Source organism: Dictyobacter formicarum, assembly GCF_016587435.1.
Genome location: NZ_BNJJ01000014.1, coordinates 1 through 57,671, shown reverse-complemented (window position 1 = coordinate 57,671; position 57,671 = coordinate 1). Strand labels below are relative to the sequence as shown.

Annotated in this window: 61 protein-coding genes and 3 pseudogenes (1 of these 64 running past the window's edge); 15 read left to right on the top strand and 49 right to left on the bottom strand. The window is 52.1% G+C overall.

The window, feature by feature from the left end:
* Nucleotides 1-527: the 3' end of a M20/M25/M40 family metallo-hydrolase gene (locus JMI88_RS23445; protein WP_201364394.1), read on the top strand. The gene continues 871 nt to the left of window position 1, outside the view; only the last 527 of its 1,398 coding nucleotides appear in the window; its start codon lies off the left edge, out of view; its stop codon occupies nt 525-527.
* Between the two features lie 37 nt (nt 528-564).
* Here JMI88_RS23445 and JMI88_RS23440 read toward each other — a convergent pair whose 3' ends face one another.
* The gene (locus tag JMI88_RS23440) at nt 565-1,473 is read right to left on the bottom strand and encodes an ATP-grasp domain-containing protein (protein ID WP_201364393.1); all 909 of its coding nucleotides are present in this window, start codon (nt 1,471-1,473) and stop codon (nt 565-567) included.
* Nucleotides 1,474-1,664: 191 nt separating this feature from the next.
* Between JMI88_RS23440 and JMI88_RS23435 the strand changes: the two genes are divergently transcribed.
* Nucleotides 1,665-2,441, top strand: a complete 777-nt coding sequence (locus JMI88_RS23435; protein WP_201364392.1) for an enoyl-CoA hydratase-related protein — start codon at nt 1,665-1,667, stop codon at nt 2,439-2,441.
* A 112-nt stretch (nt 2,442-2,553) separates the two neighbouring features.
* Here JMI88_RS23435 and JMI88_RS23430 read toward each other — a convergent pair whose 3' ends face one another.
* Nucleotides 2,554-3,015: an NUDIX domain-containing protein gene (locus JMI88_RS23430; RefSeq protein ID WP_201364391.1), complete on the bottom strand. Its 462-nt coding sequence runs from the start codon at nt 3,013-3,015 to the stop codon at nt 2,554-2,556.
* Between the two features lie 111 nt (nt 3,016-3,126).
* On the opposite strand from JMI88_RS23430, the gene JMI88_RS23425 reads away from it, so the two are divergent.
* The 4 genes from JMI88_RS23425 (at nt 3,127) to lepB (ending at nt 7,951) form a co-directional block, all read left to right on the top strand.
* Nucleotides 3,127-4,392 carry a hypothetical protein gene (locus tag JMI88_RS23425; RefSeq protein ID WP_201364390.1) on the top strand — a complete coding sequence of 422 codons (1,266 nt, stop codon included), beginning with the start codon at nt 3,127-3,129 and terminating at the stop codon, nt 4,390-4,392.
* A gap of 399 nt (nt 4,393-4,791) precedes the next feature.
* Nucleotides 4,792-6,351, top strand: coding sequence for a ribonuclease Y (gene rny / locus JMI88_RS23420; protein WP_201364389.1), 1,560 nt, complete (start codon nt 4,792-4,794; stop codon nt 6,349-6,351).
* A gap of 17 nt (nt 6,352-6,368) precedes the next feature.
* A complete protein-coding gene (locus tag JMI88_RS23415; RefSeq protein ID WP_201364388.1) occupies nt 6,369-7,253 on the top strand; it encodes a PHP domain-containing protein in 885 nt (294 codons plus the stop codon).
* 116 nt (nt 7,254-7,369) lie between these two features.
* Nucleotides 7,370-7,951 (top strand): signal peptidase I, encoded by a 582-nt coding sequence (lepB, locus tag JMI88_RS23410; RefSeq protein ID WP_201364387.1) that lies wholly within the window; start codon nt 7,370-7,372, stop codon nt 7,949-7,951.
* 271 nt (nt 7,952-8,222) lie between these two features.
* On the opposite strand, the gene JMI88_RS23405 is transcribed toward lepB, so the two are convergent.
* Nucleotides 8,223-9,830, bottom strand: a complete 1,608-nt coding sequence (locus JMI88_RS23405; RefSeq protein WP_236023025.1) for an acetyl-CoA carboxylase biotin carboxylase subunit — start codon at nt 9,828-9,830, stop codon at nt 8,223-8,225.
* Nucleotides 9,831-10,109: 279 nt separating this feature from the next.
* Here JMI88_RS23405 and JMI88_RS23400 point away from each other — a divergent pair, with 279 nt between their 5' ends.
* A complete protein-coding gene (locus JMI88_RS23400; RefSeq protein ID WP_201364386.1) occupies nt 10,110-12,326 on the top strand; it encodes a methyl-accepting chemotaxis protein in 2,217 nt (738 codons plus the stop codon).
* Between the two features lie 71 nt (nt 12,327-12,397).
* Here JMI88_RS23400 and JMI88_RS23395 read toward each other — a convergent pair whose 3' ends face one another.
* From JMI88_RS23395 to JMI88_RS23375, 5 genes are all read right to left on the bottom strand, one after another.
* Nucleotides 12,398-13,252: a TrmH family RNA methyltransferase gene (locus JMI88_RS23395; protein ID WP_201364385.1), complete on the bottom strand. Its 855-nt coding sequence runs from the start codon at nt 13,250-13,252 to the stop codon at nt 12,398-12,400.
* Between the two features lie 68 nt (nt 13,253-13,320).
* Complete coding sequence (gene rplT, locus JMI88_RS23390) at nt 13,321-13,680, bottom strand: 50S ribosomal protein L20 (RefSeq protein ID WP_201364384.1); 360 nt, start codon at nt 13,678-13,680, stop codon at nt 13,321-13,323.
* A gap of 39 nt (nt 13,681-13,719) precedes the next feature.
* A complete protein-coding gene (gene rpmI / locus JMI88_RS23385; RefSeq protein ID WP_201364383.1) occupies nt 13,720-13,926 on the bottom strand; it encodes a 50S ribosomal protein L35 in 207 nt (68 codons plus the stop codon).
* Nucleotides 13,908-14,300, bottom strand: coding sequence for a hypothetical protein (locus tag JMI88_RS23380; protein WP_201364382.1), 393 nt, complete (start codon nt 14,298-14,300; stop codon nt 13,908-13,910). The genes rpmI and JMI88_RS23380 overlap by 19 nt, the downstream gene beginning before the upstream one ends.
* Before the next feature lie 81 nt (nt 14,301-14,381).
* A complete protein-coding gene (locus JMI88_RS23375; RefSeq protein ID WP_201364381.1) occupies nt 14,382-16,109 on the bottom strand; it encodes an MptA/MptB family glycosyltransferase in 1,728 nt (575 codons plus the stop codon).
* 573 nt (nt 16,110-16,682) lie between these two features.
* Between JMI88_RS23375 and rpsF the strand changes: the two genes are divergently transcribed.
* The 6 genes from rpsF to recJ all read left to right on the top strand — a co-directional run bounded on the left by rpsF (nt 16,683) and on the right by recJ (nt 22,979).
* The gene (gene rpsF / locus JMI88_RS23370; RefSeq protein ID WP_201364380.1) at nt 16,683-17,255 is read left to right on the top strand and encodes a 30S ribosomal protein S6; all 573 of its coding nucleotides are present in this window, start codon (nt 16,683-16,685) and stop codon (nt 17,253-17,255) included.
* 107 nt (nt 17,256-17,362) lie between these two features.
* Nucleotides 17,363-17,758 carry a single-stranded DNA-binding protein gene (locus tag JMI88_RS23365; protein WP_201364379.1) on the top strand — a complete coding sequence of 132 codons (396 nt, stop codon included), beginning with the start codon at nt 17,363-17,365 and terminating at the stop codon, nt 17,756-17,758.
* Nucleotides 17,759-17,775: 17 nt separating this feature from the next.
* On the top strand, nt 17,776-18,054 hold the full coding sequence (gene rpsR, locus JMI88_RS23360) for a 30S ribosomal protein S18 (protein ID WP_126549923.1): 279 nt from the start codon (nt 17,776-17,778) through the stop codon (nt 18,052-18,054).
* Between the two features lie 157 nt (nt 18,055-18,211).
* The gene (locus JMI88_RS23355; RefSeq protein WP_201364378.1) at nt 18,212-19,657 is read left to right on the top strand and encodes a peptidylprolyl isomerase; all 1,446 of its coding nucleotides are present in this window, start codon (nt 18,212-18,214) and stop codon (nt 19,655-19,657) included.
* 206 nt (nt 19,658-19,863) lie between these two features.
* Nucleotides 19,864-21,102: a radical SAM family heme chaperone HemW gene (gene hemW, locus JMI88_RS23350; RefSeq protein ID WP_201364377.1), complete on the top strand. Its 1,239-nt coding sequence runs from the start codon at nt 19,864-19,866 to the stop codon at nt 21,100-21,102.
* Between the two features lie 17 nt (nt 21,103-21,119).
* Complete coding sequence (gene recJ / locus JMI88_RS23345; protein WP_201364376.1) at nt 21,120-22,979, top strand: single-stranded-DNA-specific exonuclease RecJ; 1,860 nt, start codon at nt 21,120-21,122, stop codon at nt 22,977-22,979.
* Nucleotides 22,980-23,147: 168 nt separating this feature from the next.
* Here the strand turns inward: recJ and JMI88_RS23340 are convergent, their stop codons facing one another.
* Complete coding sequence (locus tag JMI88_RS23340; RefSeq protein ID WP_201364375.1) at nt 23,148-24,401, bottom strand: Glu/Leu/Phe/Val family dehydrogenase; 1,254 nt, start codon at nt 24,399-24,401, stop codon at nt 23,148-23,150.
* Between the two features lie 574 nt (nt 24,402-24,975).
* On the opposite strand from JMI88_RS23340, the gene rocF reads away from it, so the two are divergent.
* Nucleotides 24,976-25,869, top strand: coding sequence for an arginase (rocF, locus tag JMI88_RS23335; protein WP_201364548.1), 894 nt, complete (start codon nt 24,976-24,978; stop codon nt 25,867-25,869).
* A gap of 194 nt (nt 25,870-26,063) precedes the next feature.
* Entirely contained in the window at nt 26,064-27,002 is a 939-nt protein-coding gene (locus JMI88_RS23330; RefSeq protein ID WP_201364374.1) for a branched-chain amino acid transaminase, read from the top strand.
* Nucleotides 27,003-27,204: 202 nt separating this feature from the next.
* Here JMI88_RS23330 and rpsI read toward each other — a convergent pair whose 3' ends face one another.
* The 40 genes and pseudogenes from rpsI to JMI88_RS23135 form a co-directional block, all read right to left on the bottom strand.
* Complete coding sequence (gene rpsI, locus JMI88_RS23325; protein WP_201364547.1) at nt 27,205-27,582, bottom strand: 30S ribosomal protein S9; 378 nt, start codon at nt 27,580-27,582, stop codon at nt 27,205-27,207.
* 54 nt (nt 27,583-27,636) lie between these two features.
* Nucleotides 27,637-28,107 carry a 50S ribosomal protein L13 gene (rplM, locus tag JMI88_RS23320; RefSeq protein ID WP_201364373.1) on the bottom strand — a complete coding sequence of 157 codons (471 nt, stop codon included), beginning with the start codon at nt 28,105-28,107 and terminating at the stop codon, nt 27,637-27,639.
* Complete coding sequence (truA, locus tag JMI88_RS23315) at nt 28,104-28,898, bottom strand: tRNA pseudouridine(38-40) synthase TruA (protein WP_201364372.1); 795 nt, start codon at nt 28,896-28,898, stop codon at nt 28,104-28,106. Before truA ends, rplM begins: the two co-directional genes overlap by 4 nt.
* 62 nt (nt 28,899-28,960) lie before the next feature.
* On the bottom strand, nt 28,961-29,587 hold the full coding sequence (locus tag JMI88_RS23310; RefSeq protein ID WP_308438857.1) for a bL17 family ribosomal protein: 627 nt from the start codon (nt 29,585-29,587) through the stop codon (nt 28,961-28,963).
* A 1-nt stretch (nt 29,588) separates the two neighbouring features.
* On the bottom strand, nt 29,589-30,569 hold the full coding sequence (locus JMI88_RS23305) for a DNA-directed RNA polymerase subunit alpha (RefSeq protein ID WP_201364371.1): 981 nt from the start codon (nt 30,567-30,569) through the stop codon (nt 29,589-29,591).
* A gap of 247 nt (nt 30,570-30,816) precedes the next feature.
* Nucleotides 30,817-31,443 (bottom strand): 30S ribosomal protein S4, encoded by a 627-nt coding sequence (rpsD, locus tag JMI88_RS23300; protein ID WP_201364370.1) that lies wholly within the window; start codon nt 31,441-31,443, stop codon nt 30,817-30,819.
* Between the two features lie 31 nt (nt 31,444-31,474).
* Nucleotides 31,475-31,873 carry a 30S ribosomal protein S11 gene (gene rpsK, locus JMI88_RS23295; protein ID WP_201364369.1) on the bottom strand — a complete coding sequence of 133 codons (399 nt, stop codon included), beginning with the start codon at nt 31,871-31,873 and terminating at the stop codon, nt 31,475-31,477.
* A gap of 21 nt (nt 31,874-31,894) precedes the next feature.
* Nucleotides 31,895-32,278, bottom strand: a complete 384-nt coding sequence (rpsM, locus tag JMI88_RS23290; protein WP_201364368.1) for a 30S ribosomal protein S13 — start codon at nt 32,276-32,278, stop codon at nt 31,895-31,897.
* Nucleotides 32,279-32,359: 81 nt separating this feature from the next.
* Nucleotides 32,360-32,476 carry a 50S ribosomal protein L36 gene (rpmJ, locus tag JMI88_RS23285; RefSeq protein ID WP_126549935.1) on the bottom strand — a complete coding sequence of 39 codons (117 nt, stop codon included), beginning with the start codon at nt 32,474-32,476 and terminating at the stop codon, nt 32,360-32,362.
* 270 nt (nt 32,477-32,746) lie between these two features.
* Nucleotides 32,747-32,965, bottom strand: a complete 219-nt coding sequence (infA, locus tag JMI88_RS23280; protein ID WP_126595685.1) for a translation initiation factor IF-1 — start codon at nt 32,963-32,965, stop codon at nt 32,747-32,749.
* 479 nt (nt 32,966-33,444) lie between these two features.
* Complete coding sequence (locus tag JMI88_RS23275) at nt 33,445-34,101, bottom strand: adenylate kinase (RefSeq protein ID WP_201364367.1); 657 nt, start codon at nt 34,099-34,101, stop codon at nt 33,445-33,447.
* A gap of 134 nt (nt 34,102-34,235) precedes the next feature.
* On the bottom strand, nt 34,236-35,564 hold the full coding sequence (gene secY, locus JMI88_RS23270) for a preprotein translocase subunit SecY (RefSeq protein WP_201364366.1): 1,329 nt from the start codon (nt 35,562-35,564) through the stop codon (nt 34,236-34,238).
* A 103-nt stretch (nt 35,565-35,667) separates the two neighbouring features.
* Nucleotides 35,668-36,195 (bottom strand): 50S ribosomal protein L15, encoded by a 528-nt coding sequence (rplO, locus tag JMI88_RS23265; protein ID WP_201364365.1) that lies wholly within the window; start codon nt 36,193-36,195, stop codon nt 35,668-35,670.
* Complete coding sequence (gene rpmD, locus JMI88_RS23260; protein ID WP_126595689.1) at nt 36,182-36,376, bottom strand: 50S ribosomal protein L30; 195 nt, start codon at nt 36,374-36,376, stop codon at nt 36,182-36,184. Before rpmD ends, rplO begins: the two co-directional genes overlap by 14 nt.
* A gap of 210 nt (nt 36,377-36,586) precedes the next feature.
* Nucleotides 36,587-37,084, bottom strand: a pseudogene (rpsE, locus tag JMI88_RS23255) (30S ribosomal protein S5); the annotation flags it as partial.
* 73 nt (nt 37,085-37,157) lie between these two features.
* Nucleotides 37,158-37,382, bottom strand: a pseudogene (locus JMI88_RS40795) (50S ribosomal protein L18); the annotation flags it as partial.
* Nucleotides 37,383-37,532: 150 nt separating this feature from the next.
* Nucleotides 37,533-37,712: pseudogene (locus JMI88_RS39505) on the bottom strand (50S ribosomal protein L18); the annotation flags it as partial.
* Nucleotides 37,713-38,146: 434 nt separating this feature from the next.
* Complete coding sequence (gene rplF / locus JMI88_RS23245) at nt 38,147-38,722, bottom strand: 50S ribosomal protein L6 (RefSeq protein ID WP_201364363.1); 576 nt, start codon at nt 38,720-38,722, stop codon at nt 38,147-38,149.
* Nucleotides 38,723-38,735: 13 nt separating this feature from the next.
* A complete protein-coding gene (gene rpsH, locus JMI88_RS23240; RefSeq protein WP_201364362.1) occupies nt 38,736-39,131 on the bottom strand; it encodes a 30S ribosomal protein S8 in 396 nt (131 codons plus the stop codon).
* Nucleotides 39,132-39,208: 77 nt separating this feature from the next.
* Nucleotides 39,209-39,394 carry a type Z 30S ribosomal protein S14 gene (locus JMI88_RS23235; protein WP_126549944.1) on the bottom strand — a complete coding sequence of 62 codons (186 nt, stop codon included), beginning with the start codon at nt 39,392-39,394 and terminating at the stop codon, nt 39,209-39,211.
* Between the two features lie 14 nt (nt 39,395-39,408).
* On the bottom strand, nt 39,409-39,951 hold the full coding sequence (gene rplE / locus JMI88_RS23230) for a 50S ribosomal protein L5 (RefSeq protein ID WP_201364361.1): 543 nt from the start codon (nt 39,949-39,951) through the stop codon (nt 39,409-39,411).
* A 5-nt stretch (nt 39,952-39,956) separates the two neighbouring features.
* Nucleotides 39,957-40,343 carry a 50S ribosomal protein L24 gene (gene rplX, locus JMI88_RS23225; protein ID WP_236023022.1) on the bottom strand — a complete coding sequence of 129 codons (387 nt, stop codon included), beginning with the start codon at nt 40,341-40,343 and terminating at the stop codon, nt 39,957-39,959.
* Nucleotides 40,344-40,354: 11 nt separating this feature from the next.
* Nucleotides 40,355-40,723 carry a 50S ribosomal protein L14 gene (rplN, locus tag JMI88_RS23220; RefSeq protein WP_201364360.1) on the bottom strand — a complete coding sequence of 123 codons (369 nt, stop codon included), beginning with the start codon at nt 40,721-40,723 and terminating at the stop codon, nt 40,355-40,357.
* A gap of 13 nt (nt 40,724-40,736) precedes the next feature.
* The gene (gene rpsQ, locus JMI88_RS23215; protein WP_201364359.1) at nt 40,737-41,117 is read right to left on the bottom strand and encodes a 30S ribosomal protein S17; all 381 of its coding nucleotides are present in this window, start codon (nt 41,115-41,117) and stop codon (nt 40,737-40,739) included.
* The gene (rpmC, locus tag JMI88_RS23210) at nt 41,117-41,326 is read right to left on the bottom strand and encodes a 50S ribosomal protein L29 (RefSeq protein ID WP_201364358.1); all 210 of its coding nucleotides are present in this window, start codon (nt 41,324-41,326) and stop codon (nt 41,117-41,119) included. Before rpmC ends, rpsQ begins: the two co-directional genes overlap by 1 nt.
* Nucleotides 41,313-41,744 (bottom strand): 50S ribosomal protein L16, encoded by a 432-nt coding sequence (gene rplP, locus JMI88_RS23205; protein WP_201364357.1) that lies wholly within the window; start codon nt 41,742-41,744, stop codon nt 41,313-41,315. Before rplP ends, rpmC begins: the two co-directional genes overlap by 14 nt.
* A gap of 14 nt (nt 41,745-41,758) precedes the next feature.
* On the bottom strand, nt 41,759-42,814 hold the full coding sequence (rpsC, locus tag JMI88_RS40790) for a 30S ribosomal protein S3 (protein ID WP_201364356.1): 1,056 nt from the start codon (nt 42,812-42,814) through the stop codon (nt 41,759-41,761).
* Nucleotides 42,815-42,837: 23 nt separating this feature from the next.
* Entirely contained in the window at nt 42,838-43,188 is a 351-nt protein-coding gene (gene rplV, locus JMI88_RS23195; protein WP_201364355.1) for a 50S ribosomal protein L22, read from the bottom strand.
* Nucleotides 43,189-43,308: 120 nt separating this feature from the next.
* Nucleotides 43,309-43,596 (bottom strand): 30S ribosomal protein S19, encoded by a 288-nt coding sequence (gene rpsS, locus JMI88_RS23190; protein ID WP_201364354.1) that lies wholly within the window; start codon nt 43,594-43,596, stop codon nt 43,309-43,311.
* A gap of 3 nt (nt 43,597-43,599) precedes the next feature.
* Complete coding sequence (gene rplB / locus JMI88_RS23185; protein ID WP_201364353.1) at nt 43,600-44,439, bottom strand: 50S ribosomal protein L2; 840 nt, start codon at nt 44,437-44,439, stop codon at nt 43,600-43,602.
* A gap of 11 nt (nt 44,440-44,450) precedes the next feature.
* Nucleotides 44,451-44,747 carry a 50S ribosomal protein L23 gene (rplW, locus tag JMI88_RS23180; protein WP_201364352.1) on the bottom strand — a complete coding sequence of 99 codons (297 nt, stop codon included), beginning with the start codon at nt 44,745-44,747 and terminating at the stop codon, nt 44,451-44,453.
* Between the two features lie 17 nt (nt 44,748-44,764).
* Nucleotides 44,765-45,466 (bottom strand): 50S ribosomal protein L4, encoded by a 702-nt coding sequence (rplD, locus tag JMI88_RS23175; protein ID WP_201364351.1) that lies wholly within the window; start codon nt 45,464-45,466, stop codon nt 44,765-44,767.
* A 5-nt stretch (nt 45,467-45,471) separates the two neighbouring features.
* On the bottom strand, nt 45,472-46,269 hold the full coding sequence (rplC, locus tag JMI88_RS23170; RefSeq protein WP_201364350.1) for a 50S ribosomal protein L3: 798 nt from the start codon (nt 46,267-46,269) through the stop codon (nt 45,472-45,474).
* A 52-nt stretch (nt 46,270-46,321) separates the two neighbouring features.
* Nucleotides 46,322-46,639: a 30S ribosomal protein S10 gene (gene rpsJ, locus JMI88_RS23165; protein WP_126549957.1), complete on the bottom strand. Its 318-nt coding sequence runs from the start codon at nt 46,637-46,639 to the stop codon at nt 46,322-46,324.
* 87 nt (nt 46,640-46,726) lie between these two features.
* Entirely contained in the window at nt 46,727-47,932 is a 1,206-nt protein-coding gene (tuf, locus tag JMI88_RS23160; RefSeq protein ID WP_201364349.1) for an elongation factor Tu, read from the bottom strand.
* A 320-nt stretch (nt 47,933-48,252) separates the two neighbouring features.
* A complete protein-coding gene (fusA, locus tag JMI88_RS23155; protein ID WP_201364348.1) occupies nt 48,253-50,331 on the bottom strand; it encodes an elongation factor G in 2,079 nt (692 codons plus the stop codon).
* Between the two features lie 9 nt (nt 50,332-50,340).
* Nucleotides 50,341-50,811 carry a 30S ribosomal protein S7 gene (rpsG, locus tag JMI88_RS23150; RefSeq protein ID WP_201364347.1) on the bottom strand — a complete coding sequence of 157 codons (471 nt, stop codon included), beginning with the start codon at nt 50,809-50,811 and terminating at the stop codon, nt 50,341-50,343.
* Between the two features lie 584 nt (nt 50,812-51,395).
* The gene (gene rpsL, locus JMI88_RS23145; protein ID WP_201364346.1) at nt 51,396-51,845 is read right to left on the bottom strand and encodes a 30S ribosomal protein S12; all 450 of its coding nucleotides are present in this window, start codon (nt 51,843-51,845) and stop codon (nt 51,396-51,398) included.
* Between the two features lie 94 nt (nt 51,846-51,939).
* The gene (rpoC, locus tag JMI88_RS23140) at nt 51,940-56,274 is read right to left on the bottom strand and encodes a DNA-directed RNA polymerase subunit beta' (protein WP_201364345.1); all 4,335 of its coding nucleotides are present in this window, start codon (nt 56,272-56,274) and stop codon (nt 51,940-51,942) included.
* A 112-nt stretch (nt 56,275-56,386) separates the two neighbouring features.
* On the bottom strand, nt 56,387-57,671 hold a 1,285-nt coding region (locus JMI88_RS23135; RefSeq protein WP_444542385.1), incomplete at its 5' end, for a DNA-directed RNA polymerase subunit beta.

Below are 57,671 nucleotides of genomic sequence, written 5' to 3'. Positions count from 1 at the left end.
TGCGTGAGCGCGCGGCATTTGCGCCCACCTGCAATATCGCAGGCCTCAATAGCGGCTACACTGGCGAAGGAGTCAAGACAGTACTGCCAGCCAGAGCTATGGCCAAAATTGATTTCAGGCTGGTCCCCGATCAAGATCCACACGAGATCCTGGCGCTGCTGCGAGGTTATCTGCATGAGCAGGGTTATGATGATATCAACCTGAGTGTGCTGGGGGCAGCGGCCCCGGTGGTTACGCCCATAGATGATCCGTTTGTGCAGAAGATTCAACGCATCGCCGAAGCTTTTGCCAATAAACCGGCCAGCATCTCACCGATCGTAGGCGGTTCGCTGCCGCTGCTAGATGCACTGAAGCGCCATGTGGGACTGCCTGGCCTGAGCGCCCCCGGCAACGTTGGTTATTGGGGCAGCGGAGCCCACGCGCCCAATGAACATATTCGACTGGCGGACCTCGAACGCGCCGTGCGTTATAACTGCTATATGTTCATGGCCCTGGGCGACAATCGGAGGCAAGCTCCGAACCTATAAAATCACCTTTATTGTTGCCTTCACGTGAGGGACGCGCCTACGGGGTGGCAAGGTGGATTAATGTCTGGTAGAAGGCCGATACATCGGTGCGCTCGGGCAGGCCAGCTACCTGTCCATCGCCCAGCTCGACGATGCACCATGTTCCGTTCACCTGCTTGGCCACATCCATTGTAAAGAAGCGGCTCTGAATACGGCGTGCAATGGGTGCTAGCAGTTCCAGAGGAGGGAGCTCACCATCATAGCTCCCTTCTTCCCAGTAAGGGATGGTCAAAAGGTGCTGGCCGTCACAGAAAAACAGGCGGTATTCTTTGGTCAGGGGCATACCGCTCTTTGAGTGATTGCCAAGCGGCTCAAGCTGCAAGAATTCCCGAAAGACCAGGCCTTCAGCTAAATCTTCCCCTTGCAAGCGCACAAAACTCATGACCACGTACTCTACTGCCTCACGATCCGAAGCCGCGGGAATATAGCAGGCAGCAGCCCACTCGTGTTTACGCGACTTCACAAAATCTTTGACAATCAACGGCTGAGAGCCAAAGGGTTGCAATAACTGCATGATTTCATCAAAATCGATCTGGCCGTCTATAATACGTAACCAGACGGTCCGGGGGGATAAATCACGAATCAGAGCATAGGATTCTGGCAAATAATGGCAATGGGTATAGGCCAGGGGCATATTGATTAAAAAGAGATTTTTCTCGGCAAGAGCGGCATATAACTGAGCATAATCTTCCGGTTTGAGCATCCAGCCGCGATAGATCGCCAGTTCAGGCGCGGGCACTGCCTCTATTCTGCGCACCGCGCGGGCCTCATTGTGTTGTTCCACCAGAGCTTCAAAGTTGAGCAAAGAAAATGGCACATCTAGCTTCTCCACAGCATTAACCTCAGTTGCATACATCGGCTCAGGCTGACGCACATTCCAGGGATCAGCACAAAAAATTATGCGCATATAGCATCTCTCAGTCTATGAAAAAACGCTATCCTTCGTTCAAGCATATATATTATCAATTAACTTCAGGCCATTGTAAAGTTTCTCTTCATAACACAGAGTGATATACTACAAAAGCTAACCTGTTACAACGCCATAGATATTTACAAATAAAAGATATGAAACCTTACACGTAAGGAGATTTGGAAGACATGGCAGAATACACCTCAATCCTCGTTGAGCGCGAGCAGCATGTGGGCATTATTACGCTTAATCGACCCAAAGAGCTTAATGCCTTGAACTTTCAACTGGTCAGTGAGCTGGCAGATGCGCTGGAGGAATTCGATCGCGATGAAGCGATTGGTTGTATTATATTGACCGGAGCAGGCGAGAAAGCCTTCGCCGCGGGCGCGGACATTAAAGAGATGGCTAATAAATCGCCGATCGATATGATGTTAGGGGGCTTTGAATCCTGGGCACGCATCCGGAAGATTCATACGCCACTTATAGCGGCGGTGAATGGCTATGCGCTGGGTGGAGGCTGTGAGCTAGCGATGCACTGCGATATGATTATCGCGTCTGAGAATGCTCGCTTTGGACAACCTGAGATTCTGATCGGCGTCATTCCAGGGGCTGGTGGCACACAGCGTCTGGCGCGCACATTGGGCAAGTACCGCACCATGGAAATAGTGCTCACAGGCTCTCCCATCAACGCTAAAGAGCTGGAGAGTCTTGGCCTGGTCAATCATGTGGTTCCCCAGGATGAGTTGATGAATGAAGCCCGCAAGCTGGCCAACAAAATAGCCAGCCAGGCACCGATCGCGGTTCGGCTAGCTAAAGAGGCGGTATTAAGCGCGTTTGAGACCTCGCTGGAAGAAGGGCTGGAGATAGAGCGCAAAAACTTTTTCTTGCTCTTTGCCACTGAAGATATGCGCGAGGGAATGCGCGCCTTTATTGAGAAGCGCCAGGCTAACTTCCAGGGTAAATAAATTATGTACGTTATGTTGCAATAAATGCTCATAGCGCATTTATTGCAACATAACGTACATAATTTTAAAAAGGGGAAGCGTCAGCACCCCAGGCTGGCAAGCCATCCACCGCTTACGCGATATCTTCACCCAGGAGAGCAGAAACATATGCTTCCTTTAGTTTAGGCACTGTCTCGTAGCCAGCCAGTTCATCTGGTTCGATCCAGCGCATATCAACCGCTTCCCAATCAGTTTTAATTTGCTCAGGCGCGAGAACATGAAACAGAAAGGGATGAACATAAAAATGTCGACCCAGTTCTTCATCCACATGCTCAACCACCGTTCCTCGCCGCAACATGCGTACCTGGTCGCGCCGCAAACCGGTCTCTTCCCTGATCTCAACGTACGCCTGTTCGTCCGGCGATACATTGGCTTCCACAAAACCACTGATGCCGGCCCAATGAGCATGATAGCTGCCTACACGCTGGCTGCGCTGAACCAGCAGAATACGTACGTGCGGGCCATCTGTCCGCTGAAGAAAGCTTGTCACCACATGTGTGGTCCGTAATGGAGCGGAAAAATGTGTTGAGCTCATTTGCAACTCCTTCATTTTTGAGATGACAACCGTGGCTATTTCTTGTATACTCGTATAATTAATTGCGAAACACAACCGATAATAATCGATCCTATAGGAGTTTACTCTTGTATGCAAGCACAAGAAACAACAAACGATACGACGACCTCGGTAGCACCTGAGGGTCTACAACATACATGGCGAACGGCATTGATTCTCTGGCGCAAGGCGGCTCTGGCAGCTCTGCCTGCGTTTTTGGTGACGCGCCTCTTGCTGCTCGTACTCACCTACTTTGGCGGCATTCTTTTCAATATCCAGGGTCCATCATCCTTTGCTTTCACGCCCCGGAATATCCTCTATAGCTGGTATCACTGGGATGCAACGCGCAATCTGGCCATCGCAACTCAAGGATATACTGATGCCAGCTATACTGCGCTTTTTCCACTCTATCCCACTATTGTACACGCTCTCAGCGCACTCTTACATATGGATATTTTGCTGGCCAGCATGATCATTTCAAACCTGGCTTTTTTCGGCGCACTCACCGTTCTCTATCTGTTGGTGGAACCTGAATTCGATGCCAGCATGGCCAGACGCTGTATGCTCTACCTGGCTATTTTCCCGACAGCCTTGTTTTTCTTTGCGGCCTATAATAGCGCGCTCTTACTCTTTTTCACGCTGCTCTGCCTCTATCTGCTACGTCAGCGTTCCTGGTGGTTAGCAGGTTGCATTGGAGGACTGGCTGCCCTGACCGATTTGCTGGGAATTTGCCTGTTTATCATTTTTCTATGTGAGTTCTTTCGGCAACAGCTTCCACAATTGCGCCAATCAGAACAAGGACGGGGCGCACGGCTCCGTTCATTGCTACCGTTGAGCGCGGCTCTTTTGATTCCGATTGGACTGCTCATATACAGCTATGCCCTCAAAAAACCCTTCCATGATGCGCTCATTTTCTTGCATCCGCAAGCAGACGCGCCAAAGCCAGGGTTTACGGGAGGCCTCAGTACTGCTATTCGTGCGCTTTTTAGTGGCTCACTGTATACATTTGCCGCTGCCCACTCGCTTTTCGAGTTGCTACTTCTACTTGGAATGGTAGCGTTACTGGTCATGAGCTTTGTGGGCCGTGAGCGATTGGCGCGAGGGCTATGGCCGCTACAGGTCTTCGGGATACTGGTAATCATCTATGCATTGCTAGTTCCCAATCAGCCTGGCCTGCCCTTCAACCAGTATGATCCGTTACCGGCCATACAATACACAGCCCTGCTATGTGTACCTGGTTTCCTTGTACTGGCTCGCCTGGGGCGATACCCCTGGGTCCATCAGGCCTATCTACTCTTTGCTACACCGTTACTGGCCTTCCTGGTCTTTCAAATGTTTAAGGTGCTCTGGGCCATGTAGTCTGGAGCACCGATGGGGACCGCCATGAACAAGATGATTTATCATTACATCAGCACAAGAAAACAAAGGTACATAAACATTGAAATATAAAATAATTTTTACCTATAGCAATAGAGCGCATTTCATGACAAAATAAAGGGTAGACATATTTGCAAAAAGTTGGGGAGGGACTTTGTGAGCTGACGCTTAACAGCTCGAATAGCAAGATACTTCTGACATACATTTTTGCAGTTCATCCAAGTCTTCTTATTGACGTATAGTTAACACTCTTATATAGTATGCTTGGCACATAGTGCATTTTGCCTATTGCTCACAGCTAAAAAACATATAAATTGCATCAAATAGTCATTTTCGAGCCTTTATAGGCCTGATCGTCTTTATCATTGGAGGTAGGCCGACGTGTCAAATATTTTCGTCTGGGCCGTTCTTGTTCTTATTGTGGTTTTAGGCGGAGCCATCATCGCACTATGGGTGGGCTTTTCACTGGGATCTTCGCGCAATAAAGCTTCCTATGAAGAGAAGTTGCGCGCCCTCAGGGAAGCGAGCGAACAGCGTCTCCTCACTGTGCAAGAACAACAGAGTATTGCCCTCAGGGAAGCACGTGATGAGACGGCGCGTATACGCACCGCGATCGAGCGTGAAAATGCGGAGCGGCGCACAGAAATCCAACGCCAGGAGCGGCGCATCCAACAAAAAGAAGAAAATATGGAGCGTAAGCTGGATACACTGGAGCAGCGAGAGCGCAAGATGGGAGTCAAAGAGCGCACGCTCGATCAAATCCGTGAAGAGCTTGAGGAGACGAAGCGCCAACAAACCGCAGAACTGGAACGTATCGCTAAATTAACAGAGGAACAGGCGCAGGAACTGTTACTCAATCGCATAGAACAGAAGGTCCGTACAGAGGCTTATCAACGTGTCCGCCTCATTGAGGAGCAGGCACGCGAAGAGGCTGAGTCTAAGGCCCGCGAGATTATCACGCTCGCTATTCAGCGCTGCGCTTCCGACCAGGTCGCGGAAGCTGTGGTCTCGGTGGTGCCGCTTCCTAACGATGAAATGAAAGGTCGTATCATTGGTCGCGAAGGACGCAATATCCGTGCCCTGGAAGCGGCCACTGGAGTCGACCTGATCATCGACGATACGCCCGAAGCGGTCATTCTATCCGGCTTTGATCCCGTGCGGCGAGAAATCGCCCGGGTTGCATTGACGAAGTTAATCATGGATGGGCGTATCCATCCTGCCCGTATTGAAGATGTGGTGGCGAAAGCGCGCCAGGAAGTAGATATGATCGTCCGTGAAGCGGGTGAGAATGCGGCCCTGGAAGCCAATGTGCATGGGCTGCAGCCAGAGCTGCTCAAGATTCTGGGTCGCCTGCACTTCCGCACCAGTTATGGTCAAAATGTACTCGCGCATTCGGTGGAGGTGTCAATCCTTGCTGCCACCATCGCCCACGAGTTAGGGGCAGACGTCAATGTCTGTAAAGTTGCAGCCTTACTACACGACATGGGAAAAGCTATCGATCAGGAGGTCGAGGGTCCGCACGCTATTATCGGCGGTGAAATCGCCCGTCGCTTTGGCAAGTCGCCCAGGATCATACATGCCATGGTAGCCCATCACGCCACTGAAACTGAGCCCCAGACGTTAGAGGCCGCGATTGTACAGGCAGCCGATGCGATTTCGGCAGCCCGGCCAGGAGCGAGACGGGAGACGATCGATCTCTATATCAAACGCCTGGAAGCGCTTGAGCATATCGCCAATTCTTTCACGGGCGTAGAGAAATCGTTTGCTATCCAGGCTGGACGTGAAGTGCGCATTATCGTCAAACCCGAAGAGATCGATGAATACGCCGCCATACGCCTGGCTGGCGATATCGCGCACAAGATCGAAGAGGACCTGGATTATCCAGGTCAAATCAAGGTGTGTGTGGTGCGTGAAACGCGCTCCGTCGATTATGCAAGATAGACAGGAAATAAGCATATATGGCGAATACAATTGATCTGCATACCCATTCGACCGCATCCGATGGTCTCTACAGTCCAACGGACCTCTTACAGCAGGCGCAGCAGGTAGGCTTAAAAGTGCTGGCGTTGACTGACCATGATAGTACCGAAGGCATTGCTGAGGCCACCGAGGCGGCCCGGAGATTGGGTATCGATTTTATTCCGGGCATCGAGCTTAACTCTGATGTGGATCGTGGCGAGATCCATGTGCTGGGCTATTATCTGGAATATCAGCGTCCAGAATTTCAAGCAACCTTGAAAGTATTGCGCGATGCGCGCATACGTCGTGGTCAGCGCATGGTCGAACTACTCAACGAACAGGGAATCAACGTTTCCTGGGAACGTGTACGCGAACTGGCCCAGGGTGCCGTTGGCCGTCCCCATGTGGCCAAAGCGCTAATGGAAGCTGGCTACGTACAGTCCATCCCTGAAGCTTTTGATAAATATATCGGCAAAGGCTGTCCTGCCTATGTTCCGCGCTACAAGCTAACACCTGAAGAGGCTGTGCGACTGATCAACAGCGCCAACGGCCTGGCGGTCCTGGCCCATCCCATCGAACTGCCAGGATTGGATCAGTTGCAGCAGTGGTTACCCGGCCTGCAAAAAGCTGGCATGGTGGGACTGGAAACCTACTACGGTCCTTATACGCATGAGGATGAGCAGGCCCTGCTCTCGCTGGCCAGGCGCTACAATCTGATTCCTACCGGCGGAACCGATTTTCATGGACCGGGCATTCATCCGACTCCTCTTGGTGGACGCTTTGTGCCGCCCGAAGCGGTTGAGCGCTTGAAAGCGCTGGCAGCCAAACGCCAGGATACGACCCCGCCAGCTTTTGAGCTACCCGAACCCGTAGAAGAGAAATAAACTGTAAGAAGGGCGAATACAACTGTTTGTTAAGGATATGTTACAATTGTATTCGTTCTCTCTTTTTGTTTGGTAGAGAGAGGACCCGGACAACATTTATACTCATAGAGGTGTGTATGATGGGTCGAGAAGCGCGCGCTACACTCATACGTTTGTGGGCGCGACAAATCCTGGAGACGATCACACTGGTGCTTTTAATGCTCCTGATTATCCGCATCACCTTGCAAAATTTCCATATTGATGGTCACAGTATGGAGCCCACCCTCCACGATCAAGAATATATCCTCGTAAATAAAGCTGCTTATCTTTTACAGGAACCCGCGCGTGGTGACATTATCGTCTTCCAATATCCACGCAACCCTCAAGAAAACTATATCAAACGCATCATCGCCACGCCCGGCGACCGCATCAGCATCCAGAAAAATACGGTAATCGTAGACGGCACCACCCTGCACGAGCGCTATGTGAACAAAGATGATCCATACAATCCTTATCCGACCATCAATCAGCGGGTGGTAGGAGCTAACCAATACTTTGTCATGGGCGACAACCGGGGAAATAGTTCGGATTCGCGGGCCTGGGGTATGGTGCCGCGCCAGAATATTATCGGAAAAGCGGTTGTGGTCTACTGGCCATTTGATGTTGATAATTTTGGCTTGCTGCCCAATATGAGCGATGTTTTTGCCCATGTGCGTTAGCAAACTGTTTAAAAACTATGCTTTTTGTGCCTTCGGCCCCTGACGCTACGCGCCTGCGGCGCTCAAAGTTTTATGTAAGTGGTGTTGCATGGCGTGCGCTGTGCGCACGCCATGCAACACCACTTACATAAAAAAGAGTGGGAGCGTCAGCACCCCAGGCTGGTGGGCCATCCCATCACGATGGCCATGGCAATCAAACCCTTTCCCTGCATTTTCGCATTAACAGGGATATTCCTGTATGAGCTCTGAAGGAGCAAAAGCGTAAGGAAGGCTAAATGCGGCGTAGGCCATCGCGCCGGGCGACATCGCTCCAGCGACTGGTCGCTGCTGCATTCTGAGCAACAGGCTGGCGACGCGCCTGCTCTTGCTCTAGATGTTCCTGGGCCATCAAGCCTCCAACCAGGGCCGCCAGTTGTTCCAGTGAGAGTTCCTCACTATGAGGCTTAGAGCCGTTCTGCCCATCTGCGAATGCTGCTTCGGGCTGCAGGCGCAGATCAGCCACCTTCTGCCGTCCCTCCCATTCTTCAGCGATAAAATCGGTGGAGAAGTCGGCGCTGATAAAGCGCGGCTGATCCATCAGCCAGCGCGCAAATGGTAGCGTCGTACGCACCCCCACGATGGTATATTCATCCAGGGCCCGGCGCAGACGCGTGATAGCCTGCTCGCGATCGCGCCCCCATACAATCAGCTTCGCCAGCAAAGGATCATAAAATAGCGGCACCTGCAGGCCTGCATATAAACTGCTATCTACGCGCACTCCAGGACCCGAAGGCTCCTGCAGTCCCAGCACAGTACCAGTTGCAGGTAAGAAACGGTTCGCAGGATCTTCAGCCGAGATACGGCATTCGATCGCTGCCCCGCGTAGCGTAATATCCGCCTGCGAGAAAGAGAGCGGCAGGCCCGCCGCCACACGCAATTGTTCCTGCACCAGGTCGACGCTGGTACACCATTCGGTCACGGGATGTTCCACCTGGATACGTGCGTTGACCTCCAGGAAATAAAAGTTGCGATCTGGTCCAACCAGAAACTCGGCGGTACCGGCGTTAACGTACTCAATGGAGCGCACCAGATTCAGGGTGGCCTCGGTCATGCGTGCCCGCAAGGCTTCATCCATAATCGGTGATGGCGACTCCTCAATCAATTTCTGGTGACGCCGCTGGATGCTACACTCGCGCTCACCCAGGTGCACCACGTTTCCATGCGTGTCAGCAATAAACTGGACCTCGATGTGCCGAGCGGGCGTGATAGCTTTCTCGATATAGACACGGCTATTGCCGAAGGCGCTCTGCGCCTCACTTCGGGCCGTACGGAAGGCGGACAGTAGATCGCGAGACTCGCGCACCAGGCGGATACCTTTACCGCCACCACCCGCGGCAGCCTTGAGCAGCACAGGATAGCCCAGCTCCTCAGCTTTGCTCATGATCTCCTGATCATCAGCTACATCAGTCATAGCACCAGGCACAATCGGCACGCCCGCCACCTGAGCCGTGCGCCGCGCCGCTGTCTTTTCACCCATCGAGCGCTGTGCGGCCGCCGAAGGTCCAATAAAAATCAACCCCGCCGCCTGGCATGCATCCACAAAATCAGCGTTCTCGGCCAGAAAACCATAGCCGGGATGGACCGCCTGGGCGCCGGATCGCCGTGCGACTTCAATTAATTTAGGAATATTCAAATAGCTCTGCGCCGCCACTGCCGGGCCAATATGGTATGCCTCATCGGCCATACGCACATGCAAGGCATTGCGATCCGCATCACTATAAACGGCCACGCTTCGCAAGCCCAGATCGCGGCACGCCCGAATCACACGCAGAGCGATCTCGCCGCGATTGGCGATCAATACTTTCTGAAATGGCCAGTGGGAAATAGCAACTTTCTCCAAAAGAAGGCTCCTTCGACTTCATACAGACAGGACACTAAAGATATATACATACATTCTTCTGCCAAAAGTATAGCACGTCTTCACCCTCACAGCCGGAATGGGAATAAAAGGCTAGAAAAAAGCGGAAATTTTGTCAAAAAAAAATGACGAGTACACTGAATCTTGGCTGCCATTTCATTCATGACTCTTATTTACTCATCATGGATGGTATCAGCAGATATTGCTTCGTGCGAATATGTTGAGGGGTTTTTTGGTGTCTGAGGAGGAGCCGAAGTACCAATGCTTAAATTTATAACAAAAATGCAAATCGCCCGTCGTCTCTTGCTGGCGTTTTTGCTTACTGCAGTCATACCCGGCATTATTATTTCGGTGCTGGGTTTGACGTTTTATGAGGGTCAGACTGAACGTAGTCAAATCATTCGCACAAATATAAGTGCATTCAAGTCTGCCACCACGGCAGGCACGTATCTCCCCAATCTCAATGCATTGTTAATCACCACGTACTTAGAGCAATATCAGAGCCATCAACAGGCAGATAAAGCTCAGGTAACAAACAATATTCAGTTGATTCAGCAAACTAGCAAGCTTTTTGATAGCGAGGCTCACCGCTATCAAAAAAATTATGAATTGCTGACTTCATCCAGGATGTGGCCCACACAAAATATACTGAAGTATAACCATGTAGATCCAGCGCTCCCCATACAGCAGCAAAAGGATCTGAACCGGGTGTTGCATACGCTCTGGCCCAACTATCAGGCAGACGAGGCAAGGATACTGAATGCTATAAATCAGAAGATGCCCGCAACCACCGTACGCGACCTGATCACCAAAGCCAATCTTGACTACATGCCGTTAGAAAGTCAATGGGATGAGATTACCAGTATCGCGGAAAAAATCAGTCTTCGCATGGTCACTACTCGCACTACTCAGGCTCAACAGATCATTTTCCTGACCCTGATCGCGTTCTTTGGCACGATTATATTAATTACCGCCATCGGCTATGTGGCTTATCGTTCAATCACGATTCCACTGCATCAACTGGCACTCTTGACACGCAGAATCGCTAAAGGTGATACCAGGGCACGGGCCACTATCACGACCCGCGATGAAATTTATCTGGTAGCAACCTCTATGAATACGATGCTCGACAATATCGTGCATCTCATCCAGGAGGCGGAAGAGCAGCGCGATAAACTGCAAAGTCGCGTCGAGAAACTGATCAGCGAGGTCAGCAGCATTGGAGACGGCAATTTGTGTGTCCAGGCCGAGGTCGATGATAGCGAACTGGGTATTCTGGCAGACTCGTTTAACTATATGATTGAGGCCCTGGGCAGCCTGGTGGTACGCGTCAAGTCGGTGGCAGGCGAGGTTGCCAGCTCAACCTCGAAGATCCTGAATTGTATGACACAACTGGTCGAAACGGATAACAGCCAGCTCCAACAGATCGCCCGCGCCAGCTCTGAAGTTGAGCAGATGGCGGCATCCAGTCGCAATGTAGCCGACCGATCACGGGTCCTGTTTGATGTGGCAAACATCGCCCGCCAGGATACTCAACTGGGGCGCGAAGCAATCGTTCAGGTGATGGAGGGCATGGGACGCATTAATAACAACGTCCAGATCACCGCCAGCAAGGTTCATACCTTAGGCGATCACTCGCGTGAGATTGATGAGATCATTGAAGTCATCTCTAGCATTGCTCACCAGACCAATCGACTGGCCCTGGACGCCGCTATACAATCCGCCATGGCCGGTGAGAACGGTAAAGGCTTTGGAGCCGTCGCCGCCGATATTCGCCGCCTGGCTGAACGTACGAAAGATCAGGCCCACTTAATCACTCGCATTGTGCGCAGTATCCGGGAAGAGATAGGTACCCTGGCGGTGTCGATGCAAGATACCGAGAAAGAGACCACCAGCGGCGCCCACCTGACCCAGGAAACAGGCATCGCCCTGCAATCCATTTTCACAGCCATCGAACATCAGGCAAAAGAGATCGAGATGATCAATCAGATGGTCGCGCAACAGCTCCAATCCTCCAACACGGTGGTACACATTATGCAGAATGTGGCTGAAACCACTCAGCAGAGCAGCGTCAATACCAGGGATGCGTCACAACATGTCGAGCGACTGGCACGCCAGGTACGCCAGCTACGGACCTCTGTGGAGGCCTTTACGCTACGCGAGGGGCAAGACTATCAGATCCCAACCACAAGTACAACCACGGATTGGGAAGAGGAGGAGGAGCCAGAACATCCTCTCACTATCAGTGGCGTCTTTCGAACGGTCAGCGCCACTCTGCGCCCGGTCCCACATAATGCTCAGCGAGGTACCTCCATCTCAGGTATCTATTTTGCGCCGCCCGATTCGTCCGATGACTATCGTTGTGCGCTGCCCGGTGCCCGCGAAAAGTCAACCTCTGGACAGGGCTGGGACCGCCTTCCACAATCTGAAGAGTGGCAAAGCAATAAGCCCACCAACAACAGCGGCACCGACTGGTAGGGATCCATGCTGCTTAAAGAGAGCCGGGATAAAACACAAATACAGATTGTTTTATCCCGACTCTCCTGTCTTTACAGGCCCGGCTGGCGCTGTACAGCTTGCTGGCGTACCGCCTCATATAAAATGATGCCGGTGGCCATCGCGACATTCAAGGATTCGACGTCGTTGGCCAGCGGTATGCTGATTGCCAGCGTCGCCAGTGCATGGGCCTGCTGGCCGGGTCCATGCGCCTCGTTGCCAACTATCAAGGCAAATGGGTTAACCAGGTCCTGCATATAATACATCTGGTCGCTACTAGCCTCAGCTAATAGGACGCGAGGCTGTCCACCACAGTGATCGGCTACGCGCTCCGCGATGGCTTCCCAGCTCATATTGACCTCAACCGGAAGCGCCACGTGGGCGCCAGCTGCCGAGCGCACAACCTTGGGACTGTAGTAATCGACGCAATGGGGTGTCAACAAGACACGCTCAACATTCGCGGCCAGCGCGGTCCTCAGTATGGTACCCATGTTGCCAGGGTCCGCGACATCATCCAAAATCAAAAGACAGGGACGTGAGGCCGGGCGCCGGCGTTGCTGAATAATGGAAGGATTAAGCGCATCCAACGCTAAAACGCTGACCACGCCTTGCGAGGTTTGGGCTTCACCTAACGCCTCAATGACGCGCTCGCTAACCTCAATCAATTGTGAGGCCGAAAGCTCCGGGGTGTGGAACAGACGCTCAAGCAGGGCCGCGCCTTCGGAGGTGCGTCGCAGGAGCGCGGGTTGATAATATACCTCATGCGGCCACAGCTGAGCATTCAACAACGCCTCGAGCAAATGGGGACCCTCAAGCAGGAACAAGCCATTTTTCTTGCGGCCACGCGCCGTATGCAGGGTCTGGAGCTTACTAATGCGTGGATTAGATGGACTGGTAATGAGAGTCATAACATCCTCAAATAACAAAGGACCCGCCATATCACTACTGACAGGCGGGTCCCTCGTATGAAATTATATTACGCTTTAGCTGCGTCCAGAGCTGTTTTCACCAGTGTGCCGAAGGCACCCAGATCGTTGACAGCCATTGCGGCCAGAATCTTGCGGTCAACGTCGATTTGTGCGACGCGCAGGGCATGCATCAGCTGGCTATAGCTAATACCATGCATGCGAGCGGCAGCATTGATGCGGACAATCCACAGGCGGCGCATGTCGCGTTTGCGGTTGCGGCGGTCGCGATACATGTACGCCATTGAGCGCATAACCGACTCATGAGCGGGGCGGAACACATTACGGCGCGTTCCACGATGTCCTTCAGCAAGCTGGAATACTTTTTTGTGCTTCTGATGGGAGGTTACTCCACGTTTTACCCTTGGCATATTCTGTCCTTATCCTTTTTGAATTTCGTTCTTGTACAATTAGAAAGCGTAGGGAAGCAGGCGCTTCAAACGACGTGTGTCGGCTGGTTTCAGCTCAAACATTTTGTCCATTGAACGAATAGCCTGAGGGGATTTGTTACGGCGCAAGTGGTTAAGCGCGATTTTACGACGCAAAACTTTACCGCCAGCGGTCACTTTGACGCGCTTGGCCATGGCTTTGTTTGTTTTTAACTTCTGCTTTGGCATAGCTCTTTCTTTCCTTTAGCGGCGGGGTAAAATCTAATTTCCTGTTTTCTACCATGAGCTTTCCTGTTGATGTACAGTGTGGAGTACATATTTTCACCAGGAGAAAGTGAGTAGATGGAGATTGAACCCTTCAATCTTATCAGCAATTCTATCAAAGGCGAAGAGAGGCCTTTTTCAAGAAAGTCCCCGCATGCGGGATGCATTATAGCATACCCATCCTCTGGAGGCAAGAGGATATTTATTTGTTTTTTGCCTGCGGCGCTTGCTGGTGGACGGGCGCGCAGCGCCCGTCCATTTTTATTAAGGAGTGCCGAAAAATGTGCCGAGGCACATTTTTCGGCACTCCTTAATGATTTTTTGAGGGTCGGGTACATTTTTCGGCGCACCTTCCAGCAGATCCCTCCTTCGAGGTGGGCTTTACGCCACCTTTGCTGCCCTACGCCCCCGCTTGCCTGCTAGCGGTGAGTGCGCAGGGGGCGGGAGCGCCAGTTGGGGCGGGAGAACCAGGGCGGGCGTTGGAGTTTTTGGGGCCGGCTGTCTTCGTCTATGAGTTGGCCGCCGTCTCGCCAGTCGCCGTGAGTCATTTGCCAGGTGGCGTAGAAGAAGAGGGCCCAACCCCATATGAGGCATGGAACGCCGATTGTGACCAGGGCCTGCCCTTCCCAGACATGCGACCATTGCCAGAAGTAGTAGCTGATGAGAGCCCCTATTAGTAGTAGGAACATGATAAGGATTTCTCTACGGCTGGTGGTGATGCTGATAACAGTTAGCGGCAACATGAGATACCAGGGCCAGTAGATGGGCTGTAAGAAGATCCATAATAGTAATAATCCACCACTCCATTGTAATAATGCTTCAAATGTATCAGTAAACCATATAGCAATAAACACATAGAGACACATAATGAGTAGGGCTGCTTCCGACCAGTTTTGTGCCAGGAACCAACTACGCATGTTTGCTGGCAGATGGACGGGCATGCCAAGCACAGCCGCGTCAAGCGAGTTGATAGCATTTCTCTGCCAGAAGACGTCTCTAATGCCAACCAGGATACCTGTGACACCCCAATCTTGCCAGTATGGAACATAGGCCAGAAAGAGCACCAGCGCTGTAATACCAAGTATGCCCAATACAGAGAGAAACAATAAGGCACAACCAGACAACCATGCGCGTCGGATAGCATACAGAAATAGGAGAGGCAAAAGTATCAGACCGGAAAGGCTGATCAGGGAGGCCAGCAGGGCGAATACCCAGCCGAGCAGGATAGTGCGACGCTGAAAACTCAGGAGCGAAAGCAGCATAAAGGTGATCATCAGCATCTCTGGATGCACGAAGGCAATGCCCAGCAAAAGCACCAACGGATTCCAGGCATAGAACAGAGTAGCAGAAATGCGCTGTAGCGGCTTCTGTTCAGACGTTAAAGACCAGAGTAGACCTACATTTAATAGATGCGCCACCAGGGCCAGTACACGCCAGCCAAGGATGATACGCGCAGGATCGGCATGTCCCAGTAGAGCGATGAGAATGCTGATATCCATCCAGACCGGACCAGTAGTAGAGGGCACCTCAGATAGATTTTTGGGTAGTTGTTCAATAAGCAATTGTAGTAAGTCATGCGATAACACAGTAGTATGAGCTATATATGGATTGAGATGATAGGTTTCAACCATTTTTCCATAGAGGCCCGATTGCAACATGGTGCGCGTCAGTTCATGCAAATGTATCGGGGCAATCACCATGGTAATGCCCAGCATGACACTCAGAAAAAACACTGTTCCAAAGATGGGCCGCAGATAAAAAGAAGCATTTTGCAGAATTATTCTGCCAGCGCGATTGCCCACAGCGACCGCCAGCCAGAGTCCAAACAGTAATAAACCTAGCAGTATCAGCAGTGGAAAAAGGTAGCCATAGAAAAACGCTGGCCAGGAAAAAGTAGACACATAAGAGAACCAGTCCAGGCGTTGATAGAGCGTCGCCAACATGGGGAGAAATCCCTCCCAGGCCCGACGCAGCGGATCAGCCTGTGCACCCCGACCAGCTAGCCAGGGATAGAGCACCAGATAACCGATTTCCAGGCCCACTCCTAACACGATGAGCATGAATAAGGTTGAGCGCCTCACCCTCAACTGCTTCCGTAAAGCCCCACCGCGCACAGGATAGATAGCATAGGTATCAATAGCAGACATAAACGCTGCTCCTTTGAATAAAAAGGATCGGCTGCGCTCCTTTTATTAATTACGGAACGAGCCATCGAGACATTTGGGGATAGCGGCACCGCCGCTCCGTTGCCGGAGGCAATGCTTCTGCGCGGAGTATATACTAGCATTAGTATGAGCTATTATGCACAACCTGTCAATAAAGGAGAGTATGGCTGGAGAAACATAACAGACCTTCCGCTTTTCCAATTTTCCGGAGTATAGAAAGAATAGGAAGATAGAGAAGTAAACATTGTGTGTTACCGCAACTCTATTGTCAGGCATGGAGATCAGTGCTATAATGCGTGGTATTGATGGCTTCCACAGGTTACCGAGTCTGTTACATATCCATATAATGAACATGCTCATTCAGCCTGCCGTCGAAACGGAAGACATCACTACTGCCCACTTTATCGAGGGGCGATTTTGTAACGAGGCCGCATAATATAGATACCCTATACATCAGCGGCATCTGAGTTTAGCATCAACAAAGTGTTGGTGCTCCACCTGCTCTGGCAGAATTCTATCTGACCAGCAGCATACCCACAGGAAGGAGGTGGCTTCGTGAGTCGAGATTACGAACTTGGCGTAATTTTCAATCCTGAAGCCAGCGAAGAGGAGACACGTTCCGTACTGGATCGTATCGAGCAGATCGTCGCTAATCATGGCGGTCAAATTGTAAAGGTTAATCAGTGGGGGCGTCGCCGTCTGGCATACCCTATTGAGCGCCACCGCGATGGATTCTATGTTTTCATTGACATGGTTCTGACTCCTGAGACCGTGAGCGATATCGAACGTACTCTGAAAGTTTCGGAGATTGTTCTCCGCGAGATGGTTCGCAAACGCGATCCAAAGGCTGTTCAGAAAGAGCGCGAAGAGCGCGAGGCCCGTGCCGCTGCCGCTGCAGCTGCTCCCGAGGCAACCGAAGAGGTTCCAGCCGAAGGAACAACTGAAGAGGCTCCAGCAGCAACTTCAGCCGAGGCAACCGAAGAGGCTCCAGCAGCAACTTCAGCCGAGGCAACCGAAGAGGCTCCAGTAGCAACTTCAGCCGAAGGAACAACTGAAGAGGCTCCAGCAGAGGAAAGCGCCGTTGCCGAACCCAGTGCCGAGAACAGCGAAGAGCATATCGAAGCCTAGTTACGCCGGCCAGCGAACTAAGCACAAAGAAGAGACGTTTGGGTGCATTCATCTGTCTTCATAATGTCAAATTGGGGTGGTATCACACGTCGAAAGGATTTTGAGTCATGAACAAGATTATACTCATTGGGAATCTGGGACGCGATCCTGAAATGAGCTACACACAAAACGGTACCGCCGTGACGAAGTTCACGCTGGCCGTGACACGCCGCTATGGCAAATCTGCCAGCGGTGAGCGCGAAACCGATTGGTTTAATATCGTTGCCTGGAATCAATTGGCGGAGACGTGTAACAACTACCTGAAAAAGGGCCAGAAAGTATATGTTGAGGGTCGCCTTGAGCAGCGCAAGTACACTGATAAAGAAGGTACGCCCCGCACTGCCATCGATGTGATCATCAACGAAATGGAAATGCTTACACCAAAGAGTCAGCAGCCCAGTAGTTCGGGTCCTGATTATGGTGGCCCCGATGACCTTGGAGAATTGGATGATCACCCCTTCTAAATGAAGGAGAAAGACTGATGCAGAGACCATCAGGTCCACGTCGTGAGCGACGCGAGCGTGGCGAGCGCTCATCTCGCCGCAAAATTTGTCAATTTTGCCACGACCACGTACGAGAAATCGACTACAAAGATGCAAGCCGCTTCATGAAGCGATACATTTCCGATCGCGGAAAGATCGAGCCCCGCCGTAAGACGGGCACTTGCGCCAAGCATCAGCGTGGTTTGAGCACTGCAATCAAGCAGGCCCGCTTTATGGCCCTGCTCCCCTACACTGCAGAACATATGCGTGGGATGTAATAACCATTGTTACTTCCCGGCTTGTAGCTGATAAATGAAGTAACTGGAAAAGAAAGCCACAAACTTCTCTTCCAGTTACTTCAGGGGTCCGACCTGCTCGACATGGTGGATAATTCCCTGATGGCACAAGTCTGGGATTTCCACGTTGGAGGTTTTGATGAAAAATCAAACGGCGCGTCGGCCTGATAATAAGCGACCAACGCGTTCTGCCCAAACCAAACAATATACAAAACAAACGGCGCACGTCGAGGCTCGTCGTGACGGCCAACCTCTTATTTTTGGCTGGGGAGGCCACCTCACAAAAGCAGAAAAGACCCAGTTGCAACGGCTGGCTGTCTGGTCATTTATTGGCCTCATCGTCGCAATTGTCATTGTCGTATTTGTTGGCTATTGGATCAATCTGAATGTCGTTATTCCCAATCAGCCTGTTGCCTCAGTCAATGGTCAATCTATTCCCCAATCTGATTATCATAAGCTCGTCGCCCTGCAAGGACAATTGAGCGAGAATCAGATCAAAGGAAAAAATGGTTTACGCGCCCAGACCGATGATGCTCACACAAAATCTCTTAATGAGCAGAAAACGATAGATGCGGCCACCAAGTCTGTGGATGATTTGACCAAACAGCTCAAAGCATTGCCAGCCAATTCTAGCCAGCGCCCCGACCTCCAGAAGCAGTTGGATGCAGCCCAAGCCAAGCAGGCCGATGCCACGAAGATCAAGCAGGGCTATGATAACCAGTACAGTAGCCTCTCGCAGCAAGAAACCGTGCAAGAGCAGCTCTTCACCCAATCCCAGATTGGCACAACCAGCGCGCAGTGGTTACAGGAAGATATTGTGATTCGTAACTGGCTCAGCCAGCAAGGTCCTGATCTCCAGAATAAGATCAACCCGAGCAGCAGTGCTGTGACCAAAGCGCTCGATGATCTGAAGGCTAACTTGCCCGCAGGCAAATCCTATAGCAAGTTTCTGAGCGACTCCAATGTTAGCGATAGCGATATCCAATCGATGATGACGCTCAAGCTACGCCGCGATAATATGCAAAACTATCTGGCCTCGTTAATCACTTCACCCGAACGCCAGGTTAGTGCGCGCGCAATTACAGTGGCAACAGAGAAAGATGCCAATTCCATCCTCAGCCAGCTAAAAGCCGGTGCTGATTTCCATACACTGGCCTCGCAGAAATCACTGGACAACAACACCAAGTCCAAAGGTGGCGAGCTCGGCTGGCTGGCGCCTGGCCAATATATGCTGGATGATGGCTCCAATATTGCCGCGACAGTCGATGATTGGCTGATGGACCCCGGGCGTAAAGACAATGAGTTCAGCCCCGTATTGAAAGAAAATGGAACATTCCACGTCCTCCAATACGAAACCTCAGATCCTTCACGAGCGGTTGACGCTGCCAAGCTAAAAGCGCTGAAGGATAACGCGTTAAAATATTGGATCGAGACCCAGAAAGTCAAAGGAACGCAGTTTTCAGAACCAGATAGCAACAAGCTGTTCGATGCCTCGAACATGCCATCCTGGATCCCGGCCTCACCTCCCGGACAGAACACTCCTGGCGGCGCTCCTGGTGGTGCTCCTGGTGGTACCCAGGGCTAAAAAGTCGTAGCCATGTTATTGTAGTAAGACAAAACCTTCCCATTTGCTGGCGATCGCCAGCAAATGGGAAGGCACAGGGCTCCGTCCCTGCATTTCCGATTGTAGAACGCATAGTTCCGCAATCGGAACAATTTATAAACCTCTGTATTCTCTTTACTTCTTTAGGCCGCTAGCGGCGGCGCACAATAAGGGATTAAACAGCATCCATGACGCTTATGGAAACCAATACACAATCGAAACTTCAATTACCACCATCACTGTTACAAGCAACTGAACCGATTCAAGATTTGCTGGAGACAGCCTCTCTCTATCTCCATATACCGTTTTGTCATACGCGTTGCCATTATTGCGACTTCAATACGTTTGCTGGTATACTCCCTCTGCGTGAACCGTATGTGCGCGCTCTGCTACAAGAAATCGAGATGGCTGGCACCATGGCCCGGCATGAGGACGGTCGTAAGCGCCGCTCGCGCACCATCTTTCTGGGTGGCGGCACCCCCAGTCTGCTCAATGTCAATCAGATTACACGCCTGCTCCAGGCCTGCTTCCAATCCTTTGCCGTCGATGTCGATGCAGAAATTACGATGGAGGCCAATCCTGGCACCCTCAATCAAGAGCAGTTGAGCGGTATACGCAAGGCTGGCATCAACCGTTTGAGCATGGGTGCCCAGAGCTTTGATGCTCAATTGCTCAAGACGCTGGGACGTATCCACACACCAAAAGAAATCGTCCAGGCGGTCCAGTATGCACGGGCAGCCGGTTTCACATCCATCAACGTAGATTTTATGTTTGGTCTGCCCGGTCAAACTATGCAGCACTGGCAAGAAACACTGGAGCGCGCCCTAGAATTGCGTCCGGAACATCTGTCGCTGTATTCATTGATCGTTGAAGAGGGAACACCTTTTCAGGATTGGGTAAATGACGGCAGTATTACTCCCGGCGATGAGGACCTATGCGCCGATATGTATGAGTATGCGGACGAGCTGTTGCGCCAGGCCGGTTATGTGAACTATGAAATTTCTAACTGGTCGCTGCCTGGATATCATAGTCGCCACAACCTGACTTACTGGCAGAATCTTCCATACATTGGCATGGGGACCGGAGCCGCCTCTAGTTTTGCCGGACGCCGCTTCTCCAATGAGCGTGAGCCAGCTGAATATATCAAAATTATCAAAACACATCGTCTACCAACCGTTGAAAGCGAAGAGGTTGGACCGGCACAGGCCATGTCTGAAACGGCATTTCTGGGCTTGCGCACCGCAATGGGATTGCATCTGCCCACCTTTGAGGAGCGCTTCGGCATACCATTCTCACGCTTTGTTGGTGATCGATTACAGCTTGTAGAAGAGGCTGGCCTATTAGAACATGAGGATGGTTGGCTGCGCTTGAGCGCGCGTGGACGCCTCCTCGGCAATGAGGTCTTTTTACGCCTGTTGCCAGAGTAAGCAAGAGGAATAGATACTTGGAATTATCATCTCACCTATCGAGCGCATGGGAGGTCTATCCCCAGCTAGACGCCACACTTTTTCGTGCCGCAGAGGCCGCTAGCATCACAGCAATTCAGGCGCAGTTACTGTATAATCGTGGACTCAAAACCGTAGAAGAGATGGATAACTTCATCCACGCCTCGTATCAAGAGACCCGTGATCCCTTCACATTGATCGACATGCCTCGTGCCGTCGCCCGCATCCGGCAGGCTCTCGACCAGCAAGAACATATTACGGTCTATGGCGATTACGATGCAGATGGAGTCACCTCATCCGCGCTACTCTACCGCGCCCTGCGCCTGCTGAAGCAGCCCAACGCCATCCTTGACTATCATATTCCCCATCGGCTGAAAGATGGCTGTGGATTGAACGTAACTGCCCTGGATACGCTTAAAGCGCGTGGCACACAGCTAATCATCACCACCGATTGCGCCAGTTCAGATGTCGAACAGGTAGAATATGCCAGGCAAGCAGGCATCGATGTCATTATTACGGATCATCACCATCCACCAGCGGAACGACCACAGGCCTATGCAATGGTCAATCCATGGCGTCCAGACTGCCAATACGGCGAGCGTTATCTTTGTGGGGTAGGAATAGCCTTCAAGCTCACACAGGCCCTCTATCGGTCTTATAATCGCCCTGTGGAGGATGAACTGGCACTCCTGGACCTGGTCGCCATAGGGACCATCGCAGATATTGCCCCTTTGCTGGGTGAGAACCATATCTATGTGCGCCTGGGACTACAACACCTGAACGAGACCAATAAGCCAGGGCTCAAAGCGTTGATCCGCAATGCCAATCTACAACCTGGAAAAATACGTGAGCGCGACATTGCCTTTGGGATTGCTCCGTGCATTAATGCCGCCGGACGTATGAAAGAGGCCAGCATCGCCTTTGAACTGCTGGTTACAGATGATCCAGAAGAGGCCGATAAGATCGCCGAGGAGTTGCGGCAGTTAAACATCCAGCGCCAGCAAGAGACAGAAACGCTGATGCGCAATGTGCGGGAACAAGCCGCCAGCAATCCAGATCATGCGGTTGTCATGGTAGACGGCGATGACTGGCACGAAGGTATTATCGGCCTGGTCGCTGGCAAACTGGCCGAAGAACTCAGTAAGCCGGTCCTGGTGCTGAGCAATGATCCTGCTACCGGTTTGAGCCGTGGCTCGGCCCGCAGCCAGAAAGGCTTTAATATCATCGAAGCGCTGCGCAACTTCGCCTCCTATCTGGAACGCTACGGAGGACACGCCCAGGCTGCCGGATTCACCATTCTCAGTAAACGCATTGAACAACTGCGTGAACATCTGTTTCGCTGGCAGGAAAACGGCGGACCGGCCAATCCGGCCTTAATCGAAGGCACCGATCTGCCAGATCCCACCGGAATCGTGACCGAACAAGAAAGTAGCGAAACGGCTCCTACTTTTATGCCCCGCATGGTAGATCTGACGATTACGAAAGCCAGATTTCTGAACTACGACGCCTATAAAGCGCTACGCCAGCTAGGACCATTTGGAGCGGGCAATCCTGAGCCTGTCTTCAAAATGGAGAAGGTCAACCTGCTAGATGTACGCACCAGCGGCCCTAATCGCCAGAACTTGTCGTTCCGTTTCGGCTTCGCCAGGCAAGAGAACAATCAGGCTGGATCACAGCATCCTACCAGGTATGAGCAGGTATTGCGCGGCACCTATACACGGGGAGCTGCCGAAATCCAACGCTTCAAAAACATTCAAGCCGTCAATATTATCTTTCGCCTTAACTCATCGGAAGACGACGACAAGCCCGAAACCTGGCTGAAAATCCTGGATGCAGAACCACTATACGACGAACGCTGAGTAATCCCCGACATAAATAAATCGGAGGACCTGTTAGATGGTCCTCCGATTTGTTTCATATGACATGTTCTAAATGGACATACAAGAAAACATTAATGTGAATATTTCATGTTGCAGAACACTACACAAATTTTCAAGTAGAGAAAAATGCACTACTACTACACTATGCTACGGGTAAATGCCACGCAACTCAGTTGCCTCTGCAACACGACTGACCGCCAACAAGTAGGCACCCATGCGCAGATTCGTCTCCTGGTTGGTTGACTTCTCAAGCACAGCATCAAAAGAACGTGTCATGATCGATTCAAGGCGCTGATTAATTTCATTTTCAGACCAGAAGAAATGTTGTAGATCCTGCACCCATTCAAAGTAACTGACGGTAACGCCGCCGGCATTGGCCAGAATATCTGGCACGATCAGCACACCATTATCGTTCAAGATGTGGTCGGCCTCATTGGTGGTTGGGCCATTGGCAGCCTCAACAATCAGGCGTGCCTGCACATGGTCGGCATTGTCTTTGGTCAATTGATTTTCAAGAGCAGCAGGGATCAGAATATCGCAGGGAAGTTCTAGCAACTCGCGGTTAGTGACTGGTTCAGTACCAGGCATACCACGTAAACTGCCATGCTCGCGCGAGAAACGCATTGCCGTTGGGACATCGATACCTTGAGGATTGTAAACACCACCGCTGATATCACTCAAACCAACTATCTTACAGCCCATTTCGTGTAAGAGACGCGCGGTAATTCCGCCGACATTGCCGAAACCCTGGATGACGACAGAAGAACGTTCGGGGGACATACCCAGGTGGCGCATAGCCGCCCTTGTGACTACCTGCACGCCACGAGCCGTAGCGTCCAACCGCCCTTCACTTCCACCAATAGCCAGAGGTTTACCAGTAATAGCAGCGGGTACAGAATAGCCTTGATGCATCGAATAGGTATCCATCATCCAGGCCATAACTTGAGGGTTGGTATTCATATCGGGAGCCGGGATATCGCTATTGGGTCCCATCAAAATCGAAATCTCGGTAGCATAACGGCGACTCATACGCTCAAGCTCACCGCGAGACATTTGATGTGGATCACAGATGACGCCACCCTTAGCTCCACCAAAAGGAATATCCACCACAGCACATTTCCAGGTCATCCACATTGCCAGGGCACGCACTTCATCGAGTGAAACTTCGGGGCTAAACCGAATACCGCCCTTGGCCGGACCACGATTGATGTTATGTTGGACACGATAACCCGTAAACATTTGCACGTCCCCGTTATCCAAACGAACAGGAAAATTAACAATGAGTTCACGTTTGGGGGCGCGCAAAACATTACGCATTGATTGGGATAAACCGAGCCGCTCTGCTGCCTCATCAAACTGAGCCACGGCAACGGTATACGGACTAATAACATCGACAACCATGATAAAAGGAACCTCCTCGGACCTGACCTCTTGCGGTCAAGCTGCTACGCTGCACGAAAAGCCTCTTTGCTTCCCACTTTCCACATGTTTATTTCCAGACAATTACATGTGTTAACAAACAATCATAAAACGTCGCACCTTCGCGGCCCTCCTGGCCGCCACAGCGTATACATTGCTGCATATGATATTCTAGAAGACCAATGTGCCTCCCAAACGGCTACGTTTATCCGATTGAATGCTAATATAGTATCAATGGGAAAACCCGCCCATTGTGGGCGGGCTCGCTATATGATCTATATAACATTCAGTATATCACCAATCCTCAAATATGATCAAGTCATGAGACATATGTGTCATGTCTTTCTTTTGAAAGATACATGCAAAATTTATTTCTACTGGGAGAACAGGAAAACCCAACAGACTGAATAGGGGGTCCGTAGACAAACTCCATAGCAGTGCATATAATGAAAAGAAAAGAACACCTTCCGTGCTACCGCAAGGAGGGGGTGTGTATTATTTCATTAGCGAACAGTATCGTCAACGTTCAATGGCGAACAGAGGTGAAATTTTTCCTATGCGTATCCGTGTAATTGGCGCCCCCATCGATCTGGGCGCAGATAGACGTGGGGTCGACATCGGTCCCCGCGCGATCCGTTATGCTGGTCTGATCGACCAGCTCCACCGCCTTGGCCACAGCGTCAATGACGTTGGTAATATTAACATTCCATTACCCGAGAATCAGCCAACCGGCAATCCTCGTCTAAAATATCTGGAGCCCATTACCAATCTGGCAGTAGAACTATCTGACATGGTGAGCGACGCTCTACAGTCAGAGGAATTCCCTTTAATCCTGGGTGGTGACCACAGTATGTCCCTGGGATCGATCAGTGGAGTTGCCCGCGTCCATAAAGACGTCGGCGTCATCTGGGTCGATGCTCATGCCGACTTCAATGTGGAAGGAACCACACCATCAGGCAATATTCACGGTATGATTCTGGCCGCGCTGGCTGGTATCGGCAACGAACACCTGGTCAATGTTGGCGGCTGGGCCCCCAAAATTGATAAAAACAAGATTGTCATCGTAGGAGCCCGCGACCTGGATACCGGAGAGCAAGAACTCCTGCGTAAGCACAACATCCACGTCTTCACCATGTCAGACCTTGACCGCCGTGGCATTTCCTATGTCATGCAGCAGGCCATCGAAATCGCGGGAGCAAACAATGGTCCGATCCATTTAAGCCTGGACATGGATTCGCTTGATCCACGTGAAGCCCCGGGCGTCGGTACACCTGTGCGTGGCGGACTCAGCTACCGCGAAGCCCACTTCGCCATGGAAATGATCGCTGAAACCCAGCGCATGGTCTCTATGGATGTGGTAGAGGTGAATTCCATTCTGGACCGTGAGAATACCACGGCCCAGCTGGCAGTAGAGCTAACGCTCTCGGCTCTGGGCAAAAAAATCCTATAAATTTTTCTTGATTCATGTTCTTCAAACACCAGTAATGTTTCCAGAGTCTGTTCTGGTACGTTGTAGACATATATCCCTGAGGTTATGTATACCTTTTATAGCTAATAGAGGTATATATAACCTCAATACACTATCACACTATGGAAAAAGGAGGAGGCGATAAGTAGCAGCAGTGCGGCTTATCCACAAAAATTATGGATGCAAAAATACTCTATATGAATGGTGAGTACATTCCGACCGAGCGTGGTTTTATTTCTGTACGCAGTCACGCTTTTGCCTATGGCACAGGAGTGTTTGAAGGTATTCGGGGCTATTGGAATGAAGAGCAGCAACAGGTTCACCTGTTTCGTCTGCGCGAACATTATGAGCGCCTGCACCGTTCCTGTAAAATTATGCGTATCAATCTGCCTTATACAGTTGAACAACTCATTGAGCACAGTGTAGACCTGGTCAGGCGGAACGAGCAGCGTCAGGATGTCTATCAACGCCCTGTAGCCTACAAGAGCGACGAGATTATCGGCGTACGCCTGCACGGCCTTAACGATGACTACATTCTTACATCTGAGCCAATGGGTAATTATGTCGAAATCGGTGGCCTGCGCTGTGGCGTCTCTTCCTGGCGTCGTATCGACGACAACGCAATCCCGGCCCGCGCCAAGATCTGTGGTAGCTATGTCAACGCCGCCTTCGCCAAAACGGAAGCCATCCAGAACGGCTTCGACGAAGCCATCATGCTCAACCATGAAGGCCACGTCTCCGAAGGAAGCGCAGAAAACATCTTCCTATTCCAGAACGGTGAATTGATCACCCCGGCTCCTTCAGAGAATATTCTGCTGGGCATCACCCGTGACACCATCATCCAGCTGGCCCAAAAAGAGCTCGGCATCAACGTACGTGAGCGCCAGATCGACCGTACAGAGCTCTATACCGCAGACGAGATCTTCCTCTGTGGCACAGGAGCTCAGATCGCGCCAGTCATTGAAGTAGACCACAATCCCGTTGGCAACGGAGCCATCGGTCCTTTGGGGCAGAAGCTCCAGGACCTCTACTTCGACATCGTCCGTGGTCGCAACAGCAAATATCTCGACTGGTGCACCCCCGTCTACACTGGAATCACGGCTTCTCAAAAGTAAATTGTGGTAAAGCCCACGCAAAAGCGGGAGTGCAGAGGGCGGTGAGCCCTCTGCCGGGGGTTTGGGGCTGTGCCCCAACTTCCCTCTCCTCCCTCTCCGCCGCCGCAGGCGGCAACACAAAAAGAGCTCCTGCTGGAAGATCCTAGCAGGAGCTCTTTTTGTTGTATACCCACAGAAGCGACACAGGGTCGCCACCCGGATATTAACGCTTCGTATACTGTGGAGCCTTACGAGCGCGTTTCAAACCAGGTTTCTTTCTTTCCTTCATGCGTGGGTCGCGGGTCAGATAGCCAGCTTTGCGCAGGGCCAGCTTGAAATCAGGATTCAAGCGTACCAGGGCACGAGCCAGGCCATGACGAATAGCGCCGGCCTGACCGCTAGCGCCACCACCGACTACACGAACGGTCAGGGTATAAGAAGAATTGCTCAAATCCAGCACGCGCAGAGGTGCAGCCACTGCCGCCAGATGTGTATCACGCTGCCCGAAATAGTTAGGGGCAGTTTTGCCATTGATGGTGATGCTACCATCGCCGCCTGGGAAGAGGCGCACGCGAGCAACAGCCGTCTTGCGCCGTCCCATACCGTAGTAGTATTCACCTTTGGGGGTGTCAGCCAAGGTAGGTTCTCCTCTTCTTTATTTTGCCGCAGTAGACTGCTTCAACAACGCCTCTGGACCCGTCCAGATCACAGGCTTCTGAGCCTCGTGTGGGTGGGTAGGACCAGCATAGATCTTCAGGCGAGACATCACCCGGGTGCCCAGGCGATTGTGCATCACCATACCGCGCACGGCATGCTCAAGCGCACGCTCTGGATGTTTACCTTCCAAAGTCTGGCGCAAAGTGGTCTTCTTCAAACCGCCAGGATACTGTGAATGGCGATAGTAGACCTTTTGATCCAGGCGATTGCCGGTCACTGCAATCTTATCGGCATTGATCACAACCACAAAATCCCCGCTATTGAGGTGTGGTGTGAAAGTAGGTTTATGCTTACCGCGCAAGATATGCGCGATCTGCGTCGCCAGGCGACCCAGCACCTGCCCCTCGGCATCGATGACATACCAACTAGGTTGCAGATCAGCGGCCTTGGCGCTATATGTCTTCATCATCGTTCGTTTACTCCAAACTTCTCAGGATAATCAACCCGTACCAGGCACAGCCCATGAGAGGGGGCCGCTGAACCAGGATGCGTCTTCTCCGCGCGTTGCACAATTTCAAAAAATTCTTCAAGACAGAGGCGTTTCTGTCCCACCAACAGTAGCGTGCCAACCATTCTACGAACTTGCCCCGTGAGAAAGGCATTGGCAGTAAAGTCACAATAAATGAGTTCGTTTGCCTCTGGGCGTGTGCAACGCGCTTCTAACATTGTACGAACACAGGAATGTGGTCCTGGCTTCAGCGGATTAGAGACAAGGGGGCTATGCCCGAAGGCTCCAAAATCCTTGCTACCCAGTAATGCCTGGCAGGCCTGATTCATCAGGTCAACATCCACAGCCTTTGGGCAATGATAGCTATATCTGGCATGCAGGGCTGTCGGCGCAGGGGCGTTCCAGATCGTATAGCGATAAGAACGACTCACAGCACTGAAACGAGCATGGAACCGTTCGGGAACCATGCGTACCCAACGTACCGCTACAGTAGAGGGCAAAACGGCATTCAACGCACGCAACCATACCGCGGGCTCGCGCTGCAAGTGAGTAGAGAAAGTTATCACCTGACCACTTGCATGCACACCAGCATCGGTACGTCCCGCACCATTGACCACAGAAAAGGCTCCATCGGAGACGCGGGCAATCGCGCTCTCCAGGGCCCCCTGCACCGTAGGGCCATGGCTCACAGCCTGACGCTGGAAGCCGCGGAAATCGGTGCCATCATACTCAATACCACAAGCAATGTTCATACGTTAATGTTCAATGTTACAGGGATAGACGCGCTAAACCAGGTTCCGCGCTACCTGTATCCCTATACCAGGGCGATCTGCGCAATTTCAGCAGCGTCACCTTTACGGCGGCCAAGCTTCGTAATACGGGTATAGCCACCAGGACGACCGAGATAACGAGGAGCCAGATCTTCAAACATCTTTTTGACGACCAGCTCATCAGGCAGGGAGCTCAAGATCTGGCGGCGAGCATGCAGCTCAATCACCATTGACTCATAAGCAGCCTTCAAAGCTTTCTCAGCCTCTCCCTCATTGGGGAAAATAGCCAGCAGCTCTTCGCGGCGTGCTTTCAGCTTGTCTTCCTGAAATTTGCGACCCTTATCAGTCAAAGGAGCCTTCTGCTGCTTCGCGCGCTCCTCATTCGAAGCCACACTCTGCTTCAACGAGAAACGGCCCTTGCGTGCGAACTCCAGAATTTTGGTCGCCTGCTCTTCATTAGATACCACTGCAGCCAGGTGCTTGCGGGCCTCTTCGCGACCCTTAACCGCCACAGAAATCAACTTTTCAGCTTCACCACGGATCGCGCGCGCGCGTGCTTCAGTGGTCTGAATACGATCATAACGGATGAGACCTGCCATCAAGTTACGACGCGCAGACCGCCGACGCGGCTCTGGCATATTCATACGGTTGCCGGCAATTCGGTGCCTCAACTCATTCCTCCATTTCGTGATCGCCGTCCAAATCGGCTCCGACGGTGCTCGTGCGCGGATTAGGCAGGAAGTTTCGTGCAAGTAGGCGCTCACGCAGCTCCTGCAAACTCTTCTCACCGAAATTGCGTACACCCAGAAGATCTTCCTCATTCATCGAGAGGACCTGACCAACCTTCGTAATATTGCTACGCTTCAAACAATTGTAAGCGCGCACCGAGAGATCAAGTTCTTCGATCGGTGTGTCATAAATCTTCTGTGGGATGGGCAGGCTGCTCAAAGGTGCATGTTCAATCTCAGGCACCTGAGCGCGATAATTGGCGAGCAGAGTAAAATGCCGCACCAGAATATCCGCACTTTGACGCAACGCCTCATCAGGCGTAATCGTACCATCCGTCGTAATTTCAAGAACAATTTTATCGAAATTAGTCATCTGTCCCACACGCGTGTGCTCAACAGTATAATTTACCTTCTGCACAGGCGTGTAGATCGCATCGACCGGAATTACCCCAATAGGCTGATCCTCTTTTGAGTCGGCAGGAACATAGCCTCTACCAGTCTCAACGACCAGCTCCATATCGAGGCGAGCATTGTCATTGTCGAGTGTTGCAATATGTAATTCAGGATTAACAATCTCTACCGTGCTGGGAGCAATGATATCGGCCGCAGTCACCTCGCGCTCACCGCTCACTTCCAGACGCATCGAAACGGGATGGTCCGAGAAGGAGCGTAGGCGAAGACGTTTGACATTCAACACAATATCGGTCACATCTTCCATCACGTTAGGGACGTCCTGGAACTCGTGTTGCACACCCTCGATCCGAATAGAGGTGACAGCCGCACCGGGCAACGAAGACAGCAATACACGCCGCAACGAATTGCCCAGGGTCATACCATACCCAGCCTCTAACGGCTCTATATCATAACTCGCATAATTACCCTGAGTTTTTGTGTTCTTTATGCGAGGTAGTGCAATATCTAGCAAGGTTCTAACCTGCCTTTCTTTTTCTACCAGGTTCAGTAATGCTCACATGACCTAAATAGCCAGGGAGACAGAGGCCAGAACGCTGGTAGTCCAAGAGTTCTTCGCCCTGATGCGACCCATTATAGGATCGCCCAGGCACGGACCTAACCCTTCTAACACACATGCCAGCGACACTTGGCATCTTGCCCATTGTCGTACAAGCAAAGAGCGCGGGCGTGTGCCATGAAGTCTCCGCCGACTCAACCTATTATCGTTGATAATACTCAACCACCATCTGCTCATCGAAGGGCAGCTCAAGATCCGCTCGTGAGGGTATGGTAATTACACGGCCCGACAGATCATTGATGCTTAAGCTTAACCAGCTAGGAACACCCTTCTGAGCCAGCATCAACGAACGTGCTTTGAAGTACTCAAGGCCTTTGCTGCGCTCGCGGACAGTGATGACGTCGTTTGGCTTGGCAATGAAAGATGGAATATCAGTCTTGCGGCCATTAACGGCGAAGTGACCATGATTTACCAGTTGCCGTGCCTGGGCGCGAGAGTCGGCCAGACCAAGGCGATAAACCAGGTTATCTAAACGCATTTCCAGAATCTGTAAGAGATTCTCGCTTGTTTTGCCAGGGCGGTTGGCGGCGGCACCGAAGTGTTTTACAAACTGGCGCTCCAACACCCCATATGTGCGACGTACACGCTGCTTCTCACGCAGCTGCTTGGCGTACCCGGACTCTTTACGAGCGCGGCTGGTACCATGCTGGCCAGGACGTGTATTGCGGCGCTCCAGTGTGCAATTTGTAATGCACTTATCGCCTTTTAAGAAAAGTTTTACCCCTTCACGTCTGCACAGCTTGCAGACGGGACCGGTATAACGTGCCATCTAGTTCTATCCTCCTCACCGATCAGTCCGGCTATACACGACGACGCTTGGGCGGTCGGCAACCGTTGTGCGGAATAGGTGTAACATCTGTAATTGAAGTGACTGAGAGGCCAGCTGCTTGCAAAGAGCGGATCGCTGCCTCACGGCCAGAGCCCGGGCCTTTTACAAAGACATCAATCTGTCGCAGGCCATGCTCCATCGCTTTGCGAGCTGCGGTTTCCGCAGTCACCTGAGCAGCATAGGGGGTGCTCTTACGGGAGCCTTTGAAGCCCTGACCACCAGCGCTTCCCCAGGAAAGTACATTTCCGTTAGGGTCGGTGAGGGTCACAATCGTATTGTTAAATGTTGCCTGAATATGAGCCTGCCCACGGGGAACAGATTTCCGTTCACGCCGCCTGACTTTGCCGGTTGGTTTCTTTTTGTCTGCCATTTTTACAATCTCTCTCCTGCGTTACTTCTTCGCTGCAGCTTTCTTCTTGCCAGCAACCGTACGTTTTGGACCACGGCGTGTACGCGCATTTGTACGTGTGCGTTGCCCACGCACCGGCAGGTTACGACGGTGGCGCATACCACGATAGCAGTTGATCTCGATCAGCCGTTTGATATTCATATCAACTTCACGGCGCAGGTCGCCTTCAACTTTATATTCGCGATCGATAACTTCACGGAGACGATTGACTTCTTCTTCGGTCAGGTTCTTTACCCGTGTATCTGGATTAATGCGTGTACGCTCCAGGATCTTGCGGCTGGTTGTCAGCCCAATACCATAGATATAGCACAGCGAAATTTCCACACGCTTTTCTCGCGGAATGTCTACGCCGGCGATTCTTGCCATCTTTTCCTCCAGCTTTACGTTTCAATTTTCAAGTTTCGTGCGCAAGAAACAAAACGAAGCATTGAAAATCAAAACCCCTGATTAGCCCTGTTTCTGTTTATGTTTTGGATCTTTGCTACAAATAACCATGACCACACGCTTGCGGCGAATGATTTTGCAGCTATCACAGCGCGGTTTAACTGAGGCGCTTACTTTCATGTCTGCCTCTCCTCATGTTTGACATAAAAATTCACATTGATTACCATTGCTGGTCACAACCAGGCCGAGAAACTCACAGCACTCTACAGCTCGCTTTACGAACCAGACAATGAAGGACGGAAGTAAAGAACCACATAAAACGGACACAACATGTTTCCTACTTATCCGGCCAATGTACCGAAAAGATACCGATAGGAGAAAAGGAACAATGATGGGCGCGTGCTCAAATCCGAACGGACGGATCGGCACACCAGCCAGCCAGAGGCCTCATCATCGCGCACGCCATGTTATGCGCCCTCGTGTCAGGTCATAGGGGGACAGCACAATCCTAACCTTATCACCTGGTACGATACGTATGAAGTTCATACGCATACGACCCGATAGGACAGCCAGAACCTGGTGGTTTTCATCAATCTCTACTTTAAACATGGCATTGGGGAGGGACTCCAACACTTTTCCCTCAACCTCAATTTCATCCTTTTTTGGCATAACATCCTTTCCCTAGCGGCGGGACTAAATTCGCTATTTCCTGCATATATTTGTACCAGTTATGCTTCGTACAGCAGCCATTGCACGAGCATCTGCGGATTATACTGCAGTTTCAATGCGCTTGAAAGTACAAAAGGGCAGCAGTAGTTACTGCTGCAGCCAACTACGAATTATAGCATACTTTCTCTGAGGTGTCGAGTGGGAATTATTTTTTTGATTCCCGGCCCGTGGCACTTCCGCATCTACCTTCTTTAATAGACGTAGCAACTCAAGACTGGTAACCGGAGTAGTCCGAAACGTTTGTGCCCCTGCTCCCAGGCCCAGGGTTGCGTAGCACTGCCTAGTTTCCGCCAGGATAGCCATCAGCATTATAAATCTTCTGGCCCTACATAACATAGTTGATAATATATGCGAGAGAATGGAAAGGGCGGCAGCAAAAAGAAACTATCTTTTGCCACCGTCCATTACCGGTCTCGCTCTTATTTATGACAACCTTGAACAGCATCAATAAGACTTTGTGATACCTTCTCAATGTCCTGATTACCATTCACAGTTTTCAGCTTATGCTGCTGCTTATAATAATCCAGCACATGGATGGTTTCATTAAAGAAAATGTCTAACCGTTTTTGTATCGCGTCGCCCTGATCATCGGCCCGTTGATACAACTCGCTTCCATCCAGGTCGCAAACGCCTGGCTTCTTTGGAGGATTCGTTTCAATATTATACACATGTTGATGGGCCCGACAAATGTAGCGACCCGACAGACGGTGAAGCAGCTCTTCACGCGGCACTTCGAGATAAAGGCTACAATCTATAGACCGACCAACACGTGACAATCCTTGATCAAGTGCTTTCGCCTGTGCAATAGTTCGAGGAAAACCGTCCAGGAGGACTCCGTCGCGTACATATTTATCATCTGAAATATGTTTCAACACCATAGCCACTGTTAAATCATCAGGAACTAATTCACCACGATCGAAGTAGGCTTGAGCCTGTTTACCAAACTCAGTGCCAGCTTCAGACTCTTTACGAAACAGGTCACCACTTGAAACATGGTGCATACCCAGGGCTTGCGCCAGGCGTTCGGCCTGCGTCCCCTTCCCCGATCCCTGTGCACCTATAAGGATAATATTCACGATTTTCCTCCGCAGGAAATGTGAAGAAGTGCAACACTGCACTTCCCCCTAAGAGGAAATGCACCGTCGCATTCCCCCACAAACAATAGGCATTCAAGGGAAACCAGTGAAACAGCCACCTTTAGACCCCTTGTCTAGGAAAGAAAACCTGAATAGTTACGCATCACCATTTGGGATTCCAGCTGCCGGACCGTGTCGAGCACGACGCCAACAGCGATCAGAAGCGCGGCCGCACCCAGCATCTGATTCCCACCCACACGAGCGACGAACGGCAAAACCGTAATCACTCCGAGGAATAAGGCTCCTGCCAGGGTGATACGATTCAGGATATTCAACAGATAACGACTGGTCGGTTCGCCCGGACGATAGCCCGGGATGAACGCACCCTGTTTCTGCAAGTTCTCTGGGATATTCTGCTGCTGCCACAACACATATGCGTAAAAATATGTGAAGGCTACAACCAGCAAGAAGTTAAAGACCCAATACCACCACTCAGTGGGATTGATCAGATTAACCGAGACCCAGAGGGCAACGTTCTTGATCCAGGGCGTAGTACTTGTGCTCAGATAACGAGCAATGACCGTTGGGAAGAGCAGCATCGATGACGCGAAAATGAGAGGTATCATACCCGCGCTATTGATCTGCATAGGAATATATGTGGTCTGCGCAGACCCAACCATCATGTTGCGGCCAACGTTACGCTTGGTTGGATACTGAACAGGAACACGCCTCTGTCCCAGGTAAATGTAGACGATACCCAGAATAGTGATTATGCCGATAATCGCGAACACGCCAAGGCTGACAACAGTGCCACTACCACCAGACTGCGCGGCGGTGATACCCTGCTGCACATACTTGGGCAGGTTACTGAGGATATTGGCCAGAATGATAATCGAAATACCATTGCCGATACCTTTTTCAGTAATCAGCTCACCGAGCCAGACCAGAACCATCGTACCGGTAATCAAGGATGCCACGATCGCAAACGACTGCAACGCATACTGAGGATCAATCAGGCTGAAGTTGGTGAGCACCTTTTCCTGCTGGAAGAGCGCGCATTGTCCCAGAGCCTGGAGAAACGCCAGAGGCACCGTAATGATACGTGTAATCTGACTGAAACGCAGGCGGCCTGCTTCACCCTGGGCAGACAAATTCTGCAACGCTGGAATGATTGGCTGCAAAAGTTGCATCACAATGGTGGCAGTAATATAGGGGTAAACAGAGAAAGCAACGATAGAGAAGTTCTGCAAAGATCCGCCGGAAAATACATCAAGCAAGCCGAGCAGCTGTCCAACTGGATTATCGCCTTTGTTAAAAAGATCATTCAGACTCTTCTGCTCAGTAGGCGACAATGGAACGTTGATGTGGGCCAGGATGCGGAATAAGAGTAGCATACCTAGCGTGAAGAGGATCTTTTTGCGCAGATCAGGGACTGTCCAGATGCTACGCAGCTTTTCCCACATGGGAGCCTCCTTTTGCGAAGAACGCAAACACAGGTCATTGCACAGCGTGTAGAAAGGGATACAAGGTGCCAGGGAGAAGTTTTATTCCCCCTGGCGCTGATATCTACTGTGCAGCTTCAGCTGTATCCTTGTTTTCGTCCTTACGACGTTTTGTCTTTTCATAGACCCGCGTTGGAATGATCTCCACGCTACCGCCGGCAGCTTCGATCTTGGCCTTGGCAGTCGCAGAAAACTTATGCGCATGCACGGTCAGGGCGCGATCGATTTCGCCATCGCCCAGGATTTTGATCAGGCCCTTGCTCTGGGCAGGGGTTATCAGTCCCTGGGTTGCTAGATCCTCAGGACGAACCTGAGAACCACCCTCAAACAACTCGAGGTCTACAACGTTAATAATAGTATATCCGTCGCGGAAAGCAACGGTGCTGTTGCCAAGACCACGAACGAATGGTAAACGCTTGTTGAGACGTGTCTGACCACCATTGAATGAGCGGTAGACATGCCCACCAGAGCGTGCTTTCTGTCCTTTTGTGCCACGACCAGCGGTCTTACCGCGACCGGAGCCGTGACCACGTCCAACGCGGCGCTCTGCCTTGTGAGAACCGGGAGCGGGTCGCAAATCAGAGAGTTTCACTGATAATCTCCTCTACTTGAACCAGGTGGCTCACCTTGCGGATCATGCCGCGCACAGCGGGCTGATCATCATGCTCAACAGTATGCTGTAGCTTACGCAAGCCCAGAGCCTGAATCGTTGCTTTCTGATCTTTTGGGTAGCCGATAGAGCTTTTGACCCATTTTACACGCAGTTTTGCCATTTTCTCCAACTCCTATCGGCGACGATCGCCACGCTCACCGCCACCGCGGCGCTCTCCACCGCGATCTCCACCACGGCGGTCACCGCCACGTTCGCGGCGGCCGGCCAGCGCACGGCTCTCACGAATCTCTTCCTCGCGAGCAGCACGGGCAGCTGCGGCCTGTTCAGCGGCGGCTGCAGTAGCTGCGGCCAGCTGCTCGGCACGTTTTTTGCCCAAAAGCTCGACAACAGTTTTACCACGGCGGGCAGCCTCGGCATCAGCCGAGCGCAACTCGCGTAGGCCGACGATACAAGCCTGCACGGTGTTCGCCTTGTTGGTGCTTCCCAGGGTCTTGGTCAGGATGTCACGGACACCAGCTGCTTCCATGACCGCACGCACAGCACCACCAGCGATAACGCCAGTACCAGGGGCGGCTGGCTTAAGCAGAACTTCGGATGCGCCGAAGTTTGATTTGACGGCAAAAGGAATGGTTGTGCCAGTCAGAGGGACCTCCACCAGGTGTTTCTTAGCATCCTCAACACCTTTACGGATAGCCTCTGTATATTCGCCGGCTTTACCAAAGCCATAGCCCACGTGCCCATTGCGATCACCAACAACAACCAGAGCACGAATGCTAAACCGTCGGCCGCCTTTCACAACCTTGGAGACGCGGCTTACTTCCACCACGGTCTCTTCAAGGTTCAGTTTTGAAGCATCTATTCTTGCCATTTTTTCTGTCTTACTCCTCTAAATTCATGCGCGCCTTCTTGCGTTTGCACGCATGAAAGGTTGCCTCGTGGGCCTAGAAATTCAGGCCGCCCTCACGAGCGCCTTCAGCAAGTGCAGCGACTCGTCCATGATAGGCATAGCCACCACGATCAAAGACAACCTGGGCAATGCCCTTCTCTTTAGCACGCTGGGCGACAATCTTACCTACTTCGCGTGCCACTGCAACCTTGCGGTTATTGGCAATGCCAGCGAGCTGCTCAACAGGAGACTTCTTTACTTTCTTCTCTGCGACCGGCGGCGCTGTACGAGGCTGCTTCGCACCCTTGCCTTTTTTGGCGGGAGCTTCGGCAGCTGCCTCAACGACCTCGGCCTCAGGAGCTGGCTCACTGACCTTGCTCGCTTTGGGGGCAGAGGAAGACTGCTCTGGCTTAAAGCTCTTCAGACTCTCATCCATAGATGAGGCAGCAACTAAAGTCTGGCCGATGGAGTCATCTATAATTTGCGCATAGATATGATGTCCACTGCGGAAGATATTCAAACGTGGACGTGACGAGGTTCCCGCGAAGTGGCGTCGTATACGCTGGTGCCGCCGCAGCCGCGCCTTATTGGCTTCAAATCTCTTAATCATAGTTTCATTACAAAAGATATAGGCTCACCTTTGCATTACTACATACAAAGTGGCGATCTTTTGCAATTCCCCTTTCTTTGGATACGCGCTACCAAAAGGAAGATGGAGCGACGTGGTCGGCACTACGTCTCTCATGGTACAATCCTTCGTTGTCGCGTTTTGACACAATGCTGGATTACATGACCTGGCAACTAGTCTATGAGCACTTACATTCAAGCGGTCGGCGATACTATAACACAGGCCGCTAACAGCGTGCACAAGCCAGCGCACAGGTGAAGATGGATGGGTTAAAATGTCAACCCACACCATAGTATCACACTCTGACTATTGTCGCGAGTTTTCTCAACAACTCATAGACAGAAAGTTGCATCCGCGTACAATCTAGCCAGGTTCCCCTGGCTAGATTGTAACACGGATACGAAGGGGGTGCATCCTTACTTCTTCTTACCGCCGACTTTACCAGCTTTACCAGCTTTACGTCGAATCTTCTCACCAGCATAGCGAATACCTTTGCCTTTATAGGGCTCAGGCTTACGTATGTGGCGAATCTCAGCAGCAACCGAACCAACCAGTTGCTTGTCGATACCGCTGACACTGATCTTTGTCGCCTTGCTTGCTGCATCGATACCATCTACCGAGAGGGTAACGCCTGCAGGTGGCTGCACCTCAATGGGGTGGGAGTAGCCAACGAGGATGACCAGGTTGTTGCCAATTTTATTGGCACGGTAACCAACACCATGGATTTCCAGTGACTTCGTATAACCTGTTGTCACACCGACTACCATATTGTTGACCAGTGTGCGGTACAAGCCATGCTTTGAGCGATGCTCGCGGCCATCTGAAGGACGGGAAACTGTCAACTGGCCGTCTTCGAGCTTTAAGGTTAACTCTGGATCAACCTGCTGGGATAACTCACCTTTGGGACCTTTGACCGTCACAAAGTTATCGTCTGTCCATTTCACCTCTACTTTTGGTGGGACAGCGATCGGAGCACGTCCAATACGAGACATTTGATACCTCCCTCTACCAAACGTAGCAGATGACTTCGCCGCCAAGACCCTGCTTGTAGGCGTTCGAACCGGTCATCAAGCCCTTTGGTGTCGAAAGAATCGCAATACCCAGTCCACCGCGCACACGGGGAATGTTTGCCTGCTTGGTATATACACGCAGACCCGGTTTACTCACGCGCTTCAACTGCGTTACAACGGGTTTTTTCTCCGCATAACGCAATGTCAAACGCAGAGTACCCTGCGGATTATCTTTCAGGATCTCGATGTCCTTAATATAGCCTTCTTCTTTGAGCACACGCGCAAGATTCAGCTTCATTTTCGATGCTGGAATTAATACGCGAGTATGCCGTGCTGTTGCCGCATTACGAATGCGCGTAAGCATATCCGCAATGGGATCAGTCATATTCATGGATGTTCCTCCATATCACGTAGCAGTCAAAGCCCCTGGCTTTCTTGCTACATGTCCTTTCCTCTTCGCTCGCGATTCTACCAGCTCGATTTAGTCACACCGGGCAGCTCACCGCGTAACGCACGCTCGCGGAAGCAGATACGGCAGAGACCGAATTTGCGCATATAAGCACGAGGTCGGCCGCAGACCTGACAGCGATTATGCTGCTGCACCTTGAAACGGGGCTTGCGCTGCGACTTCACAATCATTGAAATTTTTGCCATTCCGCCCTCCAGCGTTACTTCTTAAAGGGCATGCCCATCAATGCGAGCAGCCGTCGCCCTTCCTGATCCGTTTTCGCTGTCGTAACGATGGTGATTTCCATGCCGCGCAGCTTGTCAATTTTATCGTAATCGATCTCAGGAAAGACCAGTTGTTCACGCAGGCCCAGTGTATAGTTGCCGCGTCCATCGAATGCATCAGGGGAAATACCCTGGAAATCGCGGATACGTGGCAGGGCCACGTTCAGTAATTTATCCAGGAAGTAGTCCATACGGGCACCACGCAGGGTTACCATACAGCCGATCTGCATGCCTTCACGTAATTTAAAGGCAGCGACGGACTTCTTGGCGCGCGTGATCACCGGGCGTTGCCCGGTGATGGCGGCCAAGTCGGCAACGGCGGCATCCATAGCCTTCGCGTTCTGGATGACTTCGCCCATACCGATATTGACTACAACCTTGTGAATGCCCGGGACCTGCATCGGATTTTCGTAATTGAACTCTTTTTGCAGGGCTGGTACAACTTCCTGGCGATAGCGTTCTTTAAATGCTGTTGCCATAATTCTTAACTCCTCGTGTTGTCTGCAATAGCTTTATGGCAGTGTTTGCATATACGCACAGGACGTACCTTCTGATCGCTCCCGAGGGGGCGACGCTCAATGGACACACGAGTTGGTTTGCCGCACTCGGTGCAGATCAACATGACGTTCGAGACATGCAAAGGCATGGCCTTCTCAATCACACCACCCTGCCGTGTCTGGCCCTGTGGACGGACATGCTTCTTCACAATGTTCAGGCCCTCAACGATGACCTTGTTAACCTGTGGAAGTGCCCGCGAAACAGTTCCTTCTTTCCTCTTATCCTTGCCGGTCAGAATGACGACCTTGTCGCCCTTCTTGATGTTCATTTTGGCAAGGTGCAGAGGCTTTTTATCTTTTAATTGTGTTGCCATCTTCTTCCTCGTTAGAGCACTTCAGGTGCGAGCGAAACGAGTCGTGTGAAATTCTTCTCACGCAATTCGCGGGCCACCGGGCCAAAGATACGCGTACCACGTGGGTTATTACCAGCGGCAATAATCACGGCAGCGTTCTCATCAAAACGAATGTGCGAACCATCGGGGCGTGCATACTCTTTCGAGACACGCACCACAACAGCATTAACGACTTCGCCCTTTTTTACCTGTCCATTTGGTGCGGCCTGCTTTACAGAGGCCTTAATCACATCACCAACTCCGGCATAGCGTTTGGAAGAACCACTCATAACGCGAATGCACATAATTTCTTTTGCGCCAGTGTTGTCGGCGACTTTCAGGCGTGTTTGTGGCTGAATCATCTGTCAAAACTCCCTATTCCGCCGACTCAGCGGACTCTTCCCGCAGGTTAGGATCGACCTCAGCCACTACTTGCTCCACTGGAACAATGCCGGAACCGTATTTCACGATCTCGACCAGGCGCCAGCGCTTCAATTTACTCAGCGGGCGGCTCTCCTCGATACGTACCAGGTCGCCTACACTACAACTGTTGTTCTCATCATGTGCATAGAAGCGAGCCGTCTGTTTGAACGTACGCTTATAAATGCGGTGTTTTTTCAAGGACTCAACGACGACAACAATCGTCTTGTCCGCTTTATTGCTGACCACACGGCCAACCTTCTGCTGGCGGCGGCTCAATTTCTTAGCCGCTGCCAGAGCTTGCTCTGCTGTGATCGCACTGGATTGCTGTGTCATTATTGCTCATTCTCCAATACGGTTAGGCGATGCAAGAGGCGCGCGATATCTTTACGCGTCTGTGCAAATACGCGGCTGTTTTTCACTTCGCCACGCTGCTGTTGCAAACGGAGTTTGAACAGTTTCAGGCGCAGCTCTTTAATCTGATTCTGCGCCTCGCCGGCCGATAATTCAGAAATTTCTTTACGGCGGTCATTAAGCTTCGACACTCTCCGCCTCCCCTCGTGTAATAAAGCGCGTTTTCACGGGCAATTTGTGACCGGCCAGGCGCACAGCTTCTTTTGCAATCTCCTGGCTAACACCGCCGATCTCAAAGATGATGCGGCCCGGTTTGACGACCGCTACCCAGTGATCTACAGCACCTTTACCGCTACCCATACGGGTTTCAGCAGGTTTGGCTGTGATGGGCTTGTCAGGGAATACACGGATCCACACTTTACCACCGCGCTTCATGAAGCGGGTGAGCGCAATACGTGCGGACTCAATCTGACGAGCCTCCATCCAGCAGGCCTCCATAGCCTGCAGCCCATATTCGCCGAAAGCGATTGTGTTGCCGCGCTGGGCCTCGCCTTTCATACGTCCACGGTGCTGTCGACGATATTTTGTACGTGATGGTGCCAGTAACATGGCTTAGCTCTCCTCTACTCGCTCTGCGTGGCCCCGCTATCCGGCGTCGACGGTGTGGTCTCGGCAGGGGTTACTGCTGGAGCAGTGTTCTCGCTGGCAGGTGCCTGCTGTTCAGGTCGTGGCTGACGGGGTGGACGCTGGGGACGCTCGCCTTGTGGGCGAGGACCACGGTCTCCACCTTGCGGACGTGGACTGCGCTCACCTTGTGGACGGTCGCCTGCTGGTCTGGGTGGACGCTGAGGTCGCTCACCTTGTGGGCGAGGACCGCGGTCTCCACCGCGCGGACGATCTCCTGGTGTACGTGGACCGCGCTCACCACCCTGAGGGCGCTCGCCGCGTCCACGACGCTCACCACCGCGACGCTCACCACGCTCACGTGGCGCGTATGTCTGTTGCGCGGCGGCTTCCACCTGAGCCTCAGCTAACTCACGACGCTTGCTGGGCAGGATGTCACCTTTGTAAATCCACACTTTGATGCCGATAACACCAAAAGTTGTGTGGGCCTCTGTCTGACCATAATCGATGTCGGCACGCAGGGTCTGCAACGGAACACTTCCCTCGACCTCTTTCTCGGTACGAGCGATTTCCGCACCACCCAGGCGACCACCACAGATCACTTTGATTCCTTTTGCATTGGCGCGCATTGATTTCTGCACGGCCTGCTTCATAGCGCGACGGAATGATACGCGCTTCTCTAGCTGCTCGGCAATGCCGCGACCAACCAGGAAAGCATCCAGTTCCGGTTGGCGGATCTCGATGATATCCATGCGCACGCGGCGCTTTTTGGTCCTGGTTTCGAGAAGGTTGCGCAGTTTATCAACTTTCTCTCCGCTCTTGCCGATAACAATACCAGGTTTCGCTGTATGAACTTTGACCAGTACCTGGTCAGCAGCGGTACGCTCGATCTCGATTTTCGAAACCGAGGCGTTGGCAAGTTCTTTATTGATGATCTGACGAATCTTGAAATCTTCCGCCAGAATATCTTTATAATCACGCTCGGCATACCAGCGAGACTGCCATCCTCTGACGACGCCGAGTCTGAACCCATTGGGATGCACTTTATGTCCCAAAAGTGTCCTCCTTTTTGTAGTCTCTAACGACCAGCGTCTGCCGGATCATCTGAGACAATCACTGTGACATGACAGAAGCGACGTAAAATACGAGCCGCCCGACCATGTGACCGTGGTTTCACACGTTTAATCCGGAACGAGTCATCCGCCACAATATTAAGAATATACAGGTTATCTGGATTGAGATTGTAGTTATTCTCCGCATTTGCCGCGGCCGAGGCCACTACCTTGCTTACAGGTGTCGCACCAGCGTTTGGCAGGAACTGGAGAATAGCCAGAGCCTCATTTACCCGAAGCCCTTTCACCGCGTTCGTAACCAGACGCATCTTGCGCGGCGGAATGCCGATATCTTTTGCAATAGCCCTGACTTGCATCTCTACCTCACAATATACCCCGAGGAAGGGGCACTCTTTCTTTGGTCGGCCCCTGGGACGATTACGTTGGCCCCTGCAGTATCCTCGGAGGGCTCACCGCTTGAGCCTCTTAACTTACCACTAACGAACGTTGGTGGTTTTTTCACTCTTGCCACCAGCGTGACCACGATAGTGGCGAGTGGGGGCAAATTCACCTAGTTTATGACCAACCATGTTTTCGCTAACGAAAACCGGTACATGAGTCTTGCCGTTGTGTACGCCAATGGTCATTCCTACCATTTCAGGAAAGATCATTGATGCACGAGACCAGGTTTTGATCACGCGGCGGTCGCCAGTTTTGCGCATAACCAGGATTTTCTTCCTGAGCGACTCATGAATATATGGCCCTTTTTTTCTTGAGCGCGACATAGATTACTTCCTCCTCCTGCCTGCATTGCGGCGTCGGACAATGAAGCGGTCCGTTCTCTTGTTTCTGCGGGTCTTGAAGCCCATCGCTGGTTTGCCCCAGGGCGTCTGTGGCTTACCACCAATAGGTGCGCGACCCTCACCACCACCATGAGGATGGTCTCGTGGGTTCATAACAGATCCGCGAACGGTTGGACGGCGACCGAGGTGACGTGAACGTCCGGCCTTACCAATGCTCCGGTTCTCGTGGTCAACGTTGCCGACCTGGCCAATGGTAGCCATACACATGATATGGACCTGGCGCTGCTCGCCTGAAGGCAAGCGCAGAAGAGCGTAATCGCCTTCTTTAGCCATCAGCTGGGCACCTACACCAGCACCGCGGCAGAGCTGACCACCACGGCCGCGCTCCATCTCGATGTTATGAATGGTGGTGCCAGTTGGGATGTTCTTCAGGGGCAGAGCGTTGCCAACGCGAATGTCGGCATCCGGGCCAGCCTCTACACGATCCCCAACTTGCAGGCCAAGAGGAGCGATAATGTAACGCTTCTCACCATCTACATAGTGCAACAGGGCAATGCGCGATGTACGATTTGGATCGTACTCGATCGCTGCCACACGGGCAGGTACCCCAAGCTTGTTGCGCTTAAAGTCAATGATACGGTAGGCGCGTTTGGCACCACCGCCATGATGGCGGGTTGTAATCTTACCCTGGTTATTACGTCCGGCATGCTTTTTCAGCTTAACAGTCAGAGATTTCTCTGGTTTTGTCTTGGTGATCTCCTCAAAGGTCGATACCGACATACCGCGACGTCCAGGAGATGTTGGTCGATACTGTCTAATTGGCATCTCTCAATCCCCTATGCCTTTAATGCATCGATTGATTCACCCTCTGCGAGAGTGACAATCGCTTTCTTCCATTCGCGGGCCTCAACAGGTCGAGGAGCAGCACCACGTCGACGGATCAGCCGTGGCTTACCAGGCATGCGCAACATGTTGACCGCTACAACTTTTACGTTGAACAGTTGCTCAACCGCCCGACGGACATCAATCTTGTTGGCATTCACTGCCACTTCAAAAGTATACTGGTTTCGCTCTTGCAACTTGACCGATTTCTCGGTCACGATACCTCGGCGCAGTATTTCTGTGATCTCCACAGTCTCTCCTCCTCGCCTTACGCTTCGCTTTCGGCACTCGCGGCGGCTTCGTTAGCGATCTTTGAGGTCGCCTCTTCCGCGCTCAGGCCTTCGCCGAAAACCATTTCAATCCAGCGCACGGTTTTCACGGGCATCACTACATAATCATGCTTCAGCAACTCCACAACGTTAATGGAGGAGACGTGCTGCACCTTAGCGGTCGGAATATTTCGCGCCGATAATACAACGTTTTCGTCGCGCTGTGGCAACATCATGAGCACTTTTTTGCCTGCGCTGTTAGGCAATTTGCTCAGGATCGTCAACATATCTTTGGTACGAGGAGTATCCAGGACCAGATCTTTCAGGACGATCAAGCTTTCGTTGGCAACTTTGTCCGATAGGACAGAGCGGATAGCCAGGCGACGCATTTTCTTGGGTACGTCATGATGGTAGACATGTGGCTTAGGACCAAATACGGTACCACCGTGACGGAACTGTGGCGAGCGGGTGCTACCCTGCCGCGCGCGACCTGTTCCTTTTTGCCGATATGGTTTTTTATTTCCACCAGCTACTTCACTGCGAGTCTTGGTTGAGGCGTTACCCTGTCGGCGATTAACCAGTTGTGCTGTCACAACCTGGTGAAGAACCGCCATATTTGGGGCGACTCCGAACACCTGCTCGCTCAGTTCGAGCTGTTCTACGGCCTCTCCGGCCAGATTATACACTGTAGTCGAGGGCATTTCGGTTACCTCATCACATGCTTTTTAATCATGAGCAAGCCGCCATTGGCACCAGGCACCGAACCTTTGACCACCAGCAGGTTGCGCTCAGGATCAGCTTGTAGTACTTGCAATTTCTTCGCTGTCACGCGCACATTACCCATTTGTCCAGCCATCCGGGTGCCTTTGAGGACACGACCTGGAGTGGTGCCTGAACCAATGGAGCCTGGAGCACGGTGCCGGTCCGACTGACCATGGGTCTTGGGGCCGCCGCTGAATCCGTGTCGTTTGACGCCGCCCTGGAAACCTTTACCTTTGGTGGTTCCTACGATGTCAACGGACTCGCCGTCTGTGAACAGGCTGACGTTAAACTCTGCGCCTAACTCAACACCTTCGCTGTTGCCATCCAGTCCTACTTCACGCAGAACACGGAATGGGCCAAGGCTTGGTCCCGGGCGACGCTGGCGGTTCGACTGAACCTTTAACAGCTTCTGGATCTGCTTGCTATTCTTCTTGGTGTCGGTCGCTTTCTCGGCGTCCTCACCCTCTTTGCGTTGCTCTTGCTGATGGGTCTGCAACGCTTTGCGCTGTGCCTTTAATAACGGCAGGCTGTGTCCAAGATGTCCCAGTTCTGGGCGGGTTACGTTTTTGGTTGTCGCCTGCTCAAAACCAAGCTGCACCGCTTCGTAACCGTCGCGGGCGACAGTCTTTACCTGGGTTACAACACAAGGGCCAGCCTCGATGATTGTAACTGGAATGACTGTTCCATTGGGCCCAAATACCTGGGTCATGCCGACCTTCCTGCCCAACAATGCATTCAGCATATTCTTTACCTCTCTTCAACTATAGGGATAGCGTTTGCTTCCTTGGCAATCCTTACAGTTTGACTTCGATATCCACGCCTGCGGGCAGGTTCAAACGTGTCAGGGCTTCAACTGTTTTGTTGGTCGGATCGATGATGTCGATCAGACGCTTGTGTGTACGAATCTCGAACTGTTCGCGAGCATCTTTATCGATAAATGGTGATCGCATGACGGTATATTTATCGATCTCGGTTGGCAGTGGCACTGGCCCTGAGACTCGTGCCCCCGTCTGTTGCGCTGTATCCACGATCTGAATCGCCGACTGGTCTAAGATGCGATGATCGAATGCCTTGAGGCGAATGCGGATGCGCTGTTTCACTCCCGTAGCCATTTTTCTCTCCTGATAGGGATAGGGGTCAGAGGGCGATTTTGCTCGTTCATTTTGCTTGAGCAGTGTCCATGACCCCTGTTATTTTGCTTAGCTGATCACCTTTGTGCAGATACCAGCACCAACGGTGCGGCCACCTTCACGGATGGCGAATTTCACGCCTTCTTCCATGGCGACCGGCTGGATGAGTTCAACTGTCATTTCGATGTTGTCGCCAGGCATAACCATTTCCACACCCTCGGGTAGCTTGATCGCGCCGGTTACGTCCGTGGTACGGACATAGAACTGAGGACGATAGCCGTTAAAGAATGGTGTATGGCGGCCACCCTCTTCTTTGGAGAGGACGTACACCTGCGCCTGGAAGTTCTTGTGGGGTTTGATCGAACCGGGCTTGGCCAGTACCTGACCACGCTCGATGTCGGTACGCTCAACGCCACGCAAGAGACATCCAACGTTGTCACCGGCCATACCGGAGTCAAGTGTCTTCTGGAACATCTCAACACCAGTCACGACCACGGAACGGATGTCTTCATGAATACCAACGATCTCGATGGTGTCGCCGGTTTTGACGACGCCGCGCTCGATACGACCGGTCGCCACTGTACCGCGACCTTTAATACCGAAGACGTCTTCCACAGGCATCAAGAATGGCTGATCGGTAGGACGTGGTGGGGTTGGGATGTACTCGTCGACCTGGTCCATCAAATCCCAGATGCATTTGGCAGCGGGGTCGTTGCGGGACAGGTCGCCTTTGCTCTCAAGAGCACCCAGGGCCGAACCACGAATGACGGGGATGTCGTCGCCAGGGAACTGGTTCTTGGAGAGCAGTTCGCGTACTTCCAGCTCAACCAATTCCAGCAGTTCTTCGTCATCCATCATGTCAACCTTGTTGAGGAAGACCACCATGGAAGGCACTTCTACCTGACGAGCAAGCAGTACGTGCTCACGGGTCTGAGGCATTGGGCCATCAGGAGCACTTACGACGAGGATGGCACCGTCCATCTGAGCGGCACCGGTGATCATATTTTTAATGTAGTCAGCGTGACCAGGGCAGTCGACGTGCGCATAGTGGCGCTTCTCGGTCTCATACTCCAGGTGAGCGATCGAGATGGTGATACCACGCTCGCGCTCTTCGGGAGCTTTGTCGATCTGGTCGAATGCTGTATATTTGGCAAGCTGAGCAGCAGCTAACACTTTGGTGATAGCTGCAGTCAGGGTCGTCTTACCATGGTCAATGTGTCCAATGGTGCCAATGTTCACATGCGGCTTTGTCCGCTCGAACTTTTTCTTAGCCATGTCAATCCCTCTTATTTTTCTCATCCTGCGAACACGCAGGACACATCTTTAAGATACTTTCACCCGGTCGGCCTGTTCCCTGAATTCGGCACCGAGCTTGTAAAGTACATTAATGAATGTTTGTGCTATTGCTTTACGCACTTCGTCACATCCAGATGGCATACAGCGCAGACCACAAGGTGGCATTTTCTGAATGCTCTCAGAAGTTTTTTGATGACAGGAGGTGATGGGAGGGAAAAATATCTCCCCAGTTTTACCTATCTCAGTTCTCAGTTCGAAGGGCACTCACAATGGTGCCCTTCTTCGATCAATTTTATCGCTTAGCGAGCCGAACGTTTGGCGATAATTTCGTCCGACAGATTCTTTGGCACTGGATCATAGTGCGAGAATTCCATCGTGTATGCCGCACGCCCGCTAGTCATAGAACGGAGGTCGTTCACGTAGCCGAACATTTCGGAAAGAGGAACATGACCCCGCACCACACTCGTCGCCCCACGGGTTTCCATTCCCTGGATGATGCCACGGCGGCGGTTGAGGTCGCCAATTACATCCCCATAGAATTCTTCGGACGTCGTGACTTCGACTTTCATCATTGGCTCAAGGATGATTGGTGCAGCCTTGGCTACCGCGTTTTTGATACCAATCGAACCAGCGGTTTTAAAGGCCATTTCACTTGAGTCTACATCGTGGTATGAACCATCGTACAGTGTGACTTTGACGTCGATCATGGGGAAACCAGCAACAATACCGTTCTCCAATGTCTCTCTGACACCGTTTTCAACTGGTTTGATGTATTCCTTCGGAACCACACCACCAACGATGGCATTGATAAACTCAAAGCCTTTACCTGTTTCATTTGGCTCAACACGCAGCCAGACATCACCGTATTGTCCATGTCCACCAGTCTGACGAACATGTTTACCTTGTGCCTGTGCTTGCTTCGTGATGGTCTCACGATAAGCTACCTGCGGACGGCCCACGTTCGCCTCTACTTTGAATTCGCGGAAGAGACGATCTGTGATAACGTCCAGATGCAACTCACCCATACCGGCGATAATGGTCTGACCACTCTCTTCATCCGTATGGACGCGGAAGGTCGGATCTTCTTCAGCCAGTTTGCCAAGAGCAATACCCATCTTTTCCTGGTCCGCACGGGTCTTTGGCTCTACAGCCAGTTCGATTACCGGCTCTGGGAACTGGATCGACTCCAGGATGATCGGCTTCTGTGGATCGCTGAGCGTGTCACCGGTGAAGGTGTTACGCAGACCAACGGCAGCACAGATGTCACCGGCGCGAATCTCATCGATATCTTCGCGGTGATTAGCATGCATACGCAACAAACGACCAATGCGCTCGGTTTTACCCTTGGTGGTATTTTCCATCGAGCCGCCTTTAGTCATTGTACCAGAATAGACACGCAGATAGGAAAGTCTACCGACAAATGGGTCAGACACAATCTTAAAGACCAGCGCACTAAATGGAGCGTCGTCCGAGACATCGCGGGTTATTGTCTCCTCGGTATCAGGATCGATACCGGTCGGGAGCTCGATATCCAATGGAGAAGGCAAGAAAGCAACTACTGCGTCAAGCATAGCCTGAACGCCCTTGTTTTTCAAGGAGCTACCACACAGTACGGGCACAAGTTTGTTCGCGATGGTGGCTTTGCGCAGGGCTGCAATCAGCTCTTCTTTGGAAATTTCTTCTCCCTCAAGGTATTTCAGGGTCAACTCTTCGTCAGACTCTGCGATTCTCTCAATCAACGCCTCGCGATGCTGCTCATACGAGGCCTGAAGGTCCTCAGGAATCTCAACGTGTTTCGACGTTGTACCCAGGTCATCTGTATAAACGATGGCCTTTTGTTCCAAAAGGTCGATATACCCTTTGAAATCGGACTCCATACCAATCGGGATCTGAATCGGAAGTGCATGTTTAGTTAAGCGATCGCCGATCATGTCCACACAGCGCCAGAAATCGGCACCTGTGCGGTCTAGCTTGTTCACAAAGCACATCCGCGGAACTTTATACTTGTCGGCCTGGCGCCATACAGTCTCGGACTGTGGCTCTACGCCCGCGACACCGTCGAAGACCACTACGCCGCCGTCGAGTACGCGTAGTGAGCGCTCAACTTCAGCAGTAAAGTCTACGTGGCCCGGGGTATCAATGATATTGATGCGGTGATCCTGCCAGAAACAGGTGGTAGCAGCCGATGTGATCGTGATGCCACGCTCTTGCTCCTGCGCCATCCAGTCCATCGTCGCAGCCCCTTCGTGCACCTCACCAATACGGTGGATCTTCTTGGTGTAGAATAGGATACGCTCAGTGGTGGTCGTTTTACCAGCGTCAATATGAGCGATGATACCAATATTTCGTGTTTTCGCGAGTGGATATTCTCTTGCCATGATGTGTTTTTACCAGCGATAATGAGCGAAGGCTTTGTTGGACTCCGCCATCTTGTGGGTCTCCTCACGTTTTTTAATGGTTGCACCCTGACCCGCAGCTGCATCCATTAACTCGTTAGCCAGCTTCTCTGACATCGAGCGACCATTGCGTGAACGGGAAGATTTGATCAGCCAGCGCATCGCCAGCGCGTTTCCACGATCTTTCCGTACATCAACTGGTACTTGATATGTCGAGCCACCTACGCGGCGAGGCTTTACCTCGATGCTGGGTGTGGCATTTCTCAAAGCTTGCTCAAACACCTCGATAGGAGGACGTTTCTGCTTGGCTTCAATGGCTTCAAACGCATCATAAATAATGCGCTCGGCAAGGCTACGCTTGCCATCAATCATCATTTTATTTACGAAGCGGGCTACATTTCGGCTCTTGTACTTGGCATCTGGTACATCCGGTCTTCGCACCACTCTCTTACGTCTTGGCATGTTCTGCCTCCTCAGTGTGTCATTCGGATCTGCTTGCTTCTCGTCAATCTTACCCCCACCGCAGGGGCTGGACCATCATGATCTCTGGTTTTCGCGTTTTCCCTTAGGTTCTGGCGGAAGACTGCTTCTCATCAAACATACTTGACTAGCACAGTAACTATACTGATGTGCTTCAAACTCCCATCCCTGTATGAGGTACCTAGCGGACACCAGAAAAGGCGTCGATTCGATCTCGGGCGTGAGCGCCTTGATCTTCTTCGAACGCCTACACGCGGGTGCCTTTCCACATCTTCAGATAGCTACTATCCTTCCGATCCGTTGTCGTTATTCTCGCCTTCGGATCGAATTGACTGAACCAGGAGAACACCCGACTATCATCGCAATATGACGGGCACCATTACCTTGCTCCGGCTGCGTACCCGCCTACAATGACGTGTGATTTACCGACCTTGTGCAGTATCCTCTTCCCGCTGAAAATAGAGTCGCGCCTGTTTTACGTGCACGACTGGCTCTTGCACCGGGCCTTAGCGGGCGGGCGATATGCGGTATTCCTCACCATCCCCCGCAATTAACTACTGCGTGTCTTACCTTTTGCCCTTTGCTGGAGCGGCTGCCTGTCCGGGTTTCGGACGCTTGGCCCCATACTTAGAGCGACCACGACGGCGCTTTGAAACGCCTTCGCTGTCCAGTGTGCCGCGTACAATGTGATAGCGGACACTTGGCAGGTCTTTTACACGACCGCCACGAATGAGCACTACTGAGTGCTCCTGTAAGTTATGCCCTTCACCAGGAATGTATGCAGTAACTTCCATCTGGTTTGAAAGACGAACACGGGCAATTTTACGCATTGCCGAATTCGGCTTCTTGGGCGTCATCGTACGTACCTGTGTGCAGACGCCACGCTTCTGAGGCGACCCACGCAGGCGGGAGGTCCTGTTCTTCAACGCGTTGTACGAATACAGCAACGCGGGGGCCTTCACCTTTTTCTGCTTGTTCGAACGGCCCTTTCGGACCAATTGATTAATTGTCGGCAAGGAACAATCCTCCCTGTCCTCGTTGTTCTAAGTTTACGCGGATAGTAACTCTATCCGCGTTATCTCTATCACACATATGCGATTGCATATATTATCACTCATCGTCCTCGCTGTCAAGTGTCAGGCCAAGTGGGGCACTCGCACCAACTGGAGTACTGGCAATGGCACCTGCAACAACGGAGGCGGCCGCCACGCGCTCTGCTGCTGCGGCTTGCTGGCGGGCAATCTGATCACGACGGCGCTGGACAATGCCAGATCCGGCCGGGATCAATTTACCAATGATGACATTTTCTTTCAAACCAATCAGGTGGTCGGTCTGAGCTTCGATTGCGGCTTCGGTCAGCACACGAGTCGTCTCCTGGAAGGAGGCGGCCGCCAGGAAGCTGTCCGTATTTAGTGATGCTTTTGTGACACCAAGCAGGACGGTCGAGGCTTTGGCGGGTTCGCCACCCTCTGCCAGGACGCGGGCATTGGTATCGGCATACACGAAACGATCCACCAGATCGTTCGGAAGCATGTCTGTGTCACCGGGCTCATCGACTTTGACGCGACGCAGCATTTGTCGCACGATGACCTCGATGTGTTTGTCATGGATGTATACGCCGGTATTACGATAGACGCGCTGCACCTCTTTGGTGAGGTACAACTGGACCGCCTCACGTCCCTGGATGCGCAAGACATCCTGTGGATCTCTCTGACCAGAAGTGATCGGCGTACCCGCTTGAATCTTCTGACCGTCGGAGACGGCGATGTTGCGCGAAGCTGGCACCGGATAGCTGCGCTCTTCCCGCTCTTCGAAGCGGATTGAGATGCCGTCTTCGTTCAAGACGACTTCGCCATCGGTTCTGGCCATGACCGGCACTGGCTCACCACCGTTTTCTCCGGCAATGAGGGCAATGATCTGGTCCTTCTGCACATGATCGTGCTCGTTGACTACGATCTTTACATCTGTGTCTTTCGGTATCAGGTATTCATCGAAAAAGATGTTCGTTGAAACAATCCGTACAGTACGCACGCCTGTGGACTCGTCTTTGACGATTTCTACCACACCGTCAATCTCGCTGATCTCAGCCTTATCTTTCGGGACACGGGCTTCGAAGAGCTCTTCAACACGTGGCAGACCCTGGGTGATGTCACCCTGCGCTCCCGCGATACCACCAGTGTGGAAGGTACGCATGGTCAGCTGTGTTCCAGGCTCACCAATGGATTGAGCGGCGACGATACCAACGGCGGCTCCAATACGCGCCAGGGCGTTGGCAGCCAGGTCGCGTCCGTAACACTTGCGGCAGATGCCGCGCCGTGCCAGACAGTTGAGAGCCGAGCGTACACGTACGGCTTTGATGCCAGTGGCGATAATTTCGTTTACGTCGTCGTCAGTGAGCTCTTCTCCAGGCTCCAGCTGTGGCAGCTCTGGTATCTCTTCGGCCAGCACACGTCCAACCAGACGGCCGCGCGAGTTCTCCAGACCCATATCCTTTGAGTCGAACTCGGTGATTAAGATACCTTCGGTTGTTCCACAGTCCTCTTCGGTGACGATGACGTCCTGGGCTACGTCGATCAGACGACGAGTCAGGTAACCGGATTCCGCTGTTCTCAAGGCGGTGTCAGCCAGACCTTTGCGGGCTCCGTGAGTACTGATAAAGTACTCCAATACGCTCAGACCTTCACGGAAGTTACCACGCACCGGAATATCCATGATACGTCCTGATGGGCTGGCCATCAAACCACGCATACCAGACAACTGTCGAATCTGCTGGAACTTCGCTTTGGTTGCTCCAGATTCAGCAATCGTGTAGATGGAACCAAATGGATCGAGAACCGAGCGTACCATTTTCTGGACGTTGTCGGTAGCTTCGTTCCAGGTCGCGATCGTTTGCTGATATTTTTCGTTCTCGGTGATGAGACCATCATGGAACTGCTCTTCCAGCTCTGCGATCTTGATGTCGGCTTTGGCCAGCTCTTCGGATTTACCAGTTGGTACTTTGACGTCACTGATAGCGAAGGTGGCGCCGGCTTTGGTTGCATAGTAGAAACCAAGGCGCTTGATTTCATCTGCCAGTTCGGTGGTTTTGGCACGACCATATTCTTTGAAGCATTCACCGATGACCTGTTTCAAGTTCTCCTTCTTCATGACGTAGTTCTTGAAACGCAGACGTTCTGGCAGAGCTTCGTTGAATATGATGCGTCCAACCGTGGTTGTGACTGGCTTGTTCATTGAGTGTACTGTAGCCTTTTCAGGGGGCGGCTGATCATAGACGTCGATCTCACCCATACGGACTTTGATCGGGGCCTGCAGATCTACCACACCATGCTGGAAGGCCAGCAGTGCTTCGCCAGCATCAGTAAAGACGCGGCCCTCGCCCTTTTTGTTGGGGCGCTCCTGTGTCAGGTAGAAACAACCCAGCACCATGTCCTGGCTGGCGCCGATCGATGGCTCACCGTGAGCCGGTGACAACAGGTTGCGGGTCGACATCATAAATTGACGGGCTTCGTCCTGCGCTTTCTCAGACAGAGGTACGTGCACAGCCATCTGGTCACCGTCGAAGTCAGCGTTAAAAGCCGAACAGACGAGTGGGTGAAGCTGAATAGCACTACCTTCAACCAGCACAGCTTCAAAGGCCTGAATACCAAGTCTGTGCAATGTTGGGGCGCGGTTCAATAGCACTGGATGGTTTTTGATGACCTCTTCCAGTACATCCCAGACTTCTGGCTTGACGCGCTCAACAAAGCGTTTGGCACTCTTGATGTTGTGAGCAAAGTTTTGCTCTACCAGTTTGCGCATGACAAATGGCTTGAAGAGCTCCAATGCCATACGTTTTGGCAGACCACACTGGTGCAACTTCAGATCTGGTCCAACCACGATAACCGAACGGCCAGAGTAGTCGACACGTTTACCGAGCAGGTTCTGGCGGAAACGTCCCTGCTTACCTTTGAGCATATCGGAGAGGCTCTTTAATTTGTGGTTACCAGAGCCAGCCACGGCACGGCCACGGCGACCATTATCGATCAGAGCATCACAGGCCTCTTGCAGCATGCGTTTTTCGTTACGAATAATGATCTCAGGCGCGCCCAGCTCAAGCAGGCGTTTGAGACGGTTGTTACGATTAATCACACGACGATAGAGATCGTTGAGGTCCGAGGTGGCGAAACGACCACCATCCAGCTGTACCATCGGACGCAGATCCGGGGGTAGCACTGGTAGGACAGTCATGATCATCCACTCGGGCGAGGTATTCGACTTGCGGAATGCCTCAACCACTTTCAGGCGCTTGGTGGCCTTTTTGCGGCGTTGCCCAACGGTATTTCCGATCTCGTGACGCAGGTCGTTGGCCAGTTTCTCCAGGTCAATGCCAGAGATTAACTCGCGCACGGCTTCTGCGCCCATGCCTGCACGGAAGACATCGCTGAAGTTGTCTTTGAGCTCGCGATAGCGATTCTCCTGCAGCAGGTCCATCTTTTTTAGACCTTCAAGGTCGCGGCGCAACTGCTCGATGCGCTGACGAGTCTCGTTGCGCTCGCGCTCGAGTTGTGTCTGCGCGGAGTCGATCTGACCCTGGAATTCGATGGTCAAACGGTCGGCCTCGCGTTTGCCTTCCGATTGGGCTCCCTCTAATTCGCGGCGCGCCTGCTCGGCGATGGCGTTGCGAGAAGCCTCGGCTACACGCTCCAACACGTCCAGGTGCTTGGATGTGACAGTATCACCTTGCTTGACGATAATCTGATCGGTCGGGGTGAAGAAGATGTCGTCGTCAGTCGTCTCGCCCATAGTTTCGCGCAGCAGGCTCAGCGTCTCGCTCTCAGCACGGCGGGCCTCTTCGAGGTCGTGCTCACGGCGCTGCTCTACTTCCTGGCGATCGATCTGGGAGAAGCGCTGATCGTTGTCCTCCAGGGCACTATCGCGCTGGGTACGCAGATCATTGATGCGCTCAACGATCTTCTCGTCCAGATTCTGTTCGAGACCAGCCAGCTCTTCGTCCAGACGCATCAGTTCGCGCTGGCGGGCCTCTTCGTCCACATTGGTAACCACATAAAGCGCGAAGTACAATACGCGCTCCAGGTTACGTGGCGAGAGATCCAGCAACAGACCGATACGGCTAGGGGTACCCTTGAAGTACCAGATATGGCTCACAGGTGATGCCAGTTCAATATGGCCCATGCGCTCGCGGCGCACTTTTGAACGGGCTACTTCGACACCGCACTTGTCACAGACGATGCCTTTGAAGCGTACTCTTTTATATTTACCGCAGTAACACTCCCAGTCCTTGGTGGGTCCAAAGATGCGTTCGCAGAACAAACCATCTTTTTCTGGCTTCAGTGTACGGTAGTTAATTGTCTCCGGTTTCGTGACCTCACCATAGCTCCAGCTGCGAATCTGCTCTGGGCTGGCAAGGCTGATACGGATAGCGTTAAAATCATTTACTTCGAGCATGCTACCTCTCCTGGGATAGGGGCTAGCGACAGGCAAATCTGCCTGTCGCTCCGCATTCCTTTTTCACACAAAACCTTTTGCTTTCAACAAAAACTTGTTGATTGCCCCTATACTATTGGTCTCCCTCGAAACCGGATAGATTAATACCCAGTTCCGGCATTACATCGTTCGAGGTGTCTTCGACGAATTGGATTTTTTGCTCGTCTTCGTTCAGGACCTCTACATTAATGCCCAGGCTTTGCAATTCTTTTACGAGCACTTTGAAGGATTCTGGAACGCCAGGCTCCATGATGTTTTCACCCTTCACAATGGCTTCGTAGGTTTTGACACGGCCTACGACGTCGTCCGATTTGACGGTCAGGATTTCCTGGAGGATATGAGCCGCGCCATAGGCTTCGAGTGCCCATACTTCCATTTCACCGAAACGCTGTCCACCAAACTGTGCTTTCCCACCCAGCGGCTGCTGCGTGATCAAGCTGTATGGGCCAGTCGAACGGGCGTGTACTTTATCTTCCACCAGGTGGGCCAGTTTCAACATGTAGTTGTAGCCAACGGTGATTGGATGGTCAAATGGCTCGCCAGTACGTCCATCATAGAGCTGGACCTTACCGGTTTCGGGCAACCCTGCCCGACGCAAGAATTCTTCTATGTCTTCCTCAGTGGCGCCGTCGAATACTGGTGTGGCTATCTTAAAGCCCAGCGCTTCCGCGGCCCAGCCAAGGTGGGTCTCCATAATCTGACCGATATTCATACGGTGAGGTACGCCCAGTGGGTTCAGGATGATGTCGACCGGTGTACCGTCGGGCAGGAATGGCATGTCCTCGATCGGCAGGACGCGGGAGATAACACCCTTGTTGCCGTGGCGGCCAGCCATCTTGTCGCCAGCACCGATCTTGCGCTTCTGCGCGATACTGACACGTACCAGCTGGTTGACTCCCGGAGGCAGTTCGTCACCGGCCTCGCGTGAGAAGACCTTGACCTCAACGATCTTACCGCGCTCACCATGAGGTACGCGCAGCGAGGTGTCTTTTACTTCACGGGCCTTTTCACCGAAGATGGCGCGCAGGAGTTTCTCTTCCGCCGTCAGCTCGGTTTCGCCCTTTGGCGTAATCTTACCAACCAGGATATCCTGAGGCCCAACTTCGGCACCGACATAGATGATGCCACGCTCATCCAGGTTACGCAGGCCTTCTTCACCTACGTTTGGAATGTCGCGCGTAATCTCTTCGGGTCCCAGTTTGGTGTCGCGGGCGTCGATCTCGTATTTCTCAATGTGAATTGAGGTGAAGAGATCTTCGTGCACGATACGCTCACTGATCAGAATGGCGTCCTCGAAGTTACCACCCTCCCAGCTCATGAAGGCTACGAGAATGTTTTGTCCTAACGCCAGTTCTCCG

Excerpts from the sequence above, each read along its gene's own strand:
- rpsS (WP_201364354.1), bottom strand. The coding sequence starts at position 43,596 with ATGTCGCGCTCAAGAAAAAAAGGGCCATATATTCATGAGTCGCTCAGG.
- JMI88_RS23330 (WP_201364374.1), top strand. The coding sequence starts at position 26,064 with ATGGATGCAAAAATACTCTATATGAATGGTGAGTACATTCCGACCGAG.
- rpsI (WP_201364547.1), bottom strand. The coding sequence starts at position 27,582 with ATGGGACGGCGCAAGACGGCTGTTGCTCGCGTGCGCCTCTTCCCAGGC.
- JMI88_RS23365 (WP_201364379.1), top strand. The coding sequence starts at position 17,363 with ATGAACAAGATTATACTCATTGGGAATCTGGGACGCGATCCTGAAATG.
- JMI88_RS23375 (WP_201364381.1), bottom strand. The coding sequence starts at position 16,109 with ATGTCTGCTATTGATACCTATGCTATCTATCCTGTGCGCGGTGGGGCT.
- JMI88_RS23415 (WP_201364388.1), top strand. The coding sequence starts at position 6,369 with ATGGCGAATACAATTGATCTGCATACCCATTCGACCGCATCCGATGGT.
- JMI88_RS23425 (WP_201364390.1), top strand. The coding sequence starts at position 3,127 with ATGCAAGCACAAGAAACAACAAACGATACGACGACCTCGGTAGCACCT.
- rpsQ (WP_201364359.1), bottom strand. The coding sequence starts at position 41,117 with ATGACACAGCAATCCAGTGCGATCACAGCAGAGCAAGCTCTGGCAGCG.
- tuf (WP_201364349.1), bottom strand. The coding sequence starts at position 47,932 with ATGGCTAAGAAAAAGTTCGAGCGGACAAAGCCGCATGTGAACATTGGC.
- JMI88_RS23430 (WP_201364391.1), bottom strand. The coding sequence starts at position 3,015 with ATGAGCTCAACACATTTTTCCGCTCCATTACGGACCACACATGTGGTG.
- JMI88_RS23235 (WP_126549944.1), bottom strand. The coding sequence starts at position 39,394 with ATGGCAAAAATTTCAATGATTGTGAAGTCGCAGCGCAAGCCCCGTTTC.
- truA (WP_201364372.1), bottom strand. The coding sequence starts at position 28,898 with ATGAACATTGCTTGTGGTATTGAGTATGATGGCACCGATTTCCGCGGC.
- rplP (WP_201364357.1), bottom strand. The coding sequence starts at position 41,744 with ATGTTACTGGCACCATCACGTACAAAATATCGTCGACAGCACCGTGGA.
- JMI88_RS23440 (WP_201364393.1), bottom strand. The coding sequence starts at position 1,473 with ATGCGCATAATTTTTTGTGCTGATCCCTGGAATGTGCGTCAGCCTGAG.
- rpsM (WP_201364368.1), bottom strand. The coding sequence starts at position 32,278 with ATGGCAAGAATCGCCGGCGTAGACATTCCGCGAGAAAAGCGTGTGGAA.
- rpmJ (WP_126549935.1), bottom strand. The coding sequence starts at position 32,476 with ATGAAAGTAAGCGCCTCAGTTAAACCGCGCTGTGATAGCTGCAAAATC.
- rpmD (WP_126595689.1), bottom strand. The coding sequence starts at position 36,376 with ATGGCAAAACTGCGTGTAAAATGGGTCAAAAGCTCTATCGGCTACCCA.
- rpsH (WP_201364362.1), bottom strand. The coding sequence starts at position 39,131 with ATGAATATGACTGATCCCATTGCGGATATGCTTACGCGCATTCGTAAT.
- rplC (WP_201364350.1), bottom strand. The coding sequence starts at position 46,269 with ATGCTGAATGCATTGTTGGGCAGGAAGGTCGGCATGACCCAGGTATTT.
- rpsJ (WP_126549957.1), bottom strand. The coding sequence starts at position 46,639 with ATGGCTACGGGAGTGAAACAGCGCATCCGCATTCGCCTCAAGGCATTC.
- JMI88_RS23400 (WP_201364386.1), top strand. The coding sequence starts at position 10,110 with ATGCTTAAATTTATAACAAAAATGCAAATCGCCCGTCGTCTCTTGCTG.
- rpoC (WP_201364345.1), bottom strand. The coding sequence starts at position 56,274 with ATGCTCGAAGTAAATGATTTTAACGCTATCCGTATCAGCCTTGCCAGC.
- rpsG (WP_201364347.1), bottom strand. The coding sequence starts at position 50,811 with ATGCCAAGACGTAAGAGAGTGGTGCGAAGACCGGATGTACCAGATGCC.
- rocF (WP_201364548.1), top strand. The coding sequence starts at position 24,976 with ATGCGTATCCGTGTAATTGGCGCCCCCATCGATCTGGGCGCAGATAGA.
- JMI88_RS23395 (WP_201364385.1), bottom strand. The coding sequence starts at position 13,252 with ATGACTCTCATTACCAGTCCATCTAATCCACGCATTAGTAAGCTCCAG.
- rplE (WP_201364361.1), bottom strand. The coding sequence starts at position 39,951 with ATGGCAACAGCATTTAAAGAACGCTATCGCCAGGAAGTTGTACCAGCC.
- secY (WP_201364366.1), bottom strand. The coding sequence starts at position 35,564 with ATGTGGGAAAAGCTGCGTAGCATCTGGACAGTCCCTGATCTGCGCAAA.
- rplF (WP_201364363.1), bottom strand. The coding sequence starts at position 38,722 with ATGTCTCGTATTGGACGTGCTCCGATCGCTGTCCCACCAAAAGTAGAG.
- JMI88_RS23340 (WP_201364375.1), bottom strand. The coding sequence starts at position 24,401 with ATGGTTGTCGATGTTATTAGTCCGTATACCGTTGCCGTGGCTCAGTTT.
- rplB (WP_201364353.1), bottom strand. The coding sequence starts at position 44,439 with ATGCCAATTAGACAGTATCGACCAACATCTCCTGGACGTCGCGGTATG.
- rpsD (WP_201364370.1), bottom strand. The coding sequence starts at position 31,443 with ATGGCACGTTATACCGGTCCCGTCTGCAAGCTGTGCAGACGTGAAGGG.
- hemW (WP_201364377.1), top strand. The coding sequence starts at position 19,864 with ATGACGCTTATGGAAACCAATACACAATCGAAACTTCAATTACCACCA.
- JMI88_RS23380 (WP_201364382.1), bottom strand. The coding sequence starts at position 14,300 with ATGTACCCGACCCTCAAAAAATCATTAAGGAGTGCCGAAAAATGTGCC.
- JMI88_RS23435 (WP_201364392.1), top strand. The coding sequence starts at position 1,665 with ATGGCAGAATACACCTCAATCCTCGTTGAGCGCGAGCAGCATGTGGGC.
- rplD (WP_201364351.1), bottom strand. The coding sequence starts at position 45,466 with ATGCCCTCGACTACAGTGTATAATCTGGCCGGAGAGGCCGTAGAACAG.
- rplV (WP_201364355.1), bottom strand. The coding sequence starts at position 43,188 with ATGCAAGTCAGGGCTATTGCAAAAGATATCGGCATTCCGCCGCGCAAG.
- rpsK (WP_201364369.1), bottom strand. The coding sequence starts at position 31,873 with ATGGCAGACAAAAAGAAACCAACCGGCAAAGTCAGGCGGCGTGAACGG.
- rplN (WP_201364360.1), bottom strand. The coding sequence starts at position 40,723 with ATGATTCAGCCACAAACACGCCTGAAAGTCGCCGACAACACTGGCGCA.
- rplM (WP_201364373.1), bottom strand. The coding sequence starts at position 28,107 with ATGATGAAGACATATAGCGCCAAGGCCGCTGATCTGCAACCTAGTTGG.
- lepB (WP_201364387.1), top strand. The coding sequence starts at position 7,370 with ATGATGGGTCGAGAAGCGCGCGCTACACTCATACGTTTGTGGGCGCGA.
- JMI88_RS23355 (WP_201364378.1), top strand. The coding sequence starts at position 18,212 with ATGAAAAATCAAACGGCGCGTCGGCCTGATAATAAGCGACCAACGCGT.
- rplT (WP_201364384.1), bottom strand. The coding sequence starts at position 13,680 with ATGCCAAGGGTAAAACGTGGAGTAACCTCCCATCAGAAGCACAAAAAA.
- fusA (WP_201364348.1), bottom strand. The coding sequence starts at position 50,331 with ATGGCAAGAGAATATCCACTCGCGAAAACACGAAATATTGGTATCATC.
- rplX (WP_236023022.1), bottom strand. The coding sequence starts at position 40,343 with ATGGCAACACAATTAAAAGATAAAAAGCCTCTGCACCTTGCCAAAATG.
- rpmI (WP_201364383.1), bottom strand. The coding sequence starts at position 13,926 with ATGCCAAAGCAGAAGTTAAAAACAAACAAAGCCATGGCCAAGCGCGTC.
- infA (WP_126595685.1), bottom strand. The coding sequence starts at position 32,965 with ATGCCAAAAAAGGATGAAATTGAGGTTGAGGGAAAAGTGTTGGAGTCC.
- rpsR (WP_126549923.1), top strand. The coding sequence starts at position 17,776 with ATGCAGAGACCATCAGGTCCACGTCGTGAGCGACGCGAGCGTGGCGAG.